The 54343-nt window shown below is 67.3% G+C and carries 61 protein-coding genes (2 of these 61 cut by a window edge); 26 read left to right on the top strand and 35 right to left on the bottom strand.

The genetic code is table 11. The features are described 5' to 3' along the window. The 6 genes from AC1MEQ_RS04545 to AC1MEQ_RS04570 all read left to right on the top strand — a co-directional run. Positions 1-675, top strand: partial view of a TIGR03885 family FMN-dependent LLM class oxidoreductase gene (locus tag AC1MEQ_RS04545; protein ID WP_479794350.1) — the 3' portion only. 300 nt of this gene lie to the left of the window's left edge; only the last 675 of its 975 coding nucleotides appear in the window; its start codon lies off the left edge, out of view; the stop codon is at positions 673-675. 190 nt (positions 676-865) lie between these two features. After that, entirely contained in the window at positions 866-1366 is a 501-nt protein-coding gene (locus AC1MEQ_RS04550; RefSeq protein WP_479794352.1) for a GNAT family N-acetyltransferase, read from the top strand. Between the two features lie 86 nt (positions 1367-1452). Beyond that, positions 1453-2193: an ANTAR domain-containing protein gene (locus AC1MEQ_RS04555; protein WP_479794354.1), complete on the top strand. Its 741-nt coding sequence runs from the start codon at positions 1453-1455 to the stop codon at positions 2191-2193. Between the two features lie 87 nt (positions 2194-2280). Next, positions 2281-4716, top strand: a complete 2436-nt coding sequence (locus AC1MEQ_RS04560) for a molybdopterin oxidoreductase family protein (RefSeq protein ID WP_479794356.1) — start codon at positions 2281-2283, stop codon at positions 4714-4716. Next, a complete protein-coding gene (locus AC1MEQ_RS04565; protein WP_479794358.1) occupies positions 4713-5174 on the top strand; it encodes a hypothetical protein in 462 nt (153 codons plus the stop codon). The genes AC1MEQ_RS04560 and AC1MEQ_RS04565 overlap by 4 nt, the downstream gene beginning before the upstream one ends. A gap of 466 nt (positions 5175-5640) precedes the next feature. Further along, positions 5641-5904, top strand: coding sequence for a hypothetical protein (locus AC1MEQ_RS04570; RefSeq protein ID WP_479794360.1), 264 nt, complete (start codon positions 5641-5643; stop codon positions 5902-5904). 55 nt (positions 5905-5959) lie between these two features. Here AC1MEQ_RS04570 and AC1MEQ_RS04575 read toward each other — a convergent pair whose 3' ends face one another. Both AC1MEQ_RS04575 and AC1MEQ_RS04580 read right to left on the bottom strand, forming a co-directional pair. Then, positions 5960-6322, bottom strand: a complete 363-nt coding sequence (locus AC1MEQ_RS04575) for a VOC family protein (protein ID WP_479794361.1) — start codon at positions 6320-6322, stop codon at positions 5960-5962. A gap of 42 nt (positions 6323-6364) precedes the next feature. Then, on the bottom strand, positions 6365-7564 hold the full coding sequence (locus AC1MEQ_RS04580; RefSeq protein ID WP_479794363.1) for an MFS transporter: 1200 nt from the start codon (positions 7562-7564) through the stop codon (positions 6365-6367). 109 nt (positions 7565-7673) lie between these two features. On the opposite strand from AC1MEQ_RS04580, the gene AC1MEQ_RS04585 reads away from it, so the two are divergent. After that, on the top strand, positions 7674-8267 hold the full coding sequence (locus AC1MEQ_RS04585) for a helix-turn-helix domain-containing protein (protein ID WP_479794365.1): 594 nt from the start codon (positions 7674-7676) through the stop codon (positions 8265-8267). 117 nt (positions 8268-8384) lie between these two features. Here AC1MEQ_RS04585 and AC1MEQ_RS04590 read toward each other — a convergent pair whose 3' ends face one another. Beyond that, positions 8385-8765 (bottom strand): endonuclease/exonuclease/phosphatase family protein, encoded by a 381-nt coding sequence (locus AC1MEQ_RS04590; protein WP_479794366.1) that lies wholly within the window; start codon positions 8763-8765, stop codon positions 8385-8387. Between the two features lie 86 nt (positions 8766-8851). Here AC1MEQ_RS04590 and AC1MEQ_RS04595 point away from each other — a divergent pair, with 86 nt between their 5' ends. Continuing rightward, positions 8852-9934 (top strand): sensor histidine kinase, encoded by a 1083-nt coding sequence (locus AC1MEQ_RS04595; protein ID WP_479794368.1) that lies wholly within the window; start codon positions 8852-8854, stop codon positions 9932-9934. After that, positions 9931-10599 (top strand): response regulator, encoded by a 669-nt coding sequence (locus AC1MEQ_RS04600; RefSeq protein ID WP_479794370.1) that lies wholly within the window; start codon positions 9931-9933, stop codon positions 10597-10599. The genes AC1MEQ_RS04595 and AC1MEQ_RS04600 overlap by 4 nt, the downstream gene beginning before the upstream one ends. Here AC1MEQ_RS04600 and AC1MEQ_RS04605 read toward each other — a convergent pair. Beyond that, positions 10560-11759 carry a hypothetical protein gene (locus AC1MEQ_RS04605; RefSeq protein ID WP_479794371.1) on the bottom strand — a complete coding sequence of 400 codons (1200 nt, stop codon included), beginning with the start codon at positions 11757-11759 and terminating at the stop codon, positions 10560-10562. The two genes, AC1MEQ_RS04600 and AC1MEQ_RS04605, sit on opposite strands and share 40 nt — an antisense overlap. Positions 11760-12116: 357 nt before the next feature. On the opposite strand from AC1MEQ_RS04605, the gene AC1MEQ_RS04610 reads away from it, so the two are divergent. The 5 genes from AC1MEQ_RS04610 to AC1MEQ_RS04630 all read left to right on the top strand — a co-directional run bounded on the left by AC1MEQ_RS04610 (position 12117) and on the right by AC1MEQ_RS04630 (position 15175). Continuing rightward, positions 12117-12263: a hypothetical protein gene (locus AC1MEQ_RS04610; protein WP_479794373.1), complete on the top strand. Its 147-nt coding sequence runs from the start codon at positions 12117-12119 to the stop codon at positions 12261-12263. 83 nt (positions 12264-12346) lie between these two features. After that, positions 12347-13000 (top strand): HhH-GDP family DNA glycosylase, encoded by a 654-nt coding sequence (locus tag AC1MEQ_RS04615; RefSeq protein ID WP_479794375.1) that lies wholly within the window; start codon positions 12347-12349, stop codon positions 12998-13000. Positions 13001-13081: 81 nt separating this feature from the next. After that, entirely contained in the window at positions 13082-13336 is a 255-nt protein-coding gene (locus AC1MEQ_RS04620; RefSeq protein ID WP_479794376.1) for a FitA-like ribbon-helix-helix domain-containing protein, read from the top strand. Continuing rightward, positions 13336-13725, top strand: a complete 390-nt coding sequence (locus tag AC1MEQ_RS04625) for a type II toxin-antitoxin system VapC family toxin (RefSeq protein WP_479794378.1) — start codon at positions 13336-13338, stop codon at positions 13723-13725. Before AC1MEQ_RS04620 ends, AC1MEQ_RS04625 begins: the two co-directional genes overlap by 1 nt. Positions 13726-13777: 52 nt before the next feature. Beyond that, positions 13778-15175 carry a dihydrolipoyl dehydrogenase family protein gene (locus AC1MEQ_RS04630; RefSeq protein ID WP_479794380.1) on the top strand — a complete coding sequence of 466 codons (1398 nt, stop codon included), beginning with the start codon at positions 13778-13780 and terminating at the stop codon, positions 15173-15175. 21 nt (positions 15176-15196) lie between these two features. Here AC1MEQ_RS04630 and AC1MEQ_RS04635 read toward each other — a convergent pair whose 3' ends face one another. The 8 genes from AC1MEQ_RS04635 to AC1MEQ_RS04670 form a co-directional block, all read right to left on the bottom strand. Then, positions 15197-16633, bottom strand: coding sequence for a plasmid pRiA4b ORF-3 family protein (locus AC1MEQ_RS04635; RefSeq protein WP_479794382.1), 1437 nt, complete (start codon positions 16631-16633; stop codon positions 15197-15199). Positions 16634-16775: 142 nt separating this feature from the next. Further along, positions 16776-17213 carry a PIN domain-containing protein gene (locus AC1MEQ_RS04640; RefSeq protein ID WP_479794383.1) on the bottom strand — a complete coding sequence of 146 codons (438 nt, stop codon included), beginning with the start codon at positions 17211-17213 and terminating at the stop codon, positions 16776-16778. Then, on the bottom strand, positions 17210-17449 hold the full coding sequence (locus AC1MEQ_RS04645; protein ID WP_479794385.1) for an AbrB/MazE/SpoVT family DNA-binding domain-containing protein: 240 nt from the start codon (positions 17447-17449) through the stop codon (positions 17210-17212). Before AC1MEQ_RS04645 ends, AC1MEQ_RS04640 begins: the two co-directional genes overlap by 4 nt. 73 nt (positions 17450-17522) lie before the next feature. Then, a complete protein-coding gene (locus tag AC1MEQ_RS04650; protein WP_479794387.1) occupies positions 17523-18197 on the bottom strand; it encodes an alpha-ketoglutarate-dependent dioxygenase AlkB family protein in 675 nt (224 codons plus the stop codon). Next, entirely contained in the window at positions 18194-18805 is a 612-nt protein-coding gene (locus AC1MEQ_RS04655) for a methylated-DNA--[protein]-cysteine S-methyltransferase (protein ID WP_479794389.1), read from the bottom strand. Before AC1MEQ_RS04655 ends, AC1MEQ_RS04650 begins: the two co-directional genes overlap by 4 nt. Beyond that, entirely contained in the window at positions 18802-19347 is a 546-nt protein-coding gene (locus AC1MEQ_RS04660; protein WP_479794391.1) for an RNA polymerase sigma factor, read from the bottom strand. The genes AC1MEQ_RS04655 and AC1MEQ_RS04660 overlap by 4 nt, the downstream gene beginning before the upstream one ends. A 55-nt stretch (positions 19348-19402) precedes the next feature. Then, complete coding sequence (locus AC1MEQ_RS04665; protein WP_479794393.1) at positions 19403-20878, bottom strand: amidase; 1476 nt, start codon at positions 20876-20878, stop codon at positions 19403-19405. Positions 20879-20989: 111 nt separating this feature from the next. Beyond that, positions 20990-21748 (bottom strand): GAF and ANTAR domain-containing protein, encoded by a 759-nt coding sequence (locus tag AC1MEQ_RS04670; protein WP_479794395.1) that lies wholly within the window; start codon positions 21746-21748, stop codon positions 20990-20992. Between the two features lie 203 nt (positions 21749-21951). On the opposite strand from AC1MEQ_RS04670, the gene AC1MEQ_RS04675 reads away from it, so the two are divergent. After that, complete coding sequence (locus AC1MEQ_RS04675; protein WP_479794397.1) at positions 21952-22173, top strand: hypothetical protein; 222 nt, start codon at positions 21952-21954, stop codon at positions 22171-22173. 348 nt (positions 22174-22521) lie between these two features. Here the strand turns inward: AC1MEQ_RS04675 and AC1MEQ_RS04680 are convergent, their stop codons facing one another. The 3 genes from AC1MEQ_RS04680 to AC1MEQ_RS04690 form a co-directional block, all read right to left on the bottom strand. Beyond that, complete coding sequence (locus AC1MEQ_RS04680) at positions 22522-23145, bottom strand: ANTAR domain-containing protein (protein WP_479794399.1); 624 nt, start codon at positions 23143-23145, stop codon at positions 22522-22524. Positions 23146-23304: 159 nt separating this feature from the next. Beyond that, positions 23305-23640: a hypothetical protein gene (locus AC1MEQ_RS04685; protein ID WP_479794401.1), complete on the bottom strand. Its 336-nt coding sequence runs from the start codon at positions 23638-23640 to the stop codon at positions 23305-23307. 8 nt (positions 23641-23648) lie between these two features. Then, positions 23649-24377 (bottom strand): GAF and ANTAR domain-containing protein, encoded by a 729-nt coding sequence (locus AC1MEQ_RS04690; protein ID WP_479794403.1) that lies wholly within the window; start codon positions 24375-24377, stop codon positions 23649-23651. A gap of 508 nt (positions 24378-24885) precedes the next feature. On the opposite strand from AC1MEQ_RS04690, the gene AC1MEQ_RS04695 reads away from it, so the two are divergent. Then, entirely contained in the window at positions 24886-25647 is a 762-nt protein-coding gene (locus AC1MEQ_RS04695; protein ID WP_479794405.1) for an ANTAR domain-containing protein, read from the top strand. Positions 25648-25807: 160 nt separating this feature from the next. On the opposite strand, the gene AC1MEQ_RS04700 is transcribed toward AC1MEQ_RS04695, so the two are convergent. Then, positions 25808-26317 (bottom strand): SRPBCC family protein, encoded by a 510-nt coding sequence (locus AC1MEQ_RS04700; protein ID WP_479794407.1) that lies wholly within the window; start codon positions 26315-26317, stop codon positions 25808-25810. A 4-nt stretch (positions 26318-26321) separates the two neighbouring features. Further along, positions 26322-26663, bottom strand: a complete 342-nt coding sequence (locus tag AC1MEQ_RS04705; RefSeq protein ID WP_479794408.1) for an ArsR/SmtB family transcription factor — start codon at positions 26661-26663, stop codon at positions 26322-26324. A gap of 142 nt (positions 26664-26805) precedes the next feature. Here AC1MEQ_RS04705 and AC1MEQ_RS04710 point away from each other — a divergent pair, with 142 nt between their 5' ends. Both AC1MEQ_RS04710 and AC1MEQ_RS04715 read left to right on the top strand, forming a co-directional pair. Next, on the top strand, positions 26806-27174 hold the full coding sequence (locus AC1MEQ_RS04710; protein ID WP_479794410.1) for an ArsR/SmtB family transcription factor: 369 nt from the start codon (positions 26806-26808) through the stop codon (positions 27172-27174). Beyond that, on the top strand, positions 27171-27656 hold the full coding sequence (locus AC1MEQ_RS04715) for an SRPBCC family protein (protein WP_479794412.1): 486 nt from the start codon (positions 27171-27173) through the stop codon (positions 27654-27656). The genes AC1MEQ_RS04710 and AC1MEQ_RS04715 overlap by 4 nt, the downstream gene beginning before the upstream one ends. 89 nt (positions 27657-27745) lie before the next feature. On the opposite strand, the gene AC1MEQ_RS04720 is transcribed toward AC1MEQ_RS04715, so the two are convergent. Both AC1MEQ_RS04720 and AC1MEQ_RS04725 read right to left on the bottom strand, forming a co-directional pair. Beyond that, the gene (locus AC1MEQ_RS04720; RefSeq protein WP_479794413.1) at positions 27746-29587 is read right to left on the bottom strand and encodes an alpha/beta hydrolase; all 1842 of its coding nucleotides are present in this window, start codon (positions 29585-29587) and stop codon (positions 27746-27748) included. A gap of 250 nt (positions 29588-29837) precedes the next feature. After that, on the bottom strand, positions 29838-31316 hold the full coding sequence (locus AC1MEQ_RS04725; RefSeq protein ID WP_479794415.1) for a sunset domain-containing protein: 1479 nt from the start codon (positions 31314-31316) through the stop codon (positions 29838-29840). On the opposite strand from AC1MEQ_RS04725, the gene AC1MEQ_RS04730 reads away from it, so the two are divergent. Further along, on the top strand, positions 31273-31902 hold the full coding sequence (locus AC1MEQ_RS04730; protein WP_479794416.1) for a TMEM175 family protein: 630 nt from the start codon (positions 31273-31275) through the stop codon (positions 31900-31902). The genes AC1MEQ_RS04725 and AC1MEQ_RS04730 overlap by 44 nt on opposite strands. Here the strand turns inward: AC1MEQ_RS04730 and AC1MEQ_RS04735 are convergent. Beyond that, positions 31899-33170: an ArgE/DapE family deacylase gene (locus AC1MEQ_RS04735; RefSeq protein WP_479794417.1), complete on the bottom strand. Its 1272-nt coding sequence runs from the start codon at positions 33168-33170 to the stop codon at positions 31899-31901. The genes AC1MEQ_RS04730 and AC1MEQ_RS04735 overlap by 4 nt on opposite strands. A 140-nt stretch (positions 33171-33310) precedes the next feature. Between AC1MEQ_RS04735 and AC1MEQ_RS04740 the strand changes: the two genes are divergently transcribed. Further along, positions 33311-33781, top strand: a complete 471-nt coding sequence (locus AC1MEQ_RS04740) for a very short patch repair endonuclease (protein ID WP_479794418.1) — start codon at positions 33311-33313, stop codon at positions 33779-33781. Between the two features lie 21 nt (positions 33782-33802). Here the strand turns inward: AC1MEQ_RS04740 and AC1MEQ_RS04745 are convergent, their stop codons facing one another. The 7 genes from AC1MEQ_RS04745 to AC1MEQ_RS04775 all read right to left on the bottom strand — a co-directional run bounded on the left by AC1MEQ_RS04745 (position 33803) and on the right by AC1MEQ_RS04775 (position 40473). Next, a complete protein-coding gene (locus AC1MEQ_RS04745) occupies positions 33803-34381 on the bottom strand; it encodes an RES domain-containing protein (protein ID WP_479794419.1) in 579 nt (192 codons plus the stop codon). A 65-nt stretch (positions 34382-34446) separates the two neighbouring features. Further along, positions 34447-35010, bottom strand: a complete 564-nt coding sequence (locus tag AC1MEQ_RS04750) for a hypothetical protein (RefSeq protein ID WP_479794420.1) — start codon at positions 35008-35010, stop codon at positions 34447-34449. 184 nt (positions 35011-35194) lie between these two features. Continuing rightward, complete coding sequence (gene dctA, locus AC1MEQ_RS04755) at positions 35195-36700, bottom strand: C4-dicarboxylate transporter DctA (RefSeq protein ID WP_479794421.1); 1506 nt, start codon at positions 36698-36700, stop codon at positions 35195-35197. Between the two features lie 9 nt (positions 36701-36709). Further along, complete coding sequence (locus AC1MEQ_RS04760) at positions 36710-37801, bottom strand: tartrate dehydrogenase (protein ID WP_479794422.1); 1092 nt, start codon at positions 37799-37801, stop codon at positions 36710-36712. Between the two features lie 117 nt (positions 37802-37918). Beyond that, positions 37919-38827 carry a LysR family transcriptional regulator gene (locus AC1MEQ_RS04765; RefSeq protein WP_479794424.1) on the bottom strand — a complete coding sequence of 303 codons (909 nt, stop codon included), beginning with the start codon at positions 38825-38827 and terminating at the stop codon, positions 37919-37921. A gap of 25 nt (positions 38828-38852) precedes the next feature. Then, on the bottom strand, positions 38853-39785 hold the full coding sequence (locus AC1MEQ_RS04770; protein ID WP_479794426.1) for an NADP-dependent oxidoreductase: 933 nt from the start codon (positions 39783-39785) through the stop codon (positions 38853-38855). Positions 39786-39987: 202 nt separating this feature from the next. Next, a complete protein-coding gene (locus AC1MEQ_RS04775; RefSeq protein WP_479794427.1) occupies positions 39988-40473 on the bottom strand; it encodes a winged helix-turn-helix transcriptional regulator in 486 nt (161 codons plus the stop codon). A 98-nt stretch (positions 40474-40571) separates the two neighbouring features. Between AC1MEQ_RS04775 and AC1MEQ_RS04780 the strand changes: the two genes are divergently transcribed. Genes AC1MEQ_RS04780 through AC1MEQ_RS04790 form a run of 3 tightly spaced genes read left to right on the top strand, consistent with a single transcriptional unit; the run spans position 40572 to position 43042 of the window. Further along, positions 40572-41003 (top strand): PaaI family thioesterase, encoded by a 432-nt coding sequence (locus AC1MEQ_RS04780; RefSeq protein WP_479794429.1) that lies wholly within the window; start codon positions 40572-40574, stop codon positions 41001-41003. A 9-nt stretch (positions 41004-41012) separates the two neighbouring features. Further along, positions 41013-41531: a PaaI family thioesterase gene (locus tag AC1MEQ_RS04785; RefSeq protein ID WP_479794431.1), complete on the top strand. Its 519-nt coding sequence runs from the start codon at positions 41013-41015 to the stop codon at positions 41529-41531. Positions 41532-41581: 50 nt separating this feature from the next. Then, the gene (locus AC1MEQ_RS04790) at positions 41582-43042 is read left to right on the top strand and encodes an APC family permease (RefSeq protein ID WP_479794433.1); all 1461 of its coding nucleotides are present in this window, start codon (positions 41582-41584) and stop codon (positions 43040-43042) included. Positions 43043-43207: 165 nt separating this feature from the next. Here the strand turns inward: AC1MEQ_RS04790 and AC1MEQ_RS04795 are convergent, their stop codons facing one another. Then, positions 43208-43504 carry a hypothetical protein gene (locus AC1MEQ_RS04795; protein ID WP_479794435.1) on the bottom strand — a complete coding sequence of 99 codons (297 nt, stop codon included), beginning with the start codon at positions 43502-43504 and terminating at the stop codon, positions 43208-43210. Between the two features lie 411 nt (positions 43505-43915). Between AC1MEQ_RS04795 and AC1MEQ_RS04800 the strand changes: the two genes are divergently transcribed. Both AC1MEQ_RS04800 and AC1MEQ_RS04805 read left to right on the top strand, forming a co-directional pair. Next, positions 43916-44971 carry a 2-keto-3-deoxygluconate permease gene (locus tag AC1MEQ_RS04800; RefSeq protein ID WP_479794437.1) on the top strand — a complete coding sequence of 352 codons (1056 nt, stop codon included), beginning with the start codon at positions 43916-43918 and terminating at the stop codon, positions 44969-44971. A gap of 54 nt (positions 44972-45025) precedes the next feature. Then, positions 45026-45889, top strand: coding sequence for an AraC family transcriptional regulator (locus tag AC1MEQ_RS04805; protein ID WP_479794439.1), 864 nt, complete (start codon positions 45026-45028; stop codon positions 45887-45889). Here the strand turns inward: AC1MEQ_RS04805 and AC1MEQ_RS04810 are convergent. Both AC1MEQ_RS04810 and AC1MEQ_RS04815 read right to left on the bottom strand, forming a co-directional pair. Continuing rightward, positions 45843-46394: a VOC family protein gene (locus tag AC1MEQ_RS04810; protein ID WP_479794441.1), complete on the bottom strand. Its 552-nt coding sequence runs from the start codon at positions 46392-46394 to the stop codon at positions 45843-45845. The genes AC1MEQ_RS04805 and AC1MEQ_RS04810 overlap by 47 nt on opposite strands. 107 nt (positions 46395-46501) lie before the next feature. Then, positions 46502-47209, bottom strand: a complete 708-nt coding sequence (locus AC1MEQ_RS04815; RefSeq protein WP_479794443.1) for an alpha/beta hydrolase — start codon at positions 47207-47209, stop codon at positions 46502-46504. A gap of 357 nt (positions 47210-47566) precedes the next feature. On the opposite strand from AC1MEQ_RS04815, the gene AC1MEQ_RS04820 reads away from it, so the two are divergent. Continuing rightward, positions 47567-47980, top strand: a complete 414-nt coding sequence (locus AC1MEQ_RS04820; RefSeq protein ID WP_479794445.1) for a VOC family protein — start codon at positions 47567-47569, stop codon at positions 47978-47980. Here AC1MEQ_RS04820 and AC1MEQ_RS04825 read toward each other — a convergent pair. The 5 genes from AC1MEQ_RS04825 to AC1MEQ_RS04845 all read right to left on the bottom strand — a co-directional run. Further along, positions 47977-49869, bottom strand: coding sequence for an HNH endonuclease (locus AC1MEQ_RS04825; protein ID WP_479794447.1), 1893 nt, complete (start codon positions 49867-49869; stop codon positions 47977-47979). The two genes, AC1MEQ_RS04820 and AC1MEQ_RS04825, sit on opposite strands and share 4 nt — an antisense overlap. A gap of 106 nt (positions 49870-49975) precedes the next feature. Continuing rightward, entirely contained in the window at positions 49976-50725 is a 750-nt protein-coding gene (locus tag AC1MEQ_RS04830) for an ABC transporter permease (RefSeq protein ID WP_479796057.1), read from the bottom strand. A 55-nt stretch (positions 50726-50780) separates the two neighbouring features. Further along, positions 50781-51821 (bottom strand): ABC transporter ATP-binding protein, encoded by a 1041-nt coding sequence (locus AC1MEQ_RS04835; protein ID WP_479796059.1) that lies wholly within the window; start codon positions 51819-51821, stop codon positions 50781-50783. Continuing rightward, positions 51818-53050, bottom strand: a complete 1233-nt coding sequence (locus tag AC1MEQ_RS04840) for a LolA family protein (RefSeq protein ID WP_479794449.1) — start codon at positions 53048-53050, stop codon at positions 51818-51820. The genes AC1MEQ_RS04835 and AC1MEQ_RS04840 overlap by 4 nt, the downstream gene beginning before the upstream one ends. Positions 53051-53134: 84 nt before the next feature. Next, a protein-coding gene (locus AC1MEQ_RS04845) for a bifunctional polysaccharide deacetylase/glycosyltransferase family 2 protein (protein ID WP_479794451.1) crosses the window boundary here: on the bottom strand, positions 53135-54343 show its 3' portion. It continues 966 nt past the right edge of the window; 1209 of the gene's 2175 nt are visible here — the last part of the coding sequence; the start codon falls outside the window, past its right edge; the stop codon is at positions 53135-53137.

A 54343-nucleotide genomic window follows, 5' to 3' on the forward strand; every position in this document is an offset into this window, starting at 1 on the left:
CCGGGAAGCGGTGAATACCTCAACGAAAGCATTACCGGGGACCCTTGGCCAGCCAAGGAGGACAGGCAACTCCGCCTGGAGGAATCCGTCGAAGCCATCCGCGCGCTGCTGGCCGGCAAGGAGGTCAGCCGCCAAGGCAGGATCCGGCTCAGCGGCGCCCGGCTGTGGGATCTCCCCTCGCCGGCCCCAGCGCTCATTGCCCCGGCCATCACCCCCGAAACCGCTGCACGCGCCGCTGGCTGGGCCGACGGAATCATCACCATCAACCAGCCGCACGAACGCCTGCGGAAACTCCTCGGAGCGTATCGGGAGAACGGTGGGCACGGCCCGGCCCTCCTCCAAGTCCACCTGAGTTGGGCGCCGACGGAGTCCGAAGCCGAAGCATTGGCCGTGGACCAATGGCGGAACAACGTCTTCCAGCCCCCGATTCCCGCGGATCTTCCGACCATCGACCACTTCGAGGCCGTGGGCCGGGCTGCGACGCCGGAGCTGGTCCGGCAGGCGGTGTTGGTGTCGGCCGAGACGTCCGAACACACGCACTGGCTCCATGAATTTGCCGAGTTGGGTTTCGACTTCCTCTATCTGCACCACGTTGGCCAGGAGCAACGCGGCTTCATCGATGCCTTCGCCGACTCGGTCCTACCGGATTTCCCGACGGAGCCAGCGCATGGTTGATGGCGGCCAGGTTGCCAAGGACTCAACTCGTTTATAGGCTGAGATTGGTTCAGCAGCGGGCCATCGGATTCCTGACGTGGAGGACCTCGTGCAACTTCTGCCTTCCCCCTCACCCCTGTTGTGGAGTTCCTGCGCGGTGCAACTTCACCCGCCCCGCGCCCTGGACTCGACCAAGCGGGTGGCATAGCCCATGCCGATCGTTGTCGAGAACAATCGTGACCAATTCCAGTACCAGATCTTCAAGGCCGGGGAATTGGCCGGATTCGTGCAGTACAGCATGTCCGGTGCCGAGATGTGGGTTTTGTTCACCTCCATGAAACACCGTTTCAAATCCGAAGTGCTCACCGATATCCTCATGCACCACGTCCTCACGGATGCCCACACCAGCCGCCTGGCGATCTTGCCGTTCTGCCCGGCGTTGCGGACCTTCATTGCCGATCATCGAGAATTCGCCCACCTGGTGCCCGCTGAATGGCAGAACCGTCTTCAGCCGCCGCCCCATCCGAAACCTGATGAAGAACACAAGGTGCCGCTCGATTTCGTCCGGCTGACCGGATCCCGCAGGTCCCGCTTGCAGGAGACCACGTTGGAGTCTGACGACGTGGGCGAATACATCGGCGCCGAGCCTTCCGGAGGGCAAGATGAGGGTTCACCAGCGCTAGGCATGGTCGCCCAATCTGCCGACGGCTAGCCTGAGGAGTCGAAGAGCGGTGCCAGCGCGATGGCGTCCACCAACCAACTTTCGGCCGGGCCCGGCGGCTTGGCCCCGGAGGAATCGTGGCAAAGGACCAACAGGACACATCGGACAACCTTGACGAGGACTTGCAGAAGTTCGTTCTCGATAGTGCCCAAGCGCATGAGTTCCTGGAGCAGCTGGCGGTACATGCCGCGGAGTCCCTTTCGCGCCACGGCGTGGCCATCAACTGCGGTGTGGCACTTCTGCGCCAGCGTCGGGCAGCTACGGCAGCGAGCAGCAGCCCAAATGCCCAGCTCCTGGACGAGCTGCAACTCAAGTACGACGAAGGCCCGTGCCTGAGCGCGGCACGCAACGGGGAGATGTTCCATGCCCCGGACCTCGCCAATGAGACACGCTGGCCCGAATACATCCAGGAGGTCCGCGATGCCGGGGTGGGTTCCATCCTTGCCCTCCCCTTCGATCTGTCGGGTGAGGCCCGGGGCGCCCTGAATCTCTACGCCGAAGAAGCCCAGGCCTTCGACGAGGACACGCAGATTCTGGCCAGGGCCTATGCGACCCAGGCCAGTAGCAGCCTGCGACTGGCCGTGCGGATGACCCGTCTGATGGACACCATGGACGACCTCAAGTCGGCGATGTCCTCGCGAACGGTCATCGACGTCGCCGTCGGCATCGTCATGGCGCAGAACCGCTGTACCCAGGATCAAGCGTTCACGATCCTCCAACGCGCATCGAACACGCGCAACATCAAACTCCGGGAGGTGGCGACACGGCTGGTGAGTTCAGTTTCCCCGGGCGACGTGGAGACCCACTTCGATGGGTGATCGCCGTGCTGCACCACACGTGTCCTTGACTTCACCCCCGTGGCGGCGCACGTTGACATAGGTGGCACCACGACCCAGGAGGCAACATTGTCTGATCGCATCGCCCATATTTGGGGCACCCGGACGCCATATGCGCAAGGTGCCAGATGGCCCGCCCGGGTGGACCAGGCGCTCGCCGAGGGCCTCAACGAGGATGACATCGATGCCTGGGTCCAATCCGCCTGTCTGCTGTGCAGCAACGGCTGTGCCTGTGACATCGCCGTCAAGGACGGTTCCATGGTCGGAATCCGCGGCCGAGCCGATGACACGGTCAACCACGGTCGGCTGGGACCCAAGGGGCTGTTCGCCAGTTGGCAGGGCATGGCCAACAAGGACCGGCTGACCACCCCGCTGATCCGCGACAACGGTGTTCTGGTGGAAACCGACTGGGACACGGCCATGGGTCGCATTGTCGAACGGAGCCGCAAGTTGCTCGACGAGACAGGCCCCCTCTCGCACGGTTTCCACACCAGCGGCCAGCTCTTCCTCGAGGAGTACTATGCCCTGGGTGTGATCGGCAAGGCCGGGTTGGGAACCCCCCACATGGACGGGAATACCCGGTTGTGCACGGCCACCGCGGCAGCAGCGCTCAAGGAGTCGTTCGGTTCCGACGGTCAGCCGGGGACGTATGAGGACATCGACGATTGCGATGCCATGTTCCTCTACGGACACAACATGGCCGAAACCCAAACGGTGCTGTGGTCGCGGGTCCTGGACCGGATCGCTGGCCCGGACCGTCCACTGCTGGTCTGCGTGGACCCGCGTGAGACGGAGGTCGCCCGCCACGCCGACGTGCACCTGCCCATCCGGCCCGGTTCCAATCTGGCCCTCATGCACGGGCTCGTCCGCGAGGTGCTGGAGCACGGATGGATCGATGAGGCCTTCATTTCCGAGCACACGCTCCGACTCGAGGATGTGCGGTCCGCCGTCGAGCCGTGGACGCCCGATGCGGTGGCCGAGACCTGCGGTGTCCCAGCGGCGGACGTCCGCCGGGCCGCCGAGATCTTCGGTACGTCCGAGCGGGTCCTCTCCACCGTCCTCCAGGGCTTCTACCAGTCCTGGCAAGCCACGGCCGCCTCCTGCGCGGTGAACAACCTGCATCTGCTGCGTGGCCAGCTCGGTAAGCCGGGCTGTGGGGTCCTACAGATGAACGGACAACCCACCGCGCAGAACACCCGCGAATGCGGGGCCGACGGAGACCTGCCCGGATTCAGGAACTGGGAGAACCCCGAACACATCCGGCAACTGGCCGAACTCTGGGGCGTCGACGAGCTCAAGATCCCGCATTGGGCACCGCCCACCCACGCCATGCAGGTCTTCAGGTACGCCGAACAGGGCTCCATCCGCTTCCTCTGGGTTTCCGGAACGAACCCTGCAGTCTCCATGCCCGAGTTGCCGCGTATCCGCAAGATCCTCGAAGACACCTTCCTGGTCGTCCAGGATCTCTATCTCACCGAAACCGCAGAATTTGCCGACGTCGTCCTGCCCGCCGCGGGGTGGGGCGAGAAGACCGGCACCTTCACCAACATCAACCGCACCGTACATCTTTCCCGGCAGGCCGTTGAGCCCCCGGGGCAGGCACGCAGCGACCTGGACATCTTCCTGGACTACGCCCGCCGGATGGACTTCCGGCGCAACGACGGTTCACCGCTGCTGGACTGGTCGGGCCCGGAGGACGCCTATGCGGCCTGGCAGGAATGCACCCGCGGCCGCCTGTGCGACTACACGGGGATCAGCTGGTCCAAGCTGGAGGGCAATGGTATCCAGTGGCCGTGCAACGACGAGGCCCCGGAGGGGACCGAACGTCTGTACACGGATGCCGTCTTCCCCACCGATACGGAGCGGTGCGAGACCTACGGACACGACCTGCTCACCGGCGCAACCGTCGGCCCCACGCCGTACAAGGCGATGGCCCCCAACGGGCGGGCCATCTTCAAGACGGCCCCCTACTCGCCGCCGCCGGAAGAGCCCAGCGAGGATTTTCCGCTGCGCTTCACCACCGGGCGGACGGCGTATCACTTCCACACCCGCACCAAGACCGGCCGCTCGCGACCGCTCAATGATGCCGCCCCCGGGGCGTGGATCGAATTGTCCATCGCGGATGCGCACGCCCACGGCATCTCCGAGGGTGACCTGGTGGACGTGACCTCCGCCCGAGGACGCATCCAGGTGGCGGCACGTGTCTCCGACATCTCCGAGGGAACGGTCTTCGCGCCATTCCACTACGGCTCCTGGGGCCAGCCCGACGGCGCCGAGCCACGCGCGGCCAATGAACTGACCCTGACCGAATGGGATCCGGTGTCCAAGCAGCCGATCTACAAGAACGCGGCCGTGCGCATCAGCCGGGTTGCCTCGGCCACCGGCCCGTCCCCCGCCCCCACGACGACCGCCTCCCGCCCGGCCCGCGGAACGGGCAGGGGGATCCGGGCGACCACCGGTGGTCGGGCCGGGGAAGCCAGCGAAACCGTTCTGGAGGAATCATGAAGCTCCCTGTCTATCTGGCCTTGATCGAGCGCTCGGAGGAAACGCTGGCCGCGTCCTACCGGGTGGTATCGGAGGGCCACGCAGCCGAGCCTGATGTGCATTTCCTGCTCCAGACGCTGGCCGGCCAATGCGACAAGCATCGCCGCATCCTGGCCCCCGTGCTCCAACGCCACCACCTCGACGACGAGTCCGACGTTCCCGAGTCCCTGCACCACGAGGGCCTGGCCAAGACCCGTTCCGGGCCGCTCGGACTGCTCCGGGACCTCCAGGACCTCTATCTGGCGGCGAGCCTGGTCGACATCACCTGGACCATGCTGCTGCAGGCCGGGCAGGGGCTGGCGGACCGTGATCTCATCCAAGCCGTCCAGCAATGCGACGGCGAAACATCGACCCAGCTGGCCTGGCTGCGGACCCGCATGAAGCAGGCGGCACCCCAGGCGCTGATCGCAGCACGATGAGACGCCCCCGGGGCCCCGATGATCGCGTCCGCCGGTTCCCCGGCGCTGCTGCGCGACTGGCTCCGGGCCGGGTCCGGCGGATCACGCACGGAATCGCACCCAATCATTGACCCGCCCGACAGGGCAGTGTTGACTGCAGCCAAGACATCCCTTGGAGGAACACGATGAGCATCGACGATCCGCAAGCCACCCCCATGGCTTCCATTCCCTCGGATCCGGGATTCGACCCACCGGGACAACCGCACCCGAACGCCCCGACCGATCCGACCCAGCCCCCCACGGCCCCGCCAACTCAGCCACAGCCCAGTCCGAGCACCGTTCCGACGACGGATCCCCCGACGTCCCCAGAGCCGCCTGCCGAGCCATGGCCGGAACCGGCCATCGACCCGATCGAGGTCCCCCCGGAGCCTGAAACGGATCCGCGCCGCGAGGAAGCGGCCCGCTGGGACCATCCGACGGACACCCGATGACCGGACGACGTCGTACCCCGCTGCAGCGGGCGGAATCCCGCCATGCCGCCGAACCGGAGCTGGAAACCGACGGGTTCCGGAACATGATGCGCCGCCGGCAGGACGCCGAGGAGAAACTCAAACGGCATCTGGAAGGCGAGCGTGATGGCCGGGCCATCCCACCGGACGAGCTGACGGACGGGCCGGCGGATCCCGGGGCCGCCGCGGCCCCCACCACGTCTGCCACACCCGAAGATCCCGGTCAATCGCCCGAGGCGTGAACTACCGGATCCTGCACCGAGGCCTCACCGTACATGAGGGATTCCTGCACACGAATCAGGTCAGGCAGAGGCAGAACGGGTGGCCTGCAGGGTCCAGGAACACCCGGAAATTCGTTCCCGGCTGTTCTCGCGCCACGGTCCCCCCGAGGCGCACCACCTCGCGTTCGCCCTCGTCCAGGTCGTCGGCGATCGCGTCGAGGTGCAGCTGTTGTGGGACCGTCTGGCCGGGCCATTCGGGTGCGCGGTAGTCGGCGACCCGCTGGAAGGAAATGCAGTTCGACCCGTCTTCGGGACGGATGTCGAACCAGTCGTCCTCATCCTCGTTGACCCGCCAGCCGAGCAGCCCGGCGTAGAACGTTGCGAGCGCTGCCGGGTCGGGGCAGTCGATGACGAAGCTGGGGTAGCGTGCGATGGTCATGAACGCACGCTACCCCTGTCGCTTCCCGCGGGGAAGGTTCCTTCAAGCGGCCTTGGTGTAGCCGGCGGCCACGAGCTCGTCCTCGGTGTCCGGTGCGCCGGGCTGTCCACGCCGGGCCAACAGGGCGACCACGCAGGTGATCACGGCGACGGCGGTGGCACCGGCCATCGCGATCTGGGTTCCCGGGCCGTCGATGATGGCCCCGGCGACGGCCGAGCCCAGGGCAACCCCGATCAGCTGCGCCGTCGTCGTCCAGCCGAAGGCCTCGGCCACGTCGGCGGCCGGAACCCCGGAGGAGGTCATCTGGGTCAGCGCGGCGATCACCGGGGCCACGCCGAGGCCGGCCAGGAAGACGGTCACGGTGAGCCACCAGAAGCCGGTGCCCATGCTGGCCAACGCCAGTCCGAGCGAGACGACGACCATGCGCCGTGCCGTGCTCCAGCGGCCGATGCGCTTGCGTCCCAGGTAGAGGCCGGCGGCCAGCGAGCCGACGCAGAAGATCCCGAGGATGATGCCGGCCTGTGCTCCCCCGTGGCCGAACGTGGCCACGATGGAGGCCTCGACCATGGCGATGCAGGCACAGATGAGGAAGCCGATGACCGCTGCCAGGCGCAGGGCCGGCGAGCGCAGCACCGAGCCGAGGCGGCCGGTCGGCGGGACGGCGACCGCGCGGGCGATCTGCTCGGTCGTGATGAACCAGATGCCGCCGCCGATGAGGAACGCCGCGGCCATGATGATGCCCAGTGAGGAGTTGATCGACAGCGAGACGAACGTCGTCAGCACGGGCCCGAGGATCCAGATGACCTCCTGTAGCGAGGCATCGAAGGAGAACAGGGCACCGCGCGCACCGGGGTTGACCAGCGACGGGTAGATCGACCGGGCGGCCTGCTGCACCGGTGGGGTGCTCAGCCCGCAGACGAGCGCGATTCCGGCGTAGGCGGCCACCGACAACCCGGGCAGGGCCAGGGTGAGGATCGAGACGCCGGAGAGCACGAGCGTGGCCAGCAGCACCCGGTGCATGCCGAAGCGTCCGAAGATGCGGCTGCTCAGCGGTCCGGCGATGGCCTGGCCGATGGCCAGTGCCGCGAGGACCAGGCCGGCGGCCGTGTAGGAGTCGTGGACGCGCTCGACGTGGATCAGCGCAGCCAGCGACAGCATCCCCGCGGGGAAGCGTGCGACCAGTTGCGAGACCACGACGCGGAGCACGCCGGGGGCACGGAAAAGATCACGGTAGGAGGTCATGCATCCATCGTAACGAATAGTGCACAATATTGCACTATGCAGTGCATCACCATACGGCGGCGGGGCATGCCCGGGTAGGATGGCCTTCGACGAACGGAAGGAAACCCCCGTGACCGGACACCAGGACATTGCGGCGCTGATCGGCCAGCGCATCCGCGCCCGCCGTACCTCCCGCCAGTGGTCCCTCGACGAGGTGGCCACCCGCTCGGGCGTCAGCCGGCGCACGCTGGTGGCGATCGAGCAGGGGCAGGCGAACCCCTCGATCGCGGTACTCTCCGGCATCTCCGACGCCCTCGGCATCGCGTTCGCCGCGCTCGTCGGCGCGGGGGCAACCGAGGCGCTGCAGGTTCGCCGTGCCGGTGAAGGCCCCGTGCTCTGGGAAGGGGACGGCGGCGGCACGGCCCACCTCGCCGGAAGCCTGGGCGGCAGCAACGTGGCCGAACTGTGGGAGTGGCGCATGTCCGCCGGGGAAGTCCACCACAGCGCCGCACATCCCCCCGGCACACGGGAACTGCTCTCGGTGCACTCGGGCAAGGTCACGCTCGGCGTGCAGGAATCCAGCGTCGTGCTGGCCGCCGGGGACTCGGCCTCCCACGCCGGGGATGTGGAGCACAGCTACGCCAACGATGGCCGTTCCGCCGCCGTCTTCTCCGTGGTGGTGCACTACCCCGCCGCCGCCGGCCTCGAACCGACGGGGCATTAAGCAGGTAACCATGCATGTCGGCTACCCACCGTCTCAGCGCGCATCGAGTACGGCGACGATGGGGCGGTGGTCGGTTCCTCCGGGGGAGGTCGGGACGACCTGTACGCTGCGGGCCGTTTATCCCTTCCCGACAAACACGTGATCGATCGGCGACACCATCCAGGCAGGGAGATCGGCTGGCCAGGTTCGCACGGAATCGGCGTGGGCCTGGAGCGCCGCATCGTGGCAATGGCCGACCAGCGACCCGCCATCTGTCCCAAGCCCCGAGGGGTGGTCAACTGTTGCGTTGAGGTCTCCGGCGACGATCACCTCCGGCGCATCGCACTGGTCGGCGATCCACCTCAGGCCGCCCTTCCACTCGCCGAAGGGCTCGAAGAGCGGAGGAGACGGATGCGCAGCGACGATGGCCGGCCCGCTTCGGTCTGCCGGCCGCCACACGGCACTGGGGACCAGCAGGGTCGCGAGCAGGCCGACATGGCGGAGCGGGCGTTGGGGCATCCATCGAATTCAACCCGGTGCCCGGGCAGATGGCCAATGACGGCCGGGGACGGGCCTTTTGGCGGCCGGATGGGCAGAATGGGACCATGATCTTCCGCTGGGGCGTCGAGGCCTGCAGGACCATGTTGTATTTGGTGCTCGGTGGCGCACTGCTGGTGCCCCTGGTCGCCGCATGGCTGTTGCTGATTTGGCCGATCGATTCCTTCGACGGCATGGCCGCACTGTGGCTGGTCAGCATCCCGTTCGCCTTTGCCCTGGCGCTCTTCCCATTCGTACGCAACATCGAGGCGCTCGTGGCCCGTGAACTGATCGGGATCGCCCACGCCGATACCGCCGAAACCACCGGCCTATACATCCTCTCCGGCGTGCATCTGGTCATCGGCGCCACCTACAGCGCCACGTTGCTGTTCGCGACGATGCCGCTGATCTACTTCCTGGGTGCCGGGGAACGGCTGGTCGCCGGGCCGCTGCCCTTGCGCCTGGCCTATGCCGTCCTGGTCGCCGTGCTCTGGCTCGCCGGCACGTGGGCGCTCGGGCGATGCATCGTCGCGGGAGCCAGACGGCTGCTGCGACCGGATCGGCAACGGGCCCTGGAGGCGCTGCGTCGACGCGACGCCCTGGCCCGGGACCTTCACGATTCACTGGGCCATTCCCTCAGCGTCATCTCCGTCCAGGCCATGGCCGCCCAGGCCCGCATGCACTCCGGCGGCGTGGACCACGCGGTGTCCGGTGCCCTCGATGAACTGGCAGCGTCGGCCCGGGCGGCGCAGGACGAGCTCGACCAGACCCTGGGCATCCTGGCCGATCTGGACGCCTCCGATGGCCGCGACCTCGCCTCCTTGGACCAGCTGGTGGCCGGGCTGGACGTTCAGCTGATGGCCGGCGACGTGCGGGGCGTCCCGGCACAGCAGTCGCGCGTGGCCTACCGGATCTTGCAGGAGGGGCTGACCAACGCCCTGAAGCACGGCTCCGGGGGCATCGCGATCCGACTGGCCACCGGCCCGGAGCTGCTGCTGCGTCTGGTCAATGACTACGATCCGGAATCCCGGCGCCCGGGCACCGGCAGCGGAGTGGCCACCATGGCCCGGCGTGCGGGGATGCTCGGCGGAACCCTGGACTCCAGCGGTGCCGACGGGGTCTGGACGTTGGAGGCGAGGTGGCCGCGATGAGCAACGGGCCCACGCCGGGCGCCGGCATCCGGGTCCTGCTGGTCGACGACGACGCCGCCATCCGGACCGGGTGGCGGACCATCCTGGACGCCGCCGTGGGGATCACCGTGGTCGCCGAGGCAGCCCATGGCCAGGAGGCGATCGAGCGGGCCGCGGGCATCGACGTCGTGCTCATGGATATTCGCATGCCCGTGCTCGACGGGCTCGAGGCCACCCGGGTGCTCACCCGGGCCCGGCCGGCGGTGCGCACCATCGTGGTGACGACGTTCGAATCCGATGCCGCCGTGTGGTCGGCGATGCGTGCCGGGGCCGCGGGGTTCGTGCTCAAACGCTCACCGGCCGCCGAGCTGCTGGAGGCGATCCGGATCGTGCATGCCAGCGACAGCCTGCTGTTCCCGGCGGCGCTGGGTCGGATCGCGGCCCAGCACAGCAGGCCACCGGCGATCGCGCATGCTGCAGGGCTCACCCCGCGCGAGGACGAGGTCCTGCGGCGGCTGGCCCGCGGGCGTTCCAACGCCGAGATCGCCGGGGACCTGGGCGTGGGCGCGGAGACCGTGAAGACACATGTGGGGAACCTGCTCGACAAGCTCGGTGCCCGGGACCGCACCCACGCCGTGGTGCTGGCCTACGAACTCGGGTACGTGTTCCCCGGCGCCGGTACCTGAACCGGGCGCCCGTCCCCGCCGGCGTCCAGCACCCCGGCGCGGTGTCCGGCGTAACCCCACACGGCCAGACCCAGCATCGGGCCCCAGTACCAGAGCGGGAACACCACGACCATCAGGGCAGCCTCGACCGGGCCCTGCTCGACCCCCAGGCCCAGTTGGAGGAACGGCACGGCCTCCAGAGTCAGCATGGTGGCGACCAGCCCGCCGGGCAGGACCGCTGCCAGGGGCGGGACCTCGCGCCCGGCCAGGCCGGGGATCCAGCGCGGGAAGACCTCGCCCCAACCGCTGACCAACCCCAGGGTGAGCACGATCCCGGCCCAGGCACCGAGTGAGAGCAGCAGTCCCCACACGCGGATGGCCACATCACCGCCCGGGTCGCCCAGCTGCGGCCACGGCGTCAGCCACGTTAGGCGGACCAGCGCATAGGGAAGGGGTCCGAGCGCCGCCAGATACGTCAGCGTGCGGCGGTGCGCGGTCACCCAACGGGTTCCCGCCGCCTGTGGCCGGTGTCCCGCAGCGGCGGAGACGAGTGCCAGGATCCAACTGGCTTGCAGCGCTGCCCCGGCGACGAGCAACAGCAGGAGCCCGTCGGACTGGCCGAGGAACGCCACGCCGACGGTCTTCACGACGCCGGAGGCGACGGCAGCGCCGTCGAACATCCACAGTGCAGCGGCTCCGGCCACGACGGCGATTCCCCACGGGATGCGGGCGCGCGGGTATTTCACAAACACCAGCACGACGCCTCCCACCACGGCCAGTGGGGCGATGAAGGCCAGCGTGTAGCCGAGCGCGGCGAGCATGCTGGGGCTGAGCAGGACGACGACGGCGGCCACCGCCAGCCCGAGTGCCACCGGTGCCGGGACTCCCCGGACCGCGGGACCTCGCCGGCCCGATCTTGCCAGGGCCACTCCCGCGACGGCGGCGGAGACCACTGCCAGTCCGGCGACCAGCAGGTGTGCCGTGGCCCCGCCGATGAGCGGTTGGATGAGCAGGGGTGGGCTGTCCGGGCCGTTCGGCCCGAATGGTGAGCGGTCCGGGGCCACCGTCCACCACAGGGATGCGGCGGCCAGGAGCAGGGACGCCGCCAGCGCGGCGATCACCGCCGGACGGTGCAGTGGGGTGCGGGTGGTCGATCTCGAGTTCTTCGTTGTCGTATCCATGGAACCAGCGTCCGCCGACCGGAGCGCCCGCACCTCCCCCGCGCGGGGGAATGCTTCGGACTCATCGCGCGTGAAGTCGCGCGCCCCACCGTCGGCCAGGTCCTCGATCGTGCCGCCCGACGTGCGGAACAGGACCCTGGCCCAACCCCCGGAGTACTCGCGGACGGCCAACGCGAACGTAACGAGCGCCTGGCTTAGCGGAGAGGCTGATGATCGTGGTGGACGGCTCGGCTCTCACCGATGCGTTGCTCGCCGTGCCGGGCCCCGACGCCCTGCGCTCATTCCTGGCCACCGAGGAACTCCACGCCCCGTCAGTGATCGGCGTCGAGGTGGTCTCAGCGCTGCGGGGGCTGACCCTTGGCGGAGTCATCACTGCGACGCGGGCACAGGATCCGCTCACCGATCTGCAAGACCTTCCCCTCCACCGCTGGCCGTCCTCTGCTCACCCGCGATGCCCGGCTCAGCCGCTCCAGTGGACACCACGTGCGCATCGACCTGCTCTAGGCGCACCGCGCGTGCCCTTGTACGCCCACTGCAGGGATGTTTAGCTGGCCCTGTCGATCCAGGCAAGGGAGGGAAACGGAGCCATGGTGGCCGGAACAGAACAACGCATCGTCGCCACACTGCTGGAACGGCACGGCCAGACCTATGCCGAGGAGGCCGGCATCACGCTGAAGGACAAGCCCTCCCCGCTCTACGAACTGCTGGTCCTCAGCACGTTGCTTTCTGCGCGCATCAGTTCCCACGTGGCGGTGAACGCAGCCCGGGAACTGTTCGCCGCCGGCATGAAGACGCCGCAGCACCTGCGCGAGGCCACCTGGCAACAGCGGGTGGACGCGCTGGGCCGCGGACACTACCGGCGCTATGACGAACGCACCGCCACCATGCTCGGCGACGGTGCCGACTTGCTGATCAACGAGCACCATTCCGACCTGCGCACCCTGCACACCGACGGGACGACCGAGAAGCAACTGCGCGAAGCGCTGCAGGAATTCCCCGGCATCGGCCCCACCGGTGCGACGATCTTCCTGCGCGAGGTCCAGGACACCTGGTCGCTGCCCGAGCCGGTGGCGGACCAGAAGGTGCTCGACGGCGCCGGGAAATTGGGGCTGCCCACCGATGCCGGGAAGCTCTTCGCGCTCGCCCCCGAGGGCCAGCGCTCCCGGCTGGCCGCCGCCTGCGTACGCGCCGCGCTGGATCAGGACGTCGTCGACGACGTCCGCGAGGCCGCCGGAGGCTGAACCCCCGCCGCCTGAACCGCCCGCCACCCCTGATGGCTTAATGGGATGCATTTTGTATTCATATGGAGGTAAAATGCCTATATGGGATCCCTCTTGCAGATCAGAAACGTCCCGGACGATGAACGTCGGGCGTTGAAGGCCCGCGCGGCCGAACAGGGGGAATCCTTGAACACTTACCTCTTGAAGCTCATTTCACGTGAGATTTCCCGGCCGACCGTCGCCCAGGTCCTTGACCGGGCCGCCCTGCGTTCGGAAAAAGGCCCCGGCCCAACTACAGACGTCCTCGCAGCCGGTCGGCGCGAACGCGACGAACAGCTTGCGCAGCGGAGAGACTAATGATCGTCGTGGACGGTTCGGCGCTCATCGATGCGCTGCTGGCCGTTCCGGGTTCCGATGCCCTGCGTGCTTTCCTGGCCACGGAGGAACTCCACGCGCCTTCATTGATCGACTACGAAGTCGTTTCCGCACTACGGGGCCTCACGTGGGGCGGTGTCATCACCGCAGCCCGGGCACAGGATCTGCTCACGGACCTGGACGACCTTCCCCTGCATCGCTGGCCGTCTTCGGGCGGGCTCCGACGCAGGTCCTTCCAACTGCGGGACCACGTCTCGGCGGACGACGCCGCCTATCTGGCGTTGGCGGAAGCGCTGGGTTGTGCGCTGCTCACGCGCGATGCCCAGCTGGGCCGTTCCAGCGGGCACGGCGTCCCCATCGACCTCCTGTAGGCATCGCGCGCCAGCCCTGTTGCGCCGTCGTGCCCCGTGGCATCGTGGGGGCATGGACTCAAAATTCGATGTGATCGTGCTGGGCATGGGTCCCGGCGGGGAAGTCGCGGCCAGCCGGCTGCTCGATGCCGGACGGAAAGTCGCCGTCATCGAGCAGGAGCTGATCGGCGGCGAGTGCGGCTACTGGGCCTGCATCCCGTCCAAGACGCTGCTGCACCCGGTCCAGCTGGCAGCCGACGCCCACGGGGCCGCCGGCGTCACCGGGACCACGCTGGACTGGGCGGACGCCGCCGCCTACCGCGACACGATGATCCGCCACCTCGACGACGCCGCCCAAGTGGACGGATACCGCGAACGCGGGGCCACGGTGCTCAAGGGCGCCGGGCGCATCACCGGACGCGAAGCGGGCAGGATCCGCGTCCAGGTCGGCGACGACCAGCTCACCGCCGAACACCTCATCATCGCCACGGGCACGACGCCGGTGCTCCCCCGGGTGCCCGGGCTCGAGGACATCACGGTCTGGACCAACCGCGAGACCTACACGGTCCGGGAGCTGCCGCGCCGGGCGGTCGTGGTCGGCGGCAGCGCCGTGGGCGTGGAAACGGCGACGTTCCTCGCCGGATTCGGCGTCGAGACCACGCTGGTGCACCGCGGGGCCTCGCTGCTCTCCCGCGAGGAGCCGCGCGTCGGTGAGCTGGCCCAGCGGCATCTGGAGGCCGCCGGCGTGCGCGTCGTGCTGGGCGCCTCCGCGTCCCGGGCGCGACGCGAGGGTGCGGACAGCGTGCTGATGCTGGAGAGCACCGGGAAGGACACCGATTCGCCCGATCCCGCAGCCGTGACCGAGGTGCGCTCCGACGTCGTCGTCTTCGCCACCGGACGCACGCCGCGCACTTCCGAACTCGGCTTGGACGCCGTCGGCATCGAGCCGGACGGGCACGGGGCGATCCGGGTCGACGGCTCGTGCCGGGCCGCCGAGGGCGTCTGGGCGATCGGCGACGTCAACGGCGTCATGCCCTTCACCCATGTGGCCAAATACCAGGGGCGGATCGCCGCCGACGCCATTCTCGGCACCGCCCGCACCGCGCACTACGACGGGATCCCCCGCGTGGTCTTCGGCGTCCCGGACATCGCCTGCGTGGGACTGACCCTGGCGCAGGCCCGGAACGAGGGACTGGCCGTGGAGTCCGTGGAATTGGACGTAGCCGCGGCCCTGGCCCGCCCGTGGACGCAGGAGCGCGAACCCGAGGGTCATTTGGGCCTGCTGGCCGACACCGATCGACGGGTGCTCGTCGGCGCGTGGGCCGTGGGCCCGGAGGCCGGGGAATGGATCCACTATGCGGCACTGGCCATCCGGGCGGGCATCCGGCTGGAGGTCCTGCGCGACCAGGTTGCGCAATTCCCCACCTTCCACGAGGCCTATCTGGCGGCGCTGGACCTGTTCGAGGGCTGAGCCGCGCGTGGTCCGCCGGGCTCAGGCCTGGAGGACGGCCGCCGCAAAGTCCCGCCGCACGGCGGAGCCCAGCACCAGCTGGAGGTCCGCGAGCTGTTCGACGTTGCGGATGAACCAGGTCTGCGAGAGCGGGGCGCCGTCCGGACGCGCGTAGCCGATCATTTCCATTCCCTTCCAGACTCCGTTTTTGGCGAGGTCCTCCCCACCGGCGCTGCCGCGTGCGGTGATCAGGAGCTCCAACATGACGACGTCTCGGTTGTAGTCCGAGGTGCGGGCGGGGATGGCGCGCTGGCAGAGCCGCCGCCATACTCCCACCGGGTCGTCGGCCAGTTTTCGTCCGATCGTGGTGGCAACCAGCTTCTTGCCGTCCTTCTTGACGAGACCGGCGCCGAGAGCGCTGCGGCGCAGCATGGCGGCGATGCCCGCGGTGTTTTCGGTCTTCCCGGTCCCGTAGACGGTCAGGTGATCCGTCCAGCCCAGGTCCTCCAACACCCGGATCACCGATTTTTGGTTCAGGTTTCCGCTGGGGGTCAGGTCCAGCCCGCCGTTCCCGCACACCCGGACCAGCCACTGGTAGGGTGCCACCGCTTCCCGACCGAGCGATGGCAGGTCCGAATCCACGGGTTCGCCCAGCGGATCGATGCCCGCCCGATGCAGGACCATCCCGAATTCGTGCTGGCACCACGGGTCGAGCCCCGCGAGCCACCGGCCGGCGCGATGACGGGTCTTGATGGCGGCGTCGGTACGTTCCAGACCGCGCACGAAGCGGTCGGCGGAGCGTGGGTCCTGGATCCCGTGGGCATCGACCAGCTCGAGGATCCGCCGACACTGCTGCCCCAATGCGTAGTCGACGTTGGCCGCGGCGGCATCGAAGTCTTCCGGGTCAAAGGGGCGTCCAAACCCTTGCATGTGTTCAATCCAGGCCGGCAGGTCTTCCGGGCTGAAGTCGCCTTCGCGTCCACCGGCCCGGCCGCTCCATTGCTCGAGGAGCGCGCCCCACCCGCCAATTCCCCCGCAGTCCTCCAACGGGGCCCGGCGCTGTCCGTCGAGCACCAGCGCCTCGGGATCGTCCGTCCCGCGGGGCCGGCGGGAGACCTCCGTGATGACGTGGACCCAGCCGTCCCCGAAGTCGTATTCGTACCAGAAATTGCCGTTGCCGTAGGCCAGCGCTCCGCCGACCGTTTCGTTTGCCTCGTCGAACCCCTCGAGTCCTTCGGCGAGGCTGTCGGCGTCCAGCCACCGCCGAGGAACCAGCGACAGCGCACCCTTCCCCGGGTCGAAGGGGCTCCGGTCGGCAAATGCGTGCAGATGTGATTCAGTCCAGCCCATGGCAGCTTGCAGGACATCGTGGAAGTCCTCCAGGGGCATGGCGGCGTCAACCTCGATGCGTCGCCAGATCGCCGGCTCGGTGCCGATGAGCTCGACGGTCAGGGTCAGAACGGTCGCGTCGTTGTCCACCAGCTCATTGTGTCGCATCTGCCGCGGATCAACTTAAGGCGCGGTCAAGAATCCGCCGTTTCCCTTCGCACGCCATGCGCCTGCCGTCAGCGTTGATCCAGAAGCACGGTTTCGATCCTGGCTGGCTTCACCGCGTCGCTGTTTACTCCAGCCCCATCGGGCCGGCAACCACTTCGACGCGTGCGCCGATCGCCTCATACGTGGGCCGAGCCCGCGCATCCCTCGTGGCCAATGTGGTGCCGTGTTCACGAGCGGCCAGGGCGACCAGTCCGTCGTAGGTTGCCCCGCCCGAGACACCGCAGCGCGCGAGCTCCCGGTGAACGGCACCCGCCGCCTCATGCGGAAGCAGCAGGGGATCCGCGAAGTTGTCGTCGATCAGCAGGACCGCGTCGGCGGGGCTCACCCGGGCATCCCCCGGCAGTCTGGTCAGCACGGAGTACGTCTCTGCGAGGGCCTGCCCGCTCAATCCGAGTGCGCGCCCCGCTGCCCAGGACCTGACGCTTTCGTGGGCTTCATGCGATGCGACCAGGAGCGGGATGGCGACGCTCGTGTCGACGGCAAACCGAGGACCGACCGTCACCGCCGGTCCGCATCGATCAGCGCGAACATGACGCCATCGGTGATGACGGTCTCCGCGCGGGAGACCAGCCGCCCATCAGCCTCCCGCTCCAGCCGGGCAGTGCGTCCACCTGGCGTGATTTGCACGCCGCTGCCATAGCGCGAGACGTCCACCTTCGAACCGGGCGCCAGCCCCAAGGCGTCACGCAGGACCTTCGGCAGGAGGAGCCGGCCCCCAGAATCAATCGTTGCTTCCATGGGAATATGTTACCAACAGAGTCCCATTTTGGGGTTGGGCGCGGTCCACCGGTCGGCAACTGTCGGGCCGGGGCTACCCCAGCCCGGTCTCGCGCAACGTGATGTTGATGCGCCCGGTGTCCAGCCCGCACCCATCCGGCGCGCTGCCGGGCACCACCTTGGTAACCCCGTGGTAGGCCAGCCGGGACGCACCGCCGAAGACGAACAGGTCACCCGAGGCCAACTCGATGTCCTCGTAGGGTTTGTTGCGGTGCTCGGTGTTGCCGAAGCGGAACCGGCACGTGTCCCCGATGGACAGGGAGACGACCGGGGCGCGGGAGCGTTCGTCCCGGTCCTGGTGCATTCCCATGTGGGCGGCGCCGTCGTAGTAGTTCACCAATGCCGTGTCCGGGGTGTAGGCGTTCCCCGCCGCCGGGTCGCCGGTGGCCTCGGTGACGGCCTTGCGGCCCAGCCGGACCATCCAGTCCGGCACGTCCAGGACGCGGTTGCCGTTAACGTCGATCGCCTCGCGGGTGTATTCGTAAGGACGCCAGTGCCAGCCCAGGCAGACGGTCTTCACGCTCATCTCGTGCCCGCCGACCCTGGCCGAACGCAGCGGCACCGGGCCGTGCTCCCATTCGTGGAACCGGTGCACCAGCCACCGTTGCTGGGCCAGGTCCAGCCAGCCGGGCACCCACGTGGCGCCGGGAGCGAGCTCGCGTCGCGGACGGTGCAGCAGGTCGTCGCCGAACAGGGCCTCCCCGTTCATGCGGCTTCCTCGAGCTGCAGCAGCGTGGTCTTGGCCTCGAGCCCACCGATGTAGCCGCCGAGCCCGCCGTCGGAGCGCAGCACACGGTGGCAGGGCACGACGACGGGGAGCGGGTTGGTGGCGCAGGCGCTGCCGACCGCACGGACGGCATTCGGGTTGCCGACGGAGCCGGCGACCTCCTTGTAGGTGGCGGTGTGGCCGTAGCCGATCTGCGGCAGGTAGGCCTGGACGGCCTGCCGGAATCCCGAGGACAGCCGGTGGTCCAGCGGCAGGTCGAACGCGGTGCGGCGGTGCTCGAAGTACTCGTCGAGTTGGTGGGCGGCCCCGTCAAGCCGGGCGTCGGCGCGCAGGATCCGAGGCCCAATGCGGGCGGCCAGAGTGGCCAGCACCTGCTCGAAGCCTTCGCGCTCGTAGGCCACCCGGACCAGGCCCTGCGCGGTGGCGGCCAGCAGCAGCGGGCCGACGGGTGAATCGATGGTGCGGTAGGCGAGCTCGAGCAGGCCGGCGGTGTCGGCGCGGTCGGCCAGCGTGGCGCGCAGGGCATCGAGGTGGCGCGATTCGGCAGGCGTCGGTGCGGCGTCGGTGGCATTGGGGATGGCGGTGTTCATGGTGTGGGTCCTTCCCAGGGGGCGTCGGGTCCGTAGGTCCGGCGCAGGGTCTTCAGTCCGTCGGCGGCGGCCCGGCGGACGGCGTCCGGGGTGCCGCCGATCAGCTGGGCGGTCTCGGTATGGGCGAGCCCGCCAAGGTAGTGGTAGGCGATGGCGAGACGTTGGCGTTCGGGCAGGAGCCCGACGGCGGCCCAGAGTTCGGGTTCCCCCTCCCCCGGGTTGCGCACTGGTGAGGTGGTCCCCGAGGTGCGTTCCGCCGTCGTGCCCGGGGGCCATCCGGGATCGCCGGCGTGGCCCGCGGGGATGGCCCGGCGGGCGCGGGCACGGGTGACGTCGATGGCCTTGCGGTGGGCGACCCGGACCAGCCAGGCCTGCAGGTTGGTGTCGGGGGCGAGCGCGGGCCAGGCCTGCAGTGCCGCCAGGAACGTCTCGGACCAGGCGTCGTCGGCGTCGGGGCCGGCGCCAAGCACCGCGCGGCAGACGCGCAGCACCGTGGTGCCGTGGCGTTCCACGACGGTTTCGAATGCTGGGGTGTTCTTCATCAACCTGTAGACGCGGGGCGGGGGGCAAACGTGAGATCGCTTCCCAGTTTATTCGTCAGCCGGCGTCGACCGTGACGATCGGCCGGGCCACCTGCCCGCTGCCGGGAATGATTTCCGGCCGGCGGTCGGCCACCCGGGTGCGGTCCTCGAAGGCGCGGGCGTGGCGCAGCAGGTCGACATCGCGGTAGTGGTTGGCGGCCAGCTGGAAGCCGACCGGCAGGCCGGAGGCGGTGAACCCGGCGGGCATCGACACCACGGGCAGCCCGGTTGCGGAGAGCAGGCAGGCCGAGCGCATCCAATCCAGGTACGACGACGGTTCGACGCCGTTGATCGCGCCCGGGTAGCGCCGGGTCGCGTCGAAGGGCAGGACCTGGGCGCCGGGGGCCAGGAAGAGGTCGTACCGGGAGTAGAAGCTGCGCACGGCGGCCGCGAGCCGGGTGCGCGCCGCGGTGGCCTCGATCAATTCGGTGGCCGTGAGCGACTGGCCGAGCTCCACGTTCCAGATGACCTCGGGCTTGATGAGCGAGCGGTGTTCGCGCACCAATGGTCCGAGGTTGGCGGCAAAGTCGGTGGCGCGGGTGCGCTCGAAGACCAGATCGGCATCGGCGAAGTCGATCGAGGCTTCCTCCACGATCGCCCCCGCGTCCTCGAAGTGGTGCAGTTGGGCCCGCAGGACCTCCAGGACTTCGGCCTCGACCGGGACGCCGAGCCCGAAGTCCTCGCTCCAGCCGATCCGCACCCCGCGCAGATCGCCGGGCTCGCGGCCGGCGAAGATGCCGGAGAAGTCGGCTCCGGTCAGCGGTGCCGGGGGCACCACCCGGTCGGATGGGCCGCAGACGGCCTCCATGAACAGCGCGATGTCCTCGACTTCGCGGGCCATCGGGCCGGTCCGGCCGAGCCACGCCCAGTCGTTGATGGCCGCCGGCATCGGGAGGACCCCGTAGGAGGGGCGGAATCCAACGACGTTGCAGAATGAGGCCGGGATGCGCAGGGACCCGCCCATGTCGGAGCCATCGCCGAGCGGCTGGATGCCGGCGGCGATGGCGGCGGCGACGCCTCCGGAGGATCCGCCGGCGCTGCGGGTGGGATCGTACGGGTTGGTGGTCGTCCCGAAGACGGGATTGAAGGTGTGGGACCCGGCGGCGAATTCGGGCACGTTCGACTTCCCGGTGCTCACGACCCCGGCGGCCTTCAGCCGGGCGACGATCGGCGCGTTGGCCTCCGGGACATGGTCGGCGAAGATCGGCGAGCCCTGGGTGCTGCGCATGCCGGCGACGTCGTGCGTGTCCTTGTGGGTCATCGGCAGCCCATGCAGCAGGGGCAGGCCCGCCCCGGAGGACGTGAGCCGGTCGGCGATGTCCGCGGCGGCCAGGGCGGCCTCCGCATCGAGTGTCACGACGGCGTTGATCGACGGGTTCACCGCGGCGATGCGCTGCAGATGGGACTCGGTCGCCTCCCGAGAGGAGATCTCACGACGGCGGATCGCTCCCGTTAATGCGGTGGCCGTGAGCTGCTGGATGTCGTCGTTCATGCCGGTGCCCCTCGTCATCGCCCCACCGCCGGGTGCGGGTGGCCGTGTGCCCCAGTCTGCCGGTTGTCTGGGGCGATGCGGAACTGCGTGACATCGGCGCCCAGTCAGATGTCAGCGGCCGACGGTGGTTCCCTCGTCACTGGGCAGGTCCCCGGTGGCTGACAGTTGCTCGGCCACGCGGACGAGCTTCGTGTTCGTGCGGAAGCTGGCCTGTGCCAGCAGCAGGAAGGCGTGCGCTTCCTTGATCTTATAGCGCTCCATGAGGATGCCCTTGGCCTGTCCGATCACGTCCCGCGTCGCGGCGGCGTCACGGAGCTGATCGATCTGCTGCGTACCTGCGAGGACGACGGCGGCGTGCGCGGCCACGAGCCAGGCGATCTCCTCGGATTCCTCGTCGAAGGCGTCGATGTCACGGCTGAAGAGGTTCAGAGCCCCAAGTTTCTCACCCTCAACAAAAAGCCGGATCGATAACATGCTGGCAGCCCCCAACGCGTTTGCTCCGGCCGCGAATCGGGGCCAGCGGCGCTCTGCCGCCATATCCGGGACGCGGACCATCGGGTGTTCATGCACGGCATCCAGACACGGCCCCTCACCCAACCGCTCCTGGAGCGCATCCGCCTCCCGAGCCAGGGGCCCCGAGGGGGCACGGGCTTCGACCCTTTTTCGTGCGAGCACGAGGCTGATCGACGCTTCCTGGGCGCCGGGGATCATCTCGACGGCTGCACGGACCATGTGGAGCAGGATCGCTGCTTCGTCACGTTCCTGTTGGAGTTCGCGGGCGAGTTCGCCCATGCGTTCGGCGAGGCCGTCATGCCCGATGCCACAATCGTCACCTGCGCCGGGGTCCCTGTCCATGCGGATTTCTGCCATGCCTAATTCTTGCAATTCGACGACGATTCCGCCAAGCCAATTTCTGGGGCTACTTCAAGCTCGGATCTCCTGAGTCGTGGCGCGCCCGTTCCCTTGACGAAAGGGGGCGATCTCGGAGGTAATGGAAGGACGATCCGAACCCAGATTCGGTACGCAGTGAACAGTTTCACCCGCAACTTCGACAACGCCTTAGGCGCCGCCATATGTCACCCCAGCACCCCTACAGAAAAGATCTGGCCGACCGTTTGAGAGCTGGTCTGCAGTCTGGCAGTGTCAGCCTGCAGGAGGTATGGATTGCCTGCCTCGGACGCGGCGGTGATGCCGACGCGATCACCCTCGATGCCTATATTCACGGACTCGGCACCCTGTCCATGCTCGACCAGTTGGTCCTCCAATGTGCATGCCGGGAGACCCTGGACGTCTGAGCCCGCGTTTCAGCGCTTCGGCGCCTTCCCGCTATCGGTCGGCCGATGCCCTGATACCCCGGAAGGCCATGAAAACGGCCGAGTCTGGGAACGCCGTGGACTGGCACGCACCGTGGGATAACGGATGAGTGGACGATCAGCAATAACGGCATCCTGCCAAGGTCCCGCGGTGCGCCGCCCCGCTTCGCCCCGGGCAACGAGGAAGTCCAAGTCACTCGAACTGACAGCGGTCCAAGGGACACAGCACGATGTGCAGGATCAGTTGGTGCAGCCTCGTTCGCCGTCGACCGCACAGGGTGGTGATGGCTCGGAGTGCGCCTGTCCGGCTTCAGTCGTTGGCACCGGAGGTCAGCGTGTCGGGCCGGTGCCGCCTTGGATTTCCCCGCTGTTGATGAGTTCGTCGGCGACATCGCGGAGTTTCCTGTTGGTGTGCGAACTTGCCGTGGCAAGCAGCAGAAATGCCTGGTGGCCGGTGATTTTGTAGCGCTCGATCAGGATTCCCTTCGCCTGCCCGATCAAATCACGGCCTTCGACGGCTTGGTGGAGCTCACTGACCTTCTGGGCCTCCGAAAGCGCAATCGCCGCATGGGATGCCACGACCAACCCGACGTGCTCGGATTCATCGTCGAAAGCGGCCACCTGGCGGTAATAGAGGTTCAATGCGCCCAGGTTGTCGCCTTCCACATAGAGCTGGAAGGCGAGCATGCTGCCCACACCGGCATCGGCGGCACGCCTGGCGAAACGAGGCCAGCGGATCTCGGTGCCCATGCCGGGGACCCGGATGGTGCGTTCCTCATAGATCGAATCGAGACAGGGCGCCGCCGCCAACTCGACCTGCAGATCATCCAAATACCGAAGCAGCTCACTGGAAGGGGCCATCGTTTCGATGTCCTTCCGGCCGGTGACGATGCTCAGTGATGCATCCTCGGTGCCGGGAATCAAAGCGATCGCAGCAGAGACGACGATCTCCAAGAGGGCCTCCGGTCCTTCCTGGTGGAGGGAACGTGCCAGCTCGCCGAGCTGGGAAGCCAGCTCAAACCCGCCAACTGCATTGTCACGGTGGCGTTCGGATGGCTGCACGAGCGCGGATGGGGCGTGGTCCCGTTCATCGTCTGCTCTTATCGTGTCGTCCTACCCTAGACATCTCTCTGTCGTTGGGCCACCGTCCGTGTCATAGCTAAACGGTGCACGCGGAGAAGGCGGGATCATGTCGATCATTTCATTAACGGCCTGCGCCAGCACGTCATGCTGAAGTGCAGGCAAGAAGTAGGAGGCGTTGATGTAGGCATCCAGCTCGTACTCACCCGCGGTGCCTCCGAGGCTGAAGTAGTACACCCACAGTTCTTTCAGGGACAGCTTCGAATGGCGTACCGCCCTCGCCAGCAGGTGGCGCTGTGATTCTTCCGGACCATCCCCGGCGGGCACCACTGGGGGCGGGCTTTCGGGCGGTGGCGACTCCGGCGGCATGGGCTCCCTCACGAGGTCCGCCCGCCCCGCCGTGGATCGGCGGCGATGATCCGTTTCGCGGTCTCCAATAGGGTGAGGCGTCCTGCGCGGGCAGCCTGGAGCAGGTGTGTCGTGGCTGAGTCTTCGTCAAAACCGTGCTCGGCCATGAGGATGCCCTTGCCAATATTGATGGTGTCGCGACTGCCCACGGCACTCCGGATGGATTCGCTGAGCCGGGCCGGAAGGTCATTGGTCTGCACGTGGGCCAGCAGCGCGGCAGCGGGTCCGGCGAACATCGTCAACAACCGTTCGGTCGCCGGGGTGAAGGCGTGTTCCACAGCCGCGTAGACTTTCATGGCCCCGACCACGGTCTCCTGGTGTGGCAACGGCGTGCTGAGTACCGATCGGATCGGCAGCCCGACGACGGCGGCGGACCAATCCGGCCAGCGGGGGTCGGACTGGACGTCGTCGACGTTGACGATTTTGCCCGAGCCCCAGGCCGTCAGGCAGGGGCCTTCACCCAACTTGTACTGCAGGTCATCGGCTTCACGGACCACCCGGTCCGTGCTCCCGGCACTTTCCCTGCTCCCCGATGCACTGATGACGGAGACGCCGGCGCCAATTGCCCCCGGTATCGTGCTTTTGGCTGCCTGGGCAAGCAGCTCCACCGCATGTTCGACGGTTTCCTCGCTCAGCAACATGCCTTTGACGCGGGCGAACACCATCGACAGTTCATCAAGTGGAAGTTCGGTAGCCATCATCGCCTCCTGTGGCGGTACCGGCAGCGCCCCGAAAAAGGGGTCGAGTCGGCACGAGTAGATTGTTTCCCATCTTAACGCCGCAGCCCCACCTTGTATCCGATACGTGTTCCGTACGGCCGTCTGCGGCTACTCCTGAGGTCGACACAGAAGCCTCTCCCGTCAGCGCCTCGTGAGTGTCCTCGGTTGCCAGCCAGTCGTTTTGTCAGAACTTCTCATCACGCACCCCTCGTCAGAATCATTCCGGCCATGGGACCGGCAGTCTCAACTGCCCGGGGGAAGTGCAATCGCTCGTCCGCACCATGCACAGCGGATAGGACTTCAACTGATCGAATCCACATTCCCTGTACACGTCGTCGTCCGGCGGCCCGGCATCTCCCCGCTGGACCGCCCTTGTGACGCCCCCATTATTGAGACCGACGAGAGCGTCTCCTGCGCGGCGCTCCGCTTCGCGAAAAGCACCAGAAACCGACTATGCAGTTTCGTAGCGGGCTGCCAGAATATGGCCATGGATGGTTATCAGGGAAACCCAAGTGCCGGCACGAACGACGAGGCCGACCTGTCCGATGACGACACCCTGGCCGGAAGCATGGGACACCTCGCCCGTATTCTCCAAGGCGAAAGGGACGAAGCGGCGATCCTGGTCCGCATGGCCCGGGCAGCCGTCGAATTGATCCCGGGGGTCGATGAGGCATCAATCAGCCTGGTCATGGCACGCAGGAAAATCGAGTCCCGCGCGCCCTCGGGCGAGATGGCCCGGATAGTGGACGCCTTGCAGGAACATGTTGGCCAGGGCCCCTGCCTGGATGCCGTGTTCGAACACCACACCGTCAGCGTGCCCGACATGGGAAACGAGGACCGCTGGCCCCGCTTCGCCGCCGAAGCCCGCGCCCTGGGGGTGGAGAGCATGCTCTCCTTCCAGCTCTTCGTCGAGGGCGAGAACCTGGGCGCATTGAATCTTTTCAGCAGAGAAGCCCACGCGTTCGACGCCGAATCCGAACTCGTTGGTTCCCTCGTCGCCGCGCACGCCGCCGTGGCGCTCTCCGAAACCCAGAAGACGGACCATCTGCGCGATGCCTCGGCTTCACGGGACTTGATCGGCCAGGCCAAGGGCATCCTCATGGAGCGGTATAAGGTCACTGCCACCGAGGCCTTCGTCCTCCTGGCCAAAGCCAGCTCGGCCAGCAACACGAAACTCGTTCGCGTTGCCGAGCAACTGGCCAACAACGGGGTACTCTCCACCACCAACGATCGTCCACCCGAACGCTAACGGCCTCCGGGCGCCCGACAGCCTTCCGGCGGCGCGTCCCGGTCGCCATGGATTGAGGCCCAGGACCACGTTCTCCGGCCCCTGCATCGCGCCGTGTTTGGCGCCCAGGATGATGAGCCAACCGGCGAAGGCCGGGGTGGCCCACTGGAGCAGAGTCCTGCTAGACCGAGCCGGTCGGGGTGACCGGCTCGGCCAGGATCGCGTCGATCTGGCCCATGGCCAGCGTCATGCCTTCCTCCATGCCCATCTTGACCATTTCCTCGAGCTGTTCCAGGCTCTCGAACGTGGTCACGGACGTCATCCGGGTCCGCCCGCCGACGTCCTCGAGGGTGACGGTGCAGAAGGAGGTCCCCAGGAAGCCGCTGGGTTCGCCGTCGTCCCCGGCGAAGCCGTCCTCGAACGTGAAGCTCCTCGGGGCATCCGTCTCCAAAATCTTCCACCAACCGGCGGATTTCTCCCCCTCGGGGCCGGTCATGTAGTAGCGGGATTCCCCGCCGGCGGCCAGTTCGTGCCGCACGAACGTGGCCGGCCAGGTAGGCGGGCCCCACCAGCGCTCGAGCTGGCGCGGGTCCTCCCAGACTTGCCAGACGCGCTCGACGCCGGCGTCGAACTCGGCGACGAAGGTCAGTGTCAGGTTTTCGGTGTCTGCGGTGTGGTTGATGACGGTCATGGTCCTAGTCCTGTCTCGGTTCGGAGAGGATGTCCCCGATGCGGTCGGCGCGTTGGCGCCAGATGTCCCCGTAGGCGTCGAGCAGGCGCGATGCCCGCTGCAGTGCCTCCGGGTTGCCGTGCACGATCTGCTCCCTTCCGTGCCGCTCCTTGCCCACGAGCGACGCCCGCTCGAGCACCGCGATGTGCTTCTGCACTGCCGCGAAACTCATCTGGTAGTTCCCGGCCAGGGTCGACACGGACTGCTCGGTCCGCATCACCCGCCGGATGATGTCGCGCCGGGTCGCATCCGCCAGGGCCTGGAAGATGCGGTCGATTTCGTCGTCACTCAAGTCATCTACAACCATTTGGTTGTAGATTAGCTTGCACGACGGCGGCATGCAAGACTTCCGCCGGACTTTTTCGCCGTCCCGGCACACCCCTTGACACCGCCGGCACGACTGTCTATTTTGTAATCAATCGATCGGTTGATAAAGAAAGATGTTGATCATGCCCCTGGACGAGAACACCGACGCATCGCTCGACCGGGCCTTCCTGGCCCTGGCCGACCCTGTGCGCCGCGCCATTGTCGCCCGGCTCAGCCGGGGCCCGGCCACGGTCAACGACTTGGCGGAACCCTTCGCGATCTCCAAACAGGCGGTCTCGAAGCACATCCAGGTCCTCGAACAGGCGCAGCTCGTCACGCGATCACGCGATGCCCAGCGCCGGCCCGTCCACCTGAACCCCGCACGCCTGGAGGCCCTCACCGCATGGATCGACCGCTACCGGCTGGTCCGCGAAGAGCAGTTCCGCGCCCTCGACACCGTGCTGAGCGAACAGGCCGCCGCCGGCGGCCGTAACCCCAAGGAAGCACCATGAGCAACGACCTGCACCTGTCCATCCCCGACAACACCCCCTACATCGACTCCACCCGCGAGTTCGACTTCCCCGTCGCCGACGTTTTCCGCGCCCACACCGACCCGACCCTGATCGGCCGGTGGCTCGGCCCACGCCGGCTGCGGATGGACATCGACCACTATGACGCCCGCACCGGGGGCACCTACCGGTACCTGCACACCGGCCCCGACGGCGACACCTACGGGTTCTCCGGGGCCTTCCACTGCGTGCGCGAGAACGAACTGATCATCCAGACCTTCGAGTACGACGGCTTCCCCGACGTCGTGAGCCTGGAGTTCATGCGCTTCGAGGACCTCGGCGACGGTCGCACCAGCCTGGTCGGCCATTCGGTCTACCCCAGCCAGGAGGCCCGCGATGGCATGGCCTCCTCCGGCATGGAGGAGGGCATGCAGGACGGCTACAAGCGGCTCGAGGAACTGCTCGCCGGCCAGACCGAGGACTGAGCACGACGGCGATGCCCGGCTTCCGGGCACGAGAGAGCCCCTGGGCCCTCCCACACTTTGGAGCAACCAGGGGCTCGTCGACGGGTGGGTCAGGTGCGCGGGACGGCGCCCGGGATCGGTGGAACCACCGGAGGTAGGTGGCTCTTCGGCGCCTGGCGGAACTTGTTCTGGCCCTGCTGGTCCAGCGGTTCCGTGAACGGCTGCACGTCGCCCTCGCAGACGGTTCCCTTCGCGGGCAGCTTGCCCGTCAACAGGTACGCGTCCACGGCCCCGGTCGCGCACTTTGAGGTGCCGTAGGCAGTGTGGCCCCAGTTGGTGCTCGAAAGCAGCCGGCTGTTGGGCAGCAGCGATGCGGCCTTGACGGCGCCGTCGTAGTTGGTCGCCGGGTCCCAGTAGTTGCCCACGACCAGGACCGGGTTCGCCGTGGCGTGGTCGAAGGTGCCGCGGTAGGAGTCTTCATCCTGTGCCGTCCACGTCGAGCTGGCGCACGGCGCGGACGACCAGGTCCACATCGGACCGAAGTCCGGCGCCAGGATCTGCGAGTAGTCGGCATAGGTCGACCAGTTCTTGGCGCGGGATGGATTGGTCCCGTCGGTGCACAGCACCGATTGGAAAGCCTCGGCCGCGTTGTTGTACGGGAAGCCCCAGCCGGCACTTGCCCCCATGCGCTGCTTCTCGTCGCCGGCCGACTTCGCCGCCTGCTTCTCCGAGCTGATGCGTGCCGCCAGGTCGGAGCGGGCTTCGGCCTGGCGCTGGGCCAGCTTGCTGCCCTTCGCCCCGGGCTTGGCCATGAGCGCGGAGACCTCCGCGAGGATGGAGTCCACTGCGGTACCGGCGTCTGGGGAGTAGAGGCTGCTGAGCAGGATCGAGGTCAACATGGCGTAGCTGATCTCGACGGGTTCGCCGCCGGTCTCCTCGCCGCTGATGACCAACGGCTTCTTCTTCAGCGAGGCGACGATGTCCGCATAGATCTTCACGGGGTCACCGTCGGCGGCCAGTTGGCAGTACTCCTCGCCGGCTGACTTGCAGCGCTTGAGGATCTCGTTCAGCGCCTTGGCGGCTCCCTGTCCGGATTTGATCCGCTGGGTTTGGGGCAGGGACTTGTTGTACTTCGTACCGGCCCAGCCCTGCGGGTCCAGCACCCCGTCGATGACGACGGCGCGTACCCGATCCGGGAACATGTTGGCGTAGACATTGCCCAGATACGTGCCGTAGGAAAAGCCCAGATACGTCAGCTGCTGGTCGCCGACCATGCGGCGCAACACGTCCATGTCGCGGGCGACCTCGGCGGTGGACATCGCACCCGACATCGGCTTGCCCGTCGTCGCACACGCCTTACCGAAGGCCTCCGAGGACTTCACGTAGGCCTTGGTTTCGGCCCGGGCGAAGGGGAAGGGAACGGCGAAGCCGGCCAGGTCCTTGGCCTGGTCTCCCATGTTCTTCCAGCAGGCGACCCCATCGCTGAAGTTGGTGCCACGGGGGTCCATGCCGACGACGTCGAACCGCTCGCGCACCTTGGGGCTGACGAATTGGTCGGCGGCGGCGGCCATCTGGACGCCGGAGCCGCCGGGGCCGCCGGGATTGACGAAGAGTGTGCCGAGCTTCTTCTTCGAGGTGTCGGTCGCCTTCAGGCGCAGGACCGCAACGTTCGTCTTCTTGCCCTTGGGCTGGTCGTAGTCCAGCGGGAGGGGGAGGCTGGCGCAATCGGCGCCGGGCGCGAGGTCGGCGCAATCAAACCAATCCGCCTTCGGCGTGGCGACGCGATCGACCATCCGGGACTCCGACGCCGTTGACGGAGCCTGCGGAAGCGCGACCGCCGTGGTGGCCGTGGTCGGGGCAGTCGGAGTTGCGGCGCCCGCGGCGGCCGGGGCGATGAGCAGGCTTGCGGCCCCCAGGAAGGCGGCGGGGCCGGTCCAGCGACGGGCCGTCACCGGGCACGTCCAGAGATCTGGTGGTGGGTCGTCATGAAACGTGGATGAGTGTATGAAATATCCATGTCTTCACGCTATTGATGAGCGCCGCAGGTTGGCATCCCCCGAAAGGAGTATTTTGACAAGAAATGTCGTTACATCTCAATACTTGAGGAATCAAGGAAGATCCGAAAGTGGGATCTTAAGGAAAGCCAACGGCGGGGCCAGGCGACATTTCATCTCCCGGCCCGGCCGTCGGCCTCCACGCGTGTTAGCGCTTGGACGCGCGGTATCCGTGGGATCGAGCCGCTGCCGTGCTGGAGAAGCACTCTTCAGGGTTGGTGCGGGTGTAGAAAGCGCCTCTGGGCACGTGGTAGATCATCGAGCTGGCGTTGCCCTTGATCGGGTACCCGGCGGGGCAGTTGTAGCTGCCTGTCCCGTATACATGGTTCGGCTTCTTGCCCGCCTTGATCTTCACTGTCTGTGTCTTCGTGGCGGTGTACGTCGGAGACCAGGACTTCTTGGTCACTTTCTTGCTGGTCGTCACCGGCTTGTAGAGGTTGCGTTCGGCATAGAGATACGGCGATGCCGTGGCACCAACAGCTGCCTTGATGCGTGTGGTGGATTCACCGTTGTCATCCCACAGGACCGCTCCGGAAATCCCCGCTTCACGGCTTGCCTCGTTGTCGGCAAAGGACACGGCGTAGGTTTCGTAGCTGCCGTTGAAGCTGCCCGTACAAACCAAGCGCATCGGCTGCAGCACCAAGTCCGCATAGGTATCCGAAGGGCCGAGTTCCACGACCTTGCAGTTCATCTTGACCAATTTTTCGGGCCCGGCGACCAGCTGCTTGCCCTTCGTGATCACCGTGGTGGTCTTGTACACCGGAATGCGGTACTTCGCCGTGGTGGTGATCCGATAGGTCCCGGTTCTCAGCGCCACAGATGACTTGTTCGTGGCGATCTTCCTCGCCCCTTGCTTCACCGTCAAGCGGCTGGACGAAAGCTGCACGCCACTCGCCCGCGAAACGTTCGGCCTCATGGTCACCTTCCCGCGGTATGGGGCCGTTTTGCCGGAGATGGCCTTGATGTAAACGGCAGACCGCACCACCAGCTTCTGCTTTTTACTGACCGTCTTGACCGCGGAGTACTTCTTCGACGCGCCCGCGCCCGAGATCGTCCGGTATTTGACGACAGAGCTGACCGAGTAGGTTCCGGCCTTGAGCTTGGCACTCCCCTTCGCGCGGACCAGGGTCTTCTTGCCCTGGAGTACGGTGATCGTCTTCGACCGGAGATCGACCGATCCGCTGGTGGTGACCTTAGGTGCGACGGTTGCGCTGCCGCCGACCCTGACGACCGGGGACGCAATGGTTCCGAGGGCTACCTTGGAAATCGTTGCGGCCGGGACGACGGATGTCGTGGCGATGGATAGTGCACCTGGTGCGGCAACGGCGGCAACGGTGCCTCCGAGGACCAGCGACGAAGCCGCAGCCATGACTGCCATGGCACGGCAAAGTGAAGTTTTCATTCCCCCAACTTTCTTCCCGGACCTCGCCGGGCACGAGTGATGAACACATCGTAAACGAAAACTTGAAGGAACAATATGTATCACCGTGCCGTCGTGGCGTGTCCAGAAAAGCCTTGCCCCGCCGTCGTGCACCGGGGTTAGGATCAGCCGGTAAAGCACAGCGACGCACCGGGAGATGACCATGATGCCCACCAGCCGCCTCGAGGCATTCAGCGACGGGGTCATGGCCGTGATCCTGACGATCATGGTCCTGGAGATCCAGGTCCCCGAGGGGCACGATCTGGCCGCCCTGGCGTCGTCCGGCCTGGGTCTGAGCCTGCTGACCTACCTGCTGAGCTTCATCTACGTGGGGATCTACTGGAACAACCACCACCACATGTTCCAGATCACCGACCGCATCACCGGTGGCGCGTTGTGGGCCAATCTGCACCTGTTGTTCTGGCTCTCACTGCTGCCGTTCACGACCGCGTGGATGGACGAGAGTTCGTTCGCCCGGGTCCCCGCGATCGTCTACGGGGCGGACCTGCTGGCGCTCGCGGTGGCCTACTTCATCCTGCAGTCGGTCATCATCCGCTCCCAGGGCGCCGCCTCGACACTGCGTACCGCCGTCGGGCGCGATGTGAAGGGCAAGCTCTCCCCCGCGCTCTACGTTGTCGGCATCGTCTGTGCGGTACTGGGCAGCGACGAGTCCCGGACGCTGGTGTACGTGGCGGTCGCCTTCTTTGCCGGCGTCGCGGTCCTGTGGCTGATCCCCGACCGGCGGATCGAGCGGAGTCTGGTCGCGGAGGGGCGCGGCCAGACTTCCGACTAACCCTCCCGGGCCCCACACCACTCGGCGATGAACAAGGCGATGGCGCCGGTGATCCTGCGGACCGAGTCCAGGTGCACCCGTTCGTCGACACCGTGGATCGCCTCGGACCGGGGACCGTATACGAAGGTGGGCATGCCGCCGTATTGCGTGAAGACGCGGGCATCGAGGTAGCCGGGGGTGGTGAACGATTCGAGGGGGGCGCCGAACGCCGTCTGGTGGGCGGCGGCGAGCACCGCTTCCGCGTCGGTCCCGGCCGACTGGACATATCCTTCGGCGAAGAAGCCTGTTCGCTCGGCCGTGGGGGCAATGCCACCCAGTTTCGGCGCCATGCCTGTCAGGCACTTCTGGATGTCGGACCAGGCGTCCTCCGCGGTGGTCCCCGGATAAAACGCGGCACGGACATCGAGCTCGCACCATGAGGGCACACTCGAGGGCCAGTCCCCGCCCCGGATCTTCCCGATGTTGAAGTTGATGGGGTGGTCCAGCTCCTCGAAGTGGGGGTGGGCGGCCCGCTGGCCGTTCCAGCGGTCCTCGAGAAGCCGCAGCTCCTGGATGGTGGTGTAGGCGGCATCGATGGCGTTGAAGCCGTGGGCCATTTCCCGCGGGTGTGCCGGCTTGCCCTCCACCCTGACGGTGAACCAGATGACCCCGACGTTGGCCCGGACCAGCATGTTCTCCTCGGGCTCCGGGATGAGGACGGCGTCCGCACGGTAGCCCCTCAAATGGGCCGCCAAGGCACCGTTGCCGGTGGATTCCTCTTCGACCACGGACTGGACAATGATCGGGGCCATCGGTTCCAACCCGGCGGCCCGGAGGGCGTCGAAGGCGAACAGGTTCGCGGCGACGCCGGCCTTCATGTCGCCGGCCCCGCGGCCGTGCATCCACCCGTCGATGATCGCCGGATCCCATGGCGAGCGCGCCCAGGTGGCTTCCGGCCCCGTCGGAACGACATCGACGTGGCTGTTCAGGATCAGCGAGCGGCCCCCCGTCGTGCGCGGTGTGTAGGTCCCGACGACAGTGGACGCCTGGTCGGCGGAGACGGTCATCGGGCCATACCCGGGGTGCCGGGCCAGTTCGTCGACGTCGAGTTTCCACCGGTCCATCTCGAACCCGCGCCCCTGCAGTGCGGAGTACATGAGGTCCTGCACCGATTCCTCCGACCCGCGCACCGAAGGATGCCGGATCAGCTCGGCGGTGAATTCACATTGCCGGTCGAACGCCGCGTCGACCGCGTCGAGGATCAGGCGGGTTTGTTCTGGGGTGGGCACGGTGCGCTGCTTCCTCTGGACTTGCGGTGGTGATCTTCCGAGCGTTTCATCCTTTCCGTGAGATCAACAGGGCCAGCGGTTGCAGCGCGGGGCCCCGCAGGTGCTGTCGCCGGGCCTCCCGGGCATGAGAACCTGTTCCCATGGACCGTCTGACCCCTGCGGAACGTTCGGCGCAGATGTCGCGCATCCGGGGAACGAACACCAAACCGGAGTTGGTGGTGCGCCAGGTGGCCCACCGGGCCGGCTATCGCTTCCGTCTGCACGGCCAGGTGTCGTCTGCGGCCCTGGCCACCGCACGGCGCCGGGCTCCGGAGCTGGTGTTGCGCGGCGGCAAGCTGCCCGGGCGCCCGGACCTGGTGTTCGCGTCGCGGAAGAAGGTCGTTTTCGTCAACGGGTGCTTCTGGCACCAGCACGACTGTCCCGTCGGGCAGCATGCGCCGGCGACGAACGCGGAATTCTGGGCGGAGAAACGGCGGAGCAACGTTGAACGCGACGCTCGCAGCCACGCGGCCCTGGAATCCATCGGCTGGCAGGTCCTGGACCTGTGGGAATGCCAGCTCAAGGACCCCGCCGTCGTGCTGGCACGCCTGGACACGTTTCTGGCCGGTTAGTAGGCCCACCGTTGACCGGGTCTAGGGATCGACGATGAGCGTGGCCGATGTGGGAACACTGTCGATGGTGTACCCCGCCATCGTTTCGATGACCGAGCGCATGGACACCTTTTCGTGCGTCGACCCCACCACGTGCTGCCCCTCGCCTCCGAAAACGTAGAGGCATGTGGGATGGTTGCTGCCGGTGCCAAAACGGGAACGGGCTTCGATGCCGTCGAAGCCCGCGGCATCCATCGCAGCCGCCCAGGCACGAGTGATCGCGTAGTCCCCCAGGGGCGCGACGACATCACCCGGGGCGACGCCAAATGCCGAGCCTGTCGTGAAATCGGCCGCCGTGAGCTCCTGCATCCCCAATTCAGTCACCCACCGGTCAACGATCTGGGAGGCGGGGATGACAGCATCGCCGACCATGACCGTCCCCAAGTATTCGCGCACCGCAACTTCATGAGAGGAGGCCGTGTTCATCGTGCCACGTGGGGTTTCCAGATTGAACCGGCCCGGACCGCTGGAGAAGTACCAGGGACTTCGGGGCCCATGCGCGCGGCTTCGTCGAATCGGAGCCAGATGTCCCACGGCGGGGAAATCGGTGTAGTTCTTCATGGGTACCGGGGCGCGGAGTGTGCTGACCGATCGTGGCCGATCCCCGGCCGTCGGCCCTCCTCCGCTCATGCTGCCGTACGCCAACCGGCGGCGTCGTCCGCAGCGAGTGCGGCCAACTCCGCAATCCGGTCCGTATCACCGGAACCCAAAACGTCCAAGGCAGTGCGGTTCCCGAATTGGTTGATCTTGGCGGTGAGCCAATAGGCGACCGTCCAGCCATCGACCCCGGAGGCGAGCAGGATCTTCAGGAGGTCTTGGAGCCCGGGGCGCATGCTTCGGCCCATGAATTGGAATGCCGGAAAAAGCATTTCCCCGTCTGCTGTCGTCACGCGCAACATCCGGCGGGTTTGGACCCGCTGGCTCACCGCTTGGCGCGAGACACCACCGAGAACCTTGCGTACCCGGTCGGTGGTGTAGAACGCGCCCAGCCGATCGTTGATCCGACTTGCCGTCAGCACAGCGGCGGTCATGGCATTGACAGCCGCACTTCCAGAATCGACCGAGAACTCGGTGAGTTCGTGCGAGGAGACCAGCTCGTCAAGTCGACGCCCCAAACCCTCAAGCACTCTCTCACGCCACACACCGGGGGTCAGGGTCTCGGGTTCGGCGCGACTCATGACGTCGTTCATGGGGGCTACCTCTTCCTTCCTTTCCACCCTCCCACCGACCTCCCAAAGCGTCAATGCCCGTCAAGGCATTCGCGTCCGCGAAAGTCTACAGATTGTTCGCACGGCCAACCCGGCCGGCCCACACACCACGACTGCCGGACGATGCGTGCATCGCCCGGCAGCCTTTGTCAGTGGATACCTTTGCTCAGCGGACTCCGGCCCGCACGGCGTCCGAGACCGGGTCGGTGCCTGACCCGGGTTCCGCGCTGCTCCCCCGCTCGGCAGTGGTCCCGTCCGGTTCTTCGCCGCCGCCCGAGATCGACGCTCCTCCACGTGGCTCTTCCGCGGGCTCCAACTCGTCCACGAGGTCACCACCCTCGGCCGGCGTCTCGGTGGATAGCGGCGGGACGTCTTCGCCCCGGAACACCTTGCGCACCCGGTCGACGTCCAGCGACTTGTCCCACCAGGCGATGAACAACGTCGCCACGGCATTGCCGCAGAAGTTCACCAGGGCGCGGCATTCGGACATGAACTTGTCGATCCCGAAGATCAACATGATGCCCGCCGCCGGGATTGTGCCCAGGGTGCTTAGCGTGGCAGTGAGGGCGATGAACCCGCCACCGGCCACACCGGCGGCTCCCTTGGAGGTCAGGAGCATGACCGCGAGCAGTCCCAGTTGCTGGGTGATGGTCAGGTCCGTGTTCGTCGCCTGCGCGATGTACAGCGAGGCCAGCGAAAGGTAGATCGCGGCGCCGTCGAGGTTGAAGCTGTACCCGGTGGGAACGACCAGCCCGACGGTTTCCTTCTTGACCCCGGCGTGCTCGAGCTTGCTCATCAGGCCCGGCAGGGCCGGTTCGGCGGTCGAGGTGCCCAGGATCAGGAGCAGTTCCTCGCGCAGGTGGTGCAGCATCGAGAAGATGTTCAGCTTCAGGAACGCCATGACCGAGCCAAGGACGACGACCACGAAGAAGATCGAGGTCCCGTAGAAGAGCAGGATCAGCCAGCCCAGGCTGGTCAACGTCTCCACGCCGTACTTGCCCACGGCGAACGCCATGGCACCGAAGGCGCCCAGTGGTGCGGCCTTCATGATGATGTTCAGGACCTTGAAGACGACCTTCGTCAGCCGCTCGACGATGTCGAGTACCGGTGCGCCGATCTTGCCGATCGCGTTCAGGGCGATGCCGAAGATGACGGCCATGAAGATGATCTGCAGGATGTCGCCCTCGACGAAGGGCTCGGCCATGCTCCCCGGGACGACGTGGGTCAGGAACTCCCACCACTGCTGGTGCTCGCCCTTCTCGATCAGCTCGGCGGCGCTGCCGGTGGCCTGGATTTTGCTGGCGTCGGCATTCACCCCGTCGCCGAGGCGGAAGATGTTGATGGCCACCAGTCCCAGCATCATGGCCACGATCGTGCCGATCTGGAAGTAGCCCAGGGCCTTCAGCCCGGTGGTGCCGACCTTCTTCAGGTCCGCGACGCTGGCGATGCCACCAAGGATCGTCAGGAAGACGATCGGGCCGATGAGCATCTTCATCGCCTCGATGAAGGTGGTCCCGATCGGCTGCATGGCCTGACCGGTTTCCGGGGCCAACCAGCCGACGAGGATGCCGACCAGGATGGCCACGAGGACCCAGAAGTACAGTTGCCGGTAGATCCGGCCGCTGCGGGCGTAGGCGAAGAGCGATCCGCGGCGCTGCGGGTTGCGTGTCATGGCGGGTTCCTACACGGTGGCCAGCCGCGGCAGCAGCGCGGCCACGATGGCATCGGTGACGGATTCGGTATCGGCGGTTCCGCCGATGTCGCGGGTCAGCTGCCCGGCGGCGGTGGCTGCCTCGATGGCCGCCTCGATGCGTCGGGCCTCGTCGTGCAGGCCGAAGTGGTCGAGCATCAGGGCTGCACTGGCGATGGCGCCGATCGGGTTGGAGATCCCCTGGCCGGCGATGTCCGGGGCGGAACCGTGGACCGGTTCGAACATCGACGGGAAGCGGCGTTCCGGGTTCAGGTTGGCGCTGGCGGCCAGCCCCAGGCTGCCGGAGAGCGCCGAACCGAGGTCGGAGAGGATGTCGGCATTGAGGTTGGAGGCGACGACGACGGAGAGATCCTCGGGTTTGAGGATGAACTTGGCGCTCATGGCATCCACCAGCACGGATTCGGTGGCCACGTCCGGGTAGTCGGCGGCGACGCGCGTGAAGACCTCGTCCCAGAGCACCATGCCGTACTGCTGGGCGTTGGACTTGGTGACGGAGGATACCTTCTTCACGGTGCGGGTGCGGGCCAGGTCGAAGGCAAAGCGCATGATGCGCTCGCATCCCTTCTCGGTGAACAGCGACGTCTGCAGGGCCATCTCGTTGCCGGGTCCCCGGCCGGCGAGGTTGCGCCCGCCCAGGCCGGCGTATTCGCCTTCGCTGTTCTCGCGCACGACGATCCAGTCGAGTTCGGTGTCGTCGGCCTTGCGCAGCGGCGAGGTCACCCCGGGCAGGAACTTCACCGGGCGGATATTGGCCCACTGGTCGAAGTTCTGGGTGATGTTCAGCCGCAGGCCCCAGAGGCTGACGTGGTCCGGGACGTTCTCCCAGCCGACGGCCCCGAAGTAGATGGCGTCGAAGTCCTTCAACGCCTCGAGGCCATCGGGGGCCATCATGACCCCGTGCCGGGCGTAGTAGTCGCTGCCCCAGGGGAATTCGGTGAAGTCGAAGGCGATGTCGCCGTTGGACTGTTCGGCGATGGTGTCCAGGACGCGGCGGCCTGCCGCGACGACTTCCTGGCCCACGCCGTCTGCGGGGATGGAGGCGATGGTGAAACGCTGGGTCATGGTGGTGCTCCTTGGGAAACGTGCTGCGGGTCACAGGGTCGTGACGTTGAATCCATCAGAGCAAGAAGCAGCCCATAGCGTCCAAGACTTGTTTCGCATACGCCACATAGGGATCTCCTATGTCTCGATGTCTGACGTCGTTGCGGCGGCATGGTCGGCCGCGACCCGGAGGAACGCCCGGGCGGCCGGCGTGAGGTCCGCCCGGCGGCTGGCGACGGCCACGTGGAGATCCGCCACCGGTTCGAGCCGGAGCACCCGCAGCCCGGATTGGCGGGCCAGCGCCGTCCACGACGAGGGCATGACCGCGTGGCCCACCCCGGCCAGGACGAGCGGCAGGATGGAGGTGCGGTGGGCGACCTCGACGGCGATTTCCACCTCGATGCCGGCGGCCAGCATGTCATCGACCAGCCAACGCATCAGCGATCCCCGCTGCGAGACGATGACACGGTGGCCGCCCAGGTCCTCGCGCCGGAGCACCTCGCCATCGCCGAAGCTGTCCGCCCGCGGGTTGACGATGAGCATCAGCGGTTGGCGTTCGAGTTCGAGGACGTCGACGCCTGCGGGGCGCAGGGGGCGGTCCGAACCCAGCAATCCGACTTCCGTGCTGCCCGAGCGGATGGAGGCCACGACGTCGTCCACGGTGAAGGCGGCCTCCACGTTGACGGTGATCTGCGGGTGCCGGGTGGTGAAGTCGGCGAGCATGGTGGTCAGCGGTTCGACGCCCGGCGAGGGCATGGCGACCAGGTCCAGGTTGCCGCTGCGCACGCCCTTGAGCGCATCCAGGGCCATGCCCGCGGCCTGCAGGTCGCGCACGACGGTGCGGGCGGGGCCGATGAGTTCGCGGCCGGCCTCGCTGAGCACCGCCCGCCGGCCGACCCGGTGGAAGAGCGGCAACCCGACCTCGCGCTCCAGGGTCTTGATGGTCTGCGACAGCGAGGGCTGGGCGATCATCAGGTGCTCGGCGGCGCGGCCAAACCCGTCATGGTCGACCACGGCCAGGAAATAGGTCAGTTGCCGGACGTCCATGTGTTCTCCCCGTGCCCCGTTGCGCTCAGCGGCCGGGGACGAGCAGGACCTTGCCGGCGGTGGTCACGTCGATCTCGAACCCCTCGGCGGCCCGGGCCAGCGGCAGGGTGGCAACGATGCGCAGGGTGACGCGGCCGGCGTCGACCGCAGCGACGAGCCGGTCGAGGGTCTCGGTGATGGGCATGGTCATCTGGGTGGAGGCCATGACCCGGGCAGCGGAGGAGGCACCGGCGTCGTGCTGGGTCAGCAGGGAGACCATGGTGCCGCCCTCGCGCAGGACAGGGTAGTAGCGGGTGGGATCGACGCCGGGCGTGGCGTCGAGGATGGCATCGATGCCGGTCAGATCGTCCAGCCAGGAGTCGTCGGTGTAGTCGCGGACCTCGTCGGCGCCCAGTTCTGCGACGAAGTCGGCGTCGGGTCCCGCGGCACTGGCGATGACGCGGGCACCGGCGGCCTTCGCGAGTTGGACGGCGATGCTGCCGATCGAGCCGCCACCGCCGAGCACGAGCACGGTCTGCCCCGGCGCGGGGGCCAGGGATCCCACGGCCTGCACGGCGCTGGCGCCGACCAGCGGCAGCGATGCGGCCTCGATGAGCGGGATGGTGCGCGGGGCGTGGGCGGCGAACATGGCCGGAGCGGCGACCCGGTCGGCGAAGCTGCCGGTGCCGCCCATCACCACGCCTGCCTGGCCGATCACCGCGTCGCCCACCGCGAAGCCCTGGACGCCGGGGCCGACCTTCTCGACAACGCCGGAGTAGTCGCCGCCGAGCGTGAAGGGCAGGTCCAGCTCGACGGCATCGGCCATGGCGCCCTCGGCGATGCCGGCGTCGACCGCGTTGATGCTGGCGGCGGCCACCTTCACGAGCAACTGGCCCTCGCCGACCCCGGTGGGGCCGGAATCCTCGGCGACAAGGAGCCGATCCAGGGGGCCGTAGGCGGTGACGTGGATGGCGGTCATGGTTTCTCCCGGGGTCGTGCCGCCGGCAGGAACGGGCGCCCCGGCGACTGGTCCCACCCTGCCACGATTTGCCGGCGCCAACCAGCACCGTGACGTGCCGCAGCCGACGTGGCCCCCATCGCGCGTTGGTGATCTCCACGCGGCGGTTCGCGACGCTACGGAGTGAGCGCTGCCGCCGACGCCGACCGCATTGCCGACCGCATTAGGAGGCAGACGCCGCCGAAGCCACCCGCCGCACCCCCGGGCCCGGATCCACCTGTCCGGCGGACGGTCCGTCGAGCACATGACCGGCCGCGCAGCGGACCACTGCTTCGACGGGTTCCCCGCAATCGCGGTGCGACACGATCACCGAGGGGCCCGACGGCGATGGCGCGTGGCGGTCTCCCCACTGCAGCAGGCCGATCAACACCGGGTAGAGCTCACCAGCCATCGCGGTAAGCCGGTATTCGCGCCGGGTCCGGCGTCCGGCCTCGCGGTAGGGCTCCGCGGACAGCAGGCCGGCGGCCACCAGCTTGCGCAAACGGTCGGACAGGATCGAGTCGGACAGGCCGACGTGATCGCGGATCTGGTCGAAGCGGCGGACACCGTTGAAGGCCTCCCGCAGGACCAGGAAGGTCCATTTCTCCCCGATCACCTCGAGCGTGCGTTGGATGGAGCACTGGGCGGTGTCGTACTCAAGCCACTGCATGGGCCACTCCTTCGCGGGTCGTTGCCGGTGATTGACGGCCGGATGCCGGCACCCTAGGCTGACTTCAATCGTAGAAGCCAGCTGCCAGGAGTTCAACCATGACCGACACCCCAGCCATCCCCGATGTCACCCTCGCCGCCGCCAGCCGGTTCGTCGCCGCGTCCGGACTCGTCGTCGACGAGGCCACCGCGACGTTGGTGCGTGGGCACGTCGAGTTGAACGAGGACCACCACACACCATGGGGCGTTGTCCACGGCGGCGTCTACACGACGCTGGTGGAAAGCGCCGCGAGCATCGGCGCCAGCCAGGCGGTGCTCGACCGCGGGCAATTCGCCGTCGGGGTGCACAACGCCACCGATTTCCTCCGGCCGGCCACCGTTGCCCACGCCACCGTCGAGGCGCGCGCCCTGCATCAGGGACGGACCCAGCAGTTGTGGGACGTCGTCATCAGCGACACCGCCACCACCAAGGTGCTCGCCCGCGGCCAGCTCAGGGTCCAGAACGTCCCGATGCCCGACGCCGTGAAGTAGGGGGCCGGCATGACACGACGCGAAAAGACCATCAGCTGGCACGACGTCGACGAGGCACTGGCCGCGATGCCGACCCTCTCCGGCCTGGAATACCTGCAGAAAATGGCCTCCGGCGAGTTGCCCTCGGCGCCCATTTCCGGCCACATGGCCATGGAGCTCACCGATGTCCAGGAGGGCTCGGTCACGTTCACCTGCCATCCCGACGCCTCGCACTACAACCCCATCGGCACGGTCCACGGCGGCCTGGTATGCACCGTGTTGGACTCCGCGCTGGGCTGCGCCGTCCATTCCACCCTGCCGGCCGGCCTGGGCTACACCTCGATCGAGATCAAGGTGAACTACCTGCGCCCGGTTCGCTTCGACAGCGGTCCGCTGGTCTGCACCGGCCGGGTCACCAAGCCTGGCCGCCGCGTGGCCTTCGCCGAGGGCGAGATCGTGGACCGGCACGGCAAGGCGGTCGCGACGGCATCGGGCTCACTGCTGGCCTTCCCCCACGAGCCGGTTATCGACTCCACCCCTCGCCAGTGACCGGGGACACACCGTAGGCTTCCCGGACATACAGTTCGCGAGGAGGCCCCATGTCAGAGACCGACGTCGACCGTCACGGTAAATCCGGCGAGGGCACCTCGCTGATCAGGGCGCTGGGCAGCTGGGATACCCTCGCCATCGGCTTCGGGGCGATGATCGGCTTCGGCTGGGTCGTGCTGACCGGCGGCTGGCTCGAGTCGGCCGGAACGATGGGCGCGGTGCTGGCCTTCGCCGCCGGCGGTGTGATCATGGCGCTGGTGGGACTGACGTACTCCGAACTGGTCGCGGCCATGCCGCTGGCCGGCGGCGAGCACAACTACGTCATCCGCGGCATGGGGGCCAGATGGGCATTCATCTGTTCGTGGGCGATCACCGGCGGCTACATCACCATCGTTGCCTTCGAGGCAGTGGCACTGCCGCGCACCGCCCTCTACCTCTTCCCGGGGCTCAAGTCGGTGAAACTCTGGGAGATCGCCGGATCCGAGGTCTTCCTCAGCTGGGCGCTCGTGGGCGCGGGCGCGGCGGCACTCCTGACAATCCTGAACATCGTGGGGATCAAGCTGGCCAGCGCGGCCCAGACCTTCGCCGTCATTTTCCTGCTCATTGTGGGGCTGATGCTGGTGACCGGTTCGTTCGTCGGCGGCGAGACGGGGAACCTGCAGCCGTTGTTCACCGGCGGTACCGCGGGCTTCCTGACGGTCCTCGTCGTCGTGCCCTTCCTCTTTGTAGGGTTCGACGTCATCCCGCAGTCGGCCGAGGAGGTCAAGATCCCGCCGCGGCAGGTCGGCAAGCTCGTCGTCGTCTCGGTCATCATGGCCGCCATCTGGTACATCATGGTGGTGCTGACGACCGCGTCCTCGATGGGCGTGGGCGAGTTGGCCGGTTCCGATCTGGCGACGGCCGACGGCATGGCAGCACTCTGGAGCAGCGACGTCATGGGCAAGGTCCTGGTCGCCGGTGGCATCGCCGGGATCATCACGTCCTGGAACTCGTTCCTCATCGGCGCCTCGCGGCTGATCTTCGCAATGGGCCGATCGCAGATGCTCCCCGCATGGTTCGGACGGCTGAATCCCCGCTTCCGCACACCCACCAATGCGCTCCTGTTCATCGGTGCCCTGTCGGTGGCTGCACCGTTCTTCGGAGAGGCCATGCTCGGCTGGCTGGTCGATTCGGGTTCCCCGAGCATCGTGATCGCCTACTTCCTGGTGGCTGTTTCATTCCTCCTGCTGCGCCGCCGGGAGCCGGCCATGGACCGGCCACTCCGCGTGGGTGGCAAGGGCAAGGGCGGTCTGGTCATCGGAGTGCTGGCCGCCGTGCTGTGCCTGGGGCTGACCAGCCTGTACCTGCCCGGCATGCCGGCTTCGCTGGATGCGGCACCGTGGATCCTGTTCGGGTTGTGGTGGGTGGTCGGCGCCGCGTTCTTCTTCCGCATCCCGGGCGGCATCAAACCCGGTCCGGACGCCGAGGAGGACCTGGCACGGGCGTTGGCCGCCCGTGCCTCGCGCCGGTAAGCCGTATGCGGGGCCTTCCCGACCGCATGCATGCCGATCTCGACCCGAAGGAAAAAGAGCAGCTTCGCGACCTGCTTGGTCGATGCATCTCTGGACTTGCCGGCAAGAACAACTGATCCGCGCATCGAGGCGCCCTACGCAGCGGCGCCCCGGCACGTCCGGTGGTTAGGCGACGCCGCCGACGGCCCGGAGCTTTCCGGTGGCGGGATCCCCGTCTTCGAAGAGCAGCCGACGCGCTTCCTTCAGTGCCCAGCCCGCGTCCTTCTTGTCGAGCTGGGCAAGTAACAGCAGGTTGGCGATGCGCTGCTCGCGGCGGGTGCGGGCGGCCTCGCGGGCCATCTCGACCATGGCCAGGACCCGCGCGTGGGCGCGCAGGCCGCGGGCCTCGACGCTCGCGTCATCCGGCGCGGTCGAGCTGAGCAGCTCCAGGGCGTCGTTCAAGATGTCACTCGTCGTGGGCATGTCACTCGGTCCTTTGGAATCACGTCGGCGTGATCCGCGTCATGGTCGGTCGGTGGTGCCACTGTATCCATCGGCCTGTCATCTACGAAATTCGCCGTTGTCACACGCGCGCCGCCTCCGGCAGCAGACCACCAGCACCTCGTCTCCGCGGACCAATTAGGACTTCAGGCATTTCAATGACGTCGAAATAAGTATTTCCCGCGTGACAGAAATTCCACTAACTTTGGTGGACAGCAGCCATAGTGGCGCGGCTCACACGTCCAGAGTGGCGAAAAACTAGCCGCGACCAGCCGCCGAGCACTCCACCCATTCGCTGTCTCGTATCAGGCAACGCACCAGCCACGAGTTAGCTGACCCAACGGCGGGCGCCGCCATGCCCGCTGCCCCCTTTCCCTTGTGAGGACATCAACCATGGATCCCGTAATCCGCTACATCAACAAGCTCCCCGGAGCGCTGATGATCGTGCCCTTGTTCCTCGGCGCCGTCGTCAACACCTTTGCTCCGTCCGTTTTGGACATCGGCAGCTTCACCACCGCTTTGTTCAAGTCCGGCGCCCCGGTCCTCATTGGATTGTTCTTCATGTCCATTGGAGCCCAAATCGACGTCAAGGCTGCCGTTCCCTCGCTTGAGAAGGGTCTGGCACTCATCCTTGGCAAGTACCTCGTGGCCGTCGCCGTCGGCCTGGGAGTGGCCTTTCTGACCCCCGAGGGCACCTTGTGGGGCCTCGTCCCGCTGGCCATCATCGCCGCGATGTCCAACTCCAACGGCTCCCTTTATGTGGCGCTGACCAGCCAGTTCGGCAACAAGACCGACAAGGGAGCCATTTCCGTCCTGTCGATCAATGATGGGCCTTTCCTCACGTTGATCGCGCTGGGTGCGGCCGGTCTCGCGGACATGCCCCTCATGGCGCTGCTGGCAGCTGTGCTTCCGATGATCTTGGGGTTCGTTTTCGGCAATCTGAGCACGATTTTCCGCGACTTCATGGCACCGGGCGAAAAGCTGATCATTCCGTTCGCCGCGTTCGCGCTGGGCGCCGGCATCAACTTCGGCGTCCTGTTCTCCTCCGGAACCATCGGCATCGCCTTGGGCTTGGCGACGGTGCTCCTGTCCGGCGGCGCTGCCATCCTCTTCCTCTACTTGTGGCACGTGATTCGTCGCCACCCGCGCCCGACGAGGAACCTGATCGCCGGCGCCGCCGAGGCAACCACTGCGGGCAATGCGATCGCCACCCCCGCGGCCGTGGCGGCCGTTGACCCCAGCTTCCTGAGCATGCAGGACGTCGCCACCTCGCAAGTGGCCGCTGCCGTCGTGACCACGGCCTTCGTGGCACCATTCCTCGTCGCCTATGTGAATCGCTGGCAACGGCGTCGCGGCATCAGTCCCGAAAATGAAGAAGCCCTGTACTCCGCGCAGTCGGAATCACATGACGAGGTCCGCACCGGGAAACCGGCACTCGAGGGCCAGTAACCTCGGCGCCGCCGGGGGCTGGTATCACGGCGCCGACCCTGCGACGATGTCCCCATGCCCACCAGCCGTGGTCCCCTCCGCCCTGCCGGACCAGGACAGGTCCACCTCGAGCGGTTCGATCCCGCGCCTGCGTTGGCCGGACTGGTCCGGCATTATTGGATCTCGCACTGGGACATTCCCGAGAGGTCCGACCATGAGCAGCGGATCCTCGCATACCCCGCGTGCAACCTGGTAGTCGAAGTCGGCGGGACAACGCCGGATCCGCAGGGCCGGCTGTTCGGGCCGGTAACGGGTCTGAGTCGCAAGCGTCTGGCCGGGCGGGGCAGCGGGTTCGGGGTGCTGTTCCAGCCGGCCGCCGGCGCGTTGCTCTCCGATCTGCCCATGGTCGAGCTGGCCGACGCCAGCCGTCCGGCAGGGGCCATCGGATTCACCGTGGGAGCCGCAATCGCCGAGTCGCTGGGCACGAGCCAGCCAGAATCACCCAGCCCCGAGGAAAACAGCGACAGTGAAGCACCGCCGTCGTACCTGGAAATCTTCGAGCGCTGGCTGGCTTCCCGCCTGCCGGACGGCGCGGACGACGACGGGTTGCTCATCAACCGGATCGCGGACGAGGTGGAGAACGACGGCGGTCTTCTGCAGGTCCGTGTCCTCGCCTCTCGGTTCGGACTCGGCGAGCGCGCGCTGCAGCGGCTCGTTCATGATCGACTCGGACTCACACCCAAGTGGCTGATCCAGCGACGCCGTCTCCAGGAGGCCGCGCACCGGTTGTCGCAGGGCGCGGGCCCAGACCTGGCCCGGCTGGCGTATGCGCTGGGTTATGCGGACCAGGCGCACTTTTCGCGTGATTTCTCCACGGTGACGGGTATGACCCCTACGCAGTATCTCCGCCAGCCAGGAACTGCTCCAACCACACGTTGACGCGTGCCTCGGATTCCTCGCGGGACAGATCCTCCACCCGGGTCATGATGCTCCAGCGCCGCGCGAAGGGATCCATGATGCTGGCAAAGCGATCACCCGAAACGAAGTTCGAAGGTTGTTCGGCGATGGTGGCACCACGCTCCGCGGCCTTGGCCACGACGGCATCCACGTCTTGCACGTATACGCAGATCGAACCGTTCACTGCCGATGGGTCCTGCGGCTTGAGTCCGTTGCCTTCCATCGGATCGCCCAGTTGCAGGACCCCCTGGCCGAAATCGAGTTCTGCATGCGAGACGGTCGGCGTGCCATCCGGCAGCGGGGCGCCGGGCATCTGGGTGAGGATGGTGGCCCCGAAGACCTCGCGGTAGAAGGCGATGGCCTCGGTGGCCGGCTGCGCCACGAGGAACGGCGTCAGCGAGGTGTATCCGTGGGGCACACCGTTGGTGGTGTGGTCTCCGTTCGCAGGAGCGGTCAATTCCCCGGCGGCTGTGGGTTTGGTGGTCATGGTGGGGGCCTTTCCTGGATGGGCTACTCCCCCAGTGAACGTCCGCTGGTCCGCCCCGGTCTTGAAGAAATACGACAACGGCACCATCTGGCATATCGCCCCACGACTCAATCGTGCGGCAACAGTACCTGTATCTGTTCGACGACCAGGTCCGGCCGCGAGATGAACGGGTGGTGCCCCGTCGACAACTCGATGGAGCGCGTCGCGCGCTCCGCGTGAAGGCGTTGCAATCCGACGGACGTGCTGCGGTCCTGACCGCAGACGATGTAGGTCGAATCGACTCCCCTCCAACCGGCAGCGCTGGTGGGCGTCATGAATGCCGTCGCGGCCTGCTCCGCTACCCGGTCCCATGCCTGGTGCCGTACTGGCTTATCCGCGTCCTGCAAAAACCGGTCTCCGAACGTGGTCGCGTCGTAGCCGGACAAGGCCAGCATTCCGTCCCCGTCCTCCTCAATGGATACGGGGTCGCTCTCACCGCTCATGATCATGGCCTGGGTCTGCCCGACTTCGGGTAGGTAGGACGAGATAAGGAGTAGGTGCGCGATGGCGGGGTGGTTTCCGGCTTCGGCGATGACGGTACCGCCATATGAATGGCCGACAACTATCGCCGAATCCACGGAGTCGAGCTCACGCCGAAGTGCGTCGGCATCGGCAGCCAAGCCGCCCAGGGCATCCTCGGGCGTGGTCTCGCCGCATGACGGCAAGGCGATGGCCCGGCTTCGGATACGGGCGCGGTTCCAGAGAAGGTCGGCCGTCGGCTGCCACCACCACGTTCCGTCGCGAACCAAAGCGCCGTGGACGAAAACCAGTTCCATGGTGTGACTCCTCCCTGGGAATTTCCGTTGATAGCGTCGCGGGTCCAGCTCCCCAGATCATCACATGCCACTGTGGTGGTAACGGCGTTTTTCATTTCTTGACCACGCGTCCCCGTTGCCCTCACCTTATGGGTCCCAGACGGTTGGGGACATGGCAGCGACTCCGATGTGCAGCGGGACTGCAGGCTATCCCAACGGTCGTCTTGTCGCTGCCGGGAAGGGGAGTGACCCATCCGTAACGTCGGCTCATCAGCCGTTCAACTCAAGGGGGTCCTGATCACGCAAATCATGGCCGCCACCGCCAGGGGTGGCTAGCGTGAGGATGAAGATCGACGAAGAACACGAAGGCTGACCGGCATGCTGCTCGATGGAGTGAACCACGTCGCCCTGCTCTCACATGACGTCGAACGCCTGGGCCGCTTCTACGAGGCGGTTTTCGATGCCGTCGTCGGCGAGACACGGGATCATGGACCCGGCGAGACCATGACGAACATCAAGATCGGGCCGAACACGGTGCTCAATGTCTTTGTCATCGACGGAAACCTTGAGGCTGACCGGCAAACTCCGATGTGGGGTCGCGGACGCATCGACCACCTCGGCCTGTCGGCGGCATCGGACGAAGCCTTCGAGGCCATCCGTACCCGTCTCATCGATTCCGGTGCCAGCGACGGCAAAGTCAACGACTTCGGCGCTGAATTCAGCATGTTCTTCCGTGATCCTGATGGGCTCGAAGGCGAAGTGCTGTTGAAGAAAACAGGGCAACGAATCTAGAAGGGGATGTCGTCGGTACCTTCGTGGGGTTTTCCCGACTTGCTTTCCCACGGATCCGCCGGCGCCTCGAAATTGACCTTTCGGGGGCCATATCCACCCGCATTGCGCTTCAGGCGCCGCTTGCGGGCACCCTTGGCGTGGCCGGTCTTCGCATAACGTCCGAACTCCGGGTTCTCGCATGATGGGTCAGGTACGTCCGCGACGTTGCCCCACTCCCCGGAGGCAGGTTGCTGGTCGTCGCCGACCGTGGAGTCAGTGTCCACACCGGGGTTGTCCTCAACGTCGCCCACGTCGCTCGTCGGCCTGGATGACCCGACGGCCCATGGGGCAGTTGGAGTTGTCCCTTGGCGAGTGCCGAAAAGGCTGGTCACCACCACGCTTCCGTCTGCGGCCTCGTCGAAGTGGAGCAACCCCAGCGACTTCAGCCGGTGGCAGCGACGACACCGCAACTGCATGTTGCCCAAATCGGTGCCTCCACCCTCGTGCCACTCCTGTACATGGTCCGAATCGCAGTACTCCACCCGTCCCGGACATCCAGGGGTGCAACATCCTCCATCCCTGAATTGCAGGGCGGCTCTCTGGGCAGCGGTGGGCCGGTACCGGTTCTGCCCGAACTTCACGATGGCCCCGGTCATCGGATCGATGACCACCCGCCACCAGGTTTTCGCAGCGGCCATGAACCGCGCGGCCGATTCCTGGTCGACGGGGCTACCGCCCAGCAGGGTCGGCACCAAGGCACCCGGGGGCAGCTCCGCCATTGCCACCTGGACGGGTTCGAGATCACCAGCTTCCACGCAGTCGGTGCAGGATGCTTCCCTGGAGGGTGCCGTGCCATCGGCAGTCGTGTGGTCGGTGCCCGTGGGCCCGTCAGGCAGGCCCGGGAGCATAGTGGCCGGAATCGTGATGAAGACTTCCGGTTTGATCGAGGCGATCCCTTGGCCAGAGACGCTATCGATAACTATGTCCATGAATACATCGGCCCGCAATTGCTCCAGGGTCCGTTGCTCCGAGGGGTCGTCGACGAGGTCCGCTGCTGGCAAGGTGGGCTGCTCCCCCGCGTCGGGAGGCTGTAAAGCCGCGGCCGCTTCCGGGTCGGCTTTCAGCGCCCGGGCTACGGCATCGACCTTGGAATACATGGCTTGGCAGCGAGCGGTGGGCAGCAACCCGGAGAACCAGGACATTCCATCCGCTGCATCATCAATCATGATCCGACGGTCCCGCAGAGCGGTCCGGCAGCGCTTCGTGTACGAGATGTCGTAGTACTTCTCCAGCAGTTGACGGCCTCGCGTGCGCAGCTGTGCGGGGGACTTGCCGGGCGCGGCTGCCAGCATGTCGGCGCCGAAATCCCGCCGGGCAGCTTGGGCCGCAGTGGCCAACCGTTCGCTCTCTCGTTCCCATTCCTCACGTGTGGCCTGGTCGGCCTCCCGGGGTGGAAGCGGAAGCGTCTCGGGCACGATGTTCTTGACCTGGTCAAGGATCCGTTGGACATGGCTCGCCCCAACGCGCCCCTCGTTCAGGGATTCGATGACTTCGGGAGTATCCCCGATCAAAGTTTCGGCCTGGTCGAGGATACGGTGCCCCTGCCCTGGTGAGATGCCCAGGACCAAGGCAATCTCCAGAGCGGTACTCTCGGTCGCGGCGAACGACGACATCCGTCCACTGCGCACCGAGATCCCCATCCCGGGGTCATCGTCGAGTTCATCAAGGAGGGACGGCACGGCGCGTTGGGCTTCCGCATGGAGCATGACGGCGGCACGGAACTTCTCGGCCTCGGCGAACCGGGCCAGGGCCTCGGCCGCTTTCAGGCGGGTCGAACCGTCCACGGCGAGGCCGGCGGCACGGGCAATCTCCCACCCGTTGACCTTCACCTCGCTCGTGTTCCGTTCCATGCATTAACTCTGCCAGTGGGGCGTCACCGCCAACAGGCATGGCCTGCCGGCTGGGGACAGGAGCCCGGTCTATGGGCCTGTGAGGGGATCGTGAACCGACCAGGGGTCAGGACAACACGTCCTTGGTGCTCAGACGCCCGTAGGCCAACGCCCCGAACACCAGCACGTAACCGGCCTGCAGCAGCGCGTTCTGCCCGAATGAGGACCACAAAACCGGTTCACGCAACAGGTCCGCGAACCCGAACCAGTGCTGGGTGAACAGCCACGGATGCAGCCAGTCCAGCTGCGGCAACTGGCCGAGGATCTGCGACGCGACGGAAAGCACCGCCGTCGCCGCCATGGCGCCGACCGGCACATCGGTCAGCGTGGAGATGAACAGCCCGATCGCCGCCAGCCCCCACAGCGAAATGGCGACATAGGCAGCCATCAGCGCAATCCGCCCGAACGACGCCCCGAGGGGAATCGTGTCCCCGGACAACAGCGTCACCGGCCCGATGCCGAACAGGGCCAGCCCGATGAGCACCCCGACCAGCGCCACCACCAGCGCTGCCGCCAGGCAGAACATGGCCGCGCCGATGTACTTCACCAGCAGCAGCCTCCCCCGCGAGGCCGGGGCAATCAGCAGATAGCGCAGTGTCCCGTGCCCGGCTTCCCCGGCAATCGTGTCGCCGGCGACCACGGAAACCGTCAGTGGCAGGAACAGCGGGATGCACATGAACATCCCCACGATCGCCACGAACAACCCGTTGCCGGCCACCCGGTCCAGGCACGCCGGCCCACGCCCGGTCGGCGGCCCGGAGGTCAGCCGCACGGCGACGGCCACCAGCACCGGAACCGCGCCGAGCGCCGCCAGCATCGCCCAGGTGCGGCGCCGCCGGAACACCAAGGCCACCTCCGAAACCAACAGCGCGCTACCGGGCAACGTCGAACCCCTCCCCCGTCAATTCCACGAACCGGTCCTCCAGGCTCGGCCGCTCGAGCGCAAATCCGCGCACCCGCACCCCGGCAGCCACCAGCGCCGCCACGATCGCCTCGGGCGCCGGGCCGTCGTCGGGCCACGGCACCTGCACGACGCCGGCGTCAGCGGCCGCGGCTGCCCCACTTGCCTCACCAGAGGGCACGACGGCAGTGTCCCCGCCCGGCGCTGCTCCCCCACCGGGCGCTGCTCCCCCACCGGCCGCCAGGCCGAGCCGGGCCAGGACCGCCCGGGCGGCGTCGGCATCGGGCGTGTGGATGACCACGGACCCGTTGCCGCCGGAGCGCAGCTCGGCGAGCGTGCCCTGGGCGACGCGGTTGCCGTTGCTCATCACCGCGGCGTGGGTGCACACCTGTTCGATCTCGCTCAGCAGGTGGCTGGAGATGAAGACGGTGGTGCCCGCCCCGGCGAGCGAGGCGATGAGGTGGCGGACCTCGCGGGTGCCCTGCGGATCCAACCCGTTGGTGGGTTCGTCGAGCACCAGCAGTTCATGGTCGGTGGCCAGCGCGTTGGCGATACCCAGGCGCTGCTTCATGCCCAGCGAATAGGCGTGGACGGCGAGGGTCGCCGCCTGGCCCAGGCCGACCCTGTCCAACGCCTGGTCCACCCGGCGGCGGCGGTCGCCGGTCCCGGCGCGCGGGTTGGCAGCATCCAAGCGCAGCAGGTTGGCCCGCCCGGAGAGGAACGGATAGAAGGCGGGCCCCTCGACGAGGGCACCGACGCGCGGCAGCACGTCCTGCCCGGCGGCGGGCATCGGGCTCCCCAGCACGCTGATGGATCCGCTGGTCGGCGTGGCCAGGCCCAGCAGCATGCGGATGGTGGTGGTCTTGCCCGATCCGTTGGGACCCAGGAACCCGAAGACGGATCCGTGCGGGACGGCGAGGTCCAGGTTGTTCACGGCATGGCGGGTCCCGAACGACTTGCTCAGCTGGCGGGTCTCGATCGCGAGACCACCGTCGCCGGGCGCCACGCTCAGTTTCCGTCGGCCACGGCCTGCAGCCGCTGCAGGGGCACGGCGCCGACCAGGACCCGTCCGTCGTCGGAGAGCAGCACGTTGACCAGCGGGGTGTGCAGCAACTTGCCGCCGTCGACGTCGGTGGCCAGTTGGGCGACTAGCGCGGACTTCGCCAGCTCGGCGGGTACCTGCTGGGCGGGGATGGTGGCGACCGCGTCCCAGCCCGTTCCGGTGAACCAGCCGTCCGACGGACCAGCCTGGCCGTGGTGCTGCGCGTCGTCCTTCGAGGGCATCGGGCGCTGCAGCTTCTTCCCGTAGGTGTGCTTCGGCCAGTTGCCGTCCTGTTGGAGCTTCTTCTGGTGCACGGTGGCGTCGGCCGGCGGGGTGAAGTCGAAGCGCTGGGCGTCCGGGGCTTTCGGGGTGAAGGAGGTGAACGCGACGTCCACCGCGGCGGTGTCCTGGCCCACGGCGTCGACGCTGACGGCCAGCGGGACACCGGTTTCGGCGTCGACTCCGATGGTGACGTCCTCGACGAGCGTCTGGCCGGTCTTTGGGGTCAGGACCAGGTTGTAGACGTCGCGGCCGGCCACGGTGGAGCCGTCCTCGACGGTGGTCGTCGTGGTGGGATCCGCGGCGGCAAGGAGCCGGTCGGCGAGCTGCGCCGGGGTGGGGACCTCCCCGGTGGCGTGTCCTTGGCGGTGTTCGGTGGACGGGGGCTTCGTGGCCGGCGCGCGGTCCGGCAGTGTCGTGTGGACGGCTTCGTTGGCCTCCGAGTCGTAGGTCCAGACGCTGGTGCCGTTGCGGATGACGTCCTTTTCGCCCATCCCCTCCATGAGCTGCACGCGGGCCTTGTCGGGGCCGTCGACGTAGACGCGGATGTCGTGGCTGCCGGTGACCAGGTCCAGCAGCTGGGCAATCCCGGGATCCGCGGAACCCGCGCCCGCAGCGCCACCGCTGCCCGGTGATGCGGGTTTGTCCCCGGGAGCCGCCGATTGCGCGTCCTGCGGAGGCCCGAACGAGGCGGGGGCACCAGCGTCGGGCAGGGCGGGGATACCGAGGTCGGTGGAGACATGGATCCTGCCGGAGAAGGCCGGAACATCGGCTCCGGCCATCAGCTCGATGACCTGTTCGGCGGTTTTGGGCTCGAGGTGGGGCGTGGCCGAGGTGGAGATCCCCACACCCACACCCATTGCGGCGATGACCGCGGGGATGGCCGCGGCGGGCATCCATTTCTTCACTGCAGTTTTCATGGCACTTTCCCGGTCGGCGAGATCCCTGCTTCCACGGTACGCCGACCGGACGCCGGCGGCGAGGGGCGAACCCCGGACCCGCGGCTAGGCCTGGTTCCGGGTCGCGGCGTTCAGGCTGCCGTACCGCTCCATTCGATGCCACTTCAGCCGGACCCCAGCCAGTGCGGTGACCACCGACTGGATCACCACCAGGTACATCACCTGCCGGTAGACGAACTGCTGCAGCGGCAGCGTCCACAACGGCTTCAGCGATTCGCGGTCGAGCCGGAACGCGTAGGCTGCCATCGCGAACTGGATCGCCATGAACAGCACCCAGATGAGCGCGATGCGCAGCGGATCCAGGAAGAAGATCCCGTAGATGGCGAAGACGTCGACGATGGGGGCGAACAACGGCAGCAGCACCTGCAACACCAGCAGGTAGCCCAGCCCCCGCCGTCCGAGCTTGCCGGCGGCGCCGTCCTGCCGGATGGCGCCGCGGTGCTTCCACATCGACTGCAGGGTGCCGTAACACCAGCGGTAGCGCTGCTTCCACAAGGCCCCCAGGGTGGCCGGGGCCTCGGTCCACGCCCGGGCACCGTCCTCGTAGACGACCCGCCAGCCCTGCCGGCACAGGGCCATGGTGAGGTCGGTGTCCTCGGCCAGGGTGTCGTCGCTGACCCCGCCGACCTTCGCCAGCGCCGAACGCCGAAACGCCCCGATGGCCCCGGGGACCGTGGGCATGCATTCGGCGACGTCGAACAGCCGGCGGTCCAGGTTGAACCCGACGACGTATTCGATGTGCTGCCACGCGCCGAGGATGCCTCCGCGGTTGGCGACCTTGGTGTTCCCGGAGATCGCCCCGACCCGGGGATCGGAGAACGGCTGGATGAGCAGGTTCACGGTGTCCGGCTCGAAGACCGTGTCGCCGTCGACCATGACCACCAGTTCGTTGGATGCCGCGGCCAGCCCGGCGTTCAACGCCGACGGCTTGCCCCCGTTGGCCTTGCGGATGACGCGCACGTCCGGCAGGCCGAGCGCCTCGACGAGGTCGGCGGTGCCGTCGGTGGACCCGTCGTCCACGACGAGGACCTCGACGCGGTGGTGTGAGGCGGCGATGGATTCAACGGCCGCCTCGATGCCCGCCGATTCGTTGTAGGCCGGGACGATGACGGTGACCGGTTCGCGGATGGTCGTCCGTGGCTCGTGCAGCCAGGACACGTCGAGTTCGGCGGCGCGGGCGCGCCGCGTCGACCGGATGTGCCGGGCGGCGACGATCATCACCAGCACCACGCGCAGCAGGGTGACCGCCCCGGC

This window comes from Arthrobacter sp. ASL1, from assembly GCF_056680475.1.

Bases quoted from the DNA above. Each gene is read 5' to 3' on its own strand.
- AC1MEQ_RS04650 (WP_479794387.1), bottom strand. From the start codon at position 18,197: ATGAACGGGGAGGCCCTGTTCGGCGACGACCTGCTGCACCGTCCGCGA.
- AC1MEQ_RS04795 (WP_479794435.1), bottom strand. From the start codon at position 43,504: ATGCCCACGACGAGTGACATCTTGAACGACGCCCTGGAGCTGCTCAGC.
- AC1MEQ_RS04685 (WP_479794401.1), bottom strand. From the start codon at position 23,640: ATGCCGCCGGAGTCGCCACCGCCCGAAAGCCCGCCCCCAGTGGTGCCC.
- AC1MEQ_RS04715 (WP_479794412.1), top strand. From the start codon at position 27,171: ATGAGCAACGACCTGCACCTGTCCATCCCCGACAACACCCCCTACATC.
- AC1MEQ_RS04590 (WP_479794366.1), bottom strand. From the start codon at position 8,765: ATGCCCCAACGCCCGCTCCGCCATGTCGGCCTGCTCGCGACCCTGCTG.
- AC1MEQ_RS04690 (WP_479794403.1), bottom strand. From the start codon at position 24,377: ATGGCTACCGAACTTCCACTTGATGAACTGTCGATGGTGTTCGCCCGC.
- AC1MEQ_RS04745 (WP_479794419.1), bottom strand. From the start codon at position 34,381: ATGAAGAACTACACCGATTTCCCCGCCGTGGGACATCTGGCTCCGATT.
- AC1MEQ_RS04580 (WP_479794363.1), bottom strand. From the start codon at position 7,564: ATGACCTCCTACCGTGATCTTTTCCGTGCCCCCGGCGTGCTCCGCGTC.
- AC1MEQ_RS04775 (WP_479794427.1), bottom strand. From the start codon at position 40,473: ATGCAGTGGCTTGAGTACGACACCGCCCAGTGCTCCATCCAACGCACG.
- AC1MEQ_RS04615 (WP_479794375.1), top strand. From the start codon at position 12,347: ATGGTGGCCGGAACAGAACAACGCATCGTCGCCACACTGCTGGAACGG.
- AC1MEQ_RS04630 (WP_479794380.1), top strand. From the start codon at position 13,778: ATGGACTCAAAATTCGATGTGATCGTGCTGGGCATGGGTCCCGGCGGG.
- AC1MEQ_RS04780 (WP_479794429.1), top strand. From the start codon at position 40,572: ATGACCGACACCCCAGCCATCCCCGATGTCACCCTCGCCGCCGCCAGC.
- AC1MEQ_RS04785 (WP_479794431.1), top strand. From the start codon at position 41,013: ATGACACGACGCGAAAAGACCATCAGCTGGCACGACGTCGACGAGGCA.
- AC1MEQ_RS04550 (WP_479794352.1), top strand. From the start codon at position 866: ATGCCGATCGTTGTCGAGAACAATCGTGACCAATTCCAGTACCAGATC.
- AC1MEQ_RS04575 (WP_479794361.1), bottom strand. From the start codon at position 6,322: ATGACCATCGCACGCTACCCCAGCTTCGTCATCGACTGCCCCGACCCG.
- AC1MEQ_RS04670 (WP_479794395.1), bottom strand. From the start codon at position 21,748: ATGGCAGAAATCCGCATGGACAGGGACCCCGGCGCAGGTGACGATTGT.
- AC1MEQ_RS04760 (WP_479794422.1), bottom strand. From the start codon at position 37,801: ATGACCCAGCGTTTCACCATCGCCTCCATCCCCGCAGACGGCGTGGGC.
- AC1MEQ_RS04700 (WP_479794407.1), bottom strand. From the start codon at position 26,317: ATGACCGTCATCAACCACACCGCAGACACCGAAAACCTGACACTGACC.
- AC1MEQ_RS04805 (WP_479794439.1), top strand. From the start codon at position 45,026: ATGCCCACCAGCCGTGGTCCCCTCCGCCCTGCCGGACCAGGACAGGTC.
- AC1MEQ_RS04595 (WP_479794368.1), top strand. From the start codon at position 8,852: ATGATCTTCCGCTGGGGCGTCGAGGCCTGCAGGACCATGTTGTATTTG.
- AC1MEQ_RS04810 (WP_479794441.1), bottom strand. From the start codon at position 46,394: ATGACCACCAAACCCACAGCCGCCGGGGAATTGACCGCTCCTGCGAAC.
- AC1MEQ_RS04605 (WP_479794371.1), bottom strand. From the start codon at position 11,759: ATGGATACGACAACGAAGAACTCGAGATCGACCACCCGCACCCCACTG.
- AC1MEQ_RS04565 (WP_479794358.1), top strand. From the start codon at position 4,713: ATGAAGCTCCCTGTCTATCTGGCCTTGATCGAGCGCTCGGAGGAAACG.
- AC1MEQ_RS04730 (WP_479794416.1), top strand. From the start codon at position 31,273: ATGATGCCCACCAGCCGCCTCGAGGCATTCAGCGACGGGGTCATGGCC.
- AC1MEQ_RS04770 (WP_479794426.1), bottom strand. From the start codon at position 39,785: ATGACCGCCATCCACGTCACCGCCTACGGCCCCCTGGATCGGCTCCTT.
- AC1MEQ_RS04725 (WP_479794415.1), bottom strand. From the start codon at position 31,316: ATGACCCCGTCGCTGAATGCCTCGAGGCGGCTGGTGGGCATCATGGTC.
- AC1MEQ_RS04750 (WP_479794420.1), bottom strand. From the start codon at position 35,010: ATGAACGACGTCATGAGTCGCGCCGAACCCGAGACCCTGACCCCCGGT.
- AC1MEQ_RS04675 (WP_479794397.1), top strand. From the start codon at position 21,952: ATGTCACCCCAGCACCCCTACAGAAAAGATCTGGCCGACCGTTTGAGA.
- dctA (WP_479794421.1), bottom strand. From the start codon at position 36,700: ATGACACGCAACCCGCAGCGCCGCGGATCGCTCTTCGCCTACGCCCGC.
- AC1MEQ_RS04820 (WP_479794445.1), top strand. From the start codon at position 47,567: ATGCTGCTCGATGGAGTGAACCACGTCGCCCTGCTCTCACATGACGTC.
- AC1MEQ_RS04705 (WP_479794408.1), bottom strand. From the start codon at position 26,663: ATGGTTGTAGATGACTTGAGTGACGACGAAATCGACCGCATCTTCCAG.
- AC1MEQ_RS04695 (WP_479794405.1), top strand. From the start codon at position 24,886: ATGGATGGTTATCAGGGAAACCCAAGTGCCGGCACGAACGACGAGGCC.
- AC1MEQ_RS04665 (WP_479794393.1), bottom strand. From the start codon at position 20,878: ATGAACGACGACATCCAGCAGCTCACGGCCACCGCATTAACGGGAGCG.
- AC1MEQ_RS04790 (WP_479794433.1), top strand. From the start codon at position 41,582: ATGTCAGAGACCGACGTCGACCGTCACGGTAAATCCGGCGAGGGCACC.
- AC1MEQ_RS04570 (WP_479794360.1), top strand. From the start codon at position 5,641: ATGACCGGACGACGTCGTACCCCGCTGCAGCGGGCGGAATCCCGCCAT.
- AC1MEQ_RS04600 (WP_479794370.1), top strand. From the start codon at position 9,931: ATGAGCAACGGGCCCACGCCGGGCGCCGGCATCCGGGTCCTGCTGGTC.
- AC1MEQ_RS04740 (WP_479794418.1), top strand. From the start codon at position 33,311: ATGGACCGTCTGACCCCTGCGGAACGTTCGGCGCAGATGTCGCGCATC.
- AC1MEQ_RS04815 (WP_479794443.1), bottom strand. From the start codon at position 47,209: ATGGAACTGGTTTTCGTCCACGGCGCTTTGGTTCGCGACGGAACGTGG.
- AC1MEQ_RS04710 (WP_479794410.1), top strand. From the start codon at position 26,806: ATGCCCCTGGACGAGAACACCGACGCATCGCTCGACCGGGCCTTCCTG.
- AC1MEQ_RS04645 (WP_479794385.1), bottom strand. From the start codon at position 17,449: ATGGAAGCAACGATTGATTCTGGGGGCCGGCTCCTCCTGCCGAAGGTC.
- AC1MEQ_RS04660 (WP_479794391.1), bottom strand. From the start codon at position 19,347: ATGAAGAACACCCCAGCATTCGAAACCGTCGTGGAACGCCACGGCACC.
- AC1MEQ_RS04620 (WP_479794376.1), top strand. From the start codon at position 13,082: ATGGGATCCCTCTTGCAGATCAGAAACGTCCCGGACGATGAACGTCGG.
- AC1MEQ_RS04840 (WP_479794449.1), bottom strand. From the start codon at position 53,050: ATGAAAACTGCAGTGAAGAAATGGATGCCCGCCGCGGCCATCCCCGCG.
- AC1MEQ_RS04765 (WP_479794424.1), bottom strand. From the start codon at position 38,827: ATGGACGTCCGGCAACTGACCTATTTCCTGGCCGTGGTCGACCATGAC.
- AC1MEQ_RS04830 (WP_479796057.1), bottom strand. From the start codon at position 50,725: ATGCTGGCGGCGCTCGGCGCGGTTCCGGTGCTGGTGGCCGTCGCCGTG.
- AC1MEQ_RS04825 (WP_479794447.1), bottom strand. From the start codon at position 49,869: ATGGAACGGAACACGAGCGAGGTGAAGGTCAACGGGTGGGAGATTGCC.
- AC1MEQ_RS04655 (WP_479794389.1), bottom strand. From the start codon at position 18,805: ATGAACACCGCCATCCCCAATGCCACCGACGCCGCACCGACGCCTGCC.
- AC1MEQ_RS04625 (WP_479794378.1), top strand. From the start codon at position 13,336: ATGATCGTCGTGGACGGTTCGGCGCTCATCGATGCGCTGCTGGCCGTT.
- AC1MEQ_RS04800 (WP_479794437.1), top strand. From the start codon at position 43,916: ATGGATCCCGTAATCCGCTACATCAACAAGCTCCCCGGAGCGCTGATG.